General features: G+C 71.3%; 56 protein-coding genes and 1 tRNA gene (2 of these 57 running past the window's edge). 27 read left to right on the plus strand and 30 right to left on the minus strand.

Going from position 1 to position 56042, the window contains the following annotated elements; translation table 11 throughout:
- Positions 1-149 carry the final stretch of an Imm10 family immunity protein gene (locus ACFY0U_RS10500; protein ID WP_388633186.1) on the plus strand. It extends 265 nt beyond the left edge of the window, so only the last 149 of its 414 coding nucleotides appear in the window; its start codon lies beyond the left edge, outside the window; its stop codon occupies positions 147-149.
- A 53-nt stretch (positions 150-202) separates the two neighbouring features.
- Here ACFY0U_RS10500 and ACFY0U_RS10505 read toward each other — a convergent pair whose 3' ends face one another.
- On the minus strand, positions 203-553 hold the full coding sequence (locus ACFY0U_RS10505; protein ID WP_388633189.1) for a hypothetical protein: 351 nt from the start codon (positions 551-553) through the stop codon (positions 203-205).
- Here ACFY0U_RS10505 and ACFY0U_RS10510 point away from each other — a divergent pair.
- Positions 540-749 (plus strand): hypothetical protein, encoded by a 210-nt coding sequence (locus ACFY0U_RS10510; protein ID WP_388633192.1) that lies wholly within the window; start codon positions 540-542, stop codon positions 747-749. The genes ACFY0U_RS10505 and ACFY0U_RS10510 overlap by 14 nt on opposite strands.
- Positions 746-1240: a hypothetical protein gene (locus tag ACFY0U_RS10515; protein WP_388633194.1), complete on the plus strand. Its 495-nt coding sequence runs from the start codon at positions 746-748 to the stop codon at positions 1238-1240. Before ACFY0U_RS10510 ends, ACFY0U_RS10515 begins: the two co-directional genes overlap by 4 nt.
- Before the next feature lie 149 nt (positions 1241-1389).
- Here the strand turns inward: ACFY0U_RS10515 and ACFY0U_RS10520 are convergent, their stop codons facing one another.
- Both ACFY0U_RS10520 and dcd read right to left on the minus strand, forming a co-directional pair.
- Complete coding sequence (locus tag ACFY0U_RS10520; RefSeq protein ID WP_388633197.1) at positions 1390-1899, minus strand: phosphoribosyltransferase; 510 nt, start codon at positions 1897-1899, stop codon at positions 1390-1392.
- The gene (gene dcd, locus ACFY0U_RS10525) at positions 1896-2471 is read right to left on the minus strand and encodes a dCTP deaminase (RefSeq protein WP_361516665.1); all 576 of its coding nucleotides are present in this window, start codon (positions 2469-2471) and stop codon (positions 1896-1898) included. Before dcd ends, ACFY0U_RS10520 begins: the two co-directional genes overlap by 4 nt.
- A gap of 501 nt (positions 2472-2972) precedes the next feature.
- Here dcd and ACFY0U_RS10530 point away from each other — a divergent pair.
- Both ACFY0U_RS10530 and ACFY0U_RS10535 read left to right on the plus strand, forming a co-directional pair.
- Positions 2973-3046, plus strand: a tRNA-Gly gene (locus tag ACFY0U_RS10530).
- A 452-nt stretch (positions 3047-3498) separates the two neighbouring features.
- The gene (locus ACFY0U_RS10535; RefSeq protein ID WP_388633200.1) at positions 3499-5244 is read left to right on the plus strand and encodes an RICIN domain-containing protein; all 1746 of its coding nucleotides are present in this window, start codon (positions 3499-3501) and stop codon (positions 5242-5244) included.
- A gap of 396 nt (positions 5245-5640) precedes the next feature.
- Here ACFY0U_RS10535 and ACFY0U_RS10540 read toward each other — a convergent pair whose 3' ends face one another.
- The 7 genes from ACFY0U_RS10540 to ACFY0U_RS10570 form a co-directional block, all read right to left on the minus strand.
- Entirely contained in the window at positions 5641-6426 is a 786-nt protein-coding gene (locus ACFY0U_RS10540) for a hypothetical protein (RefSeq protein ID WP_388633203.1), read from the minus strand.
- Positions 6423-6953 carry a SigE family RNA polymerase sigma factor gene (locus tag ACFY0U_RS10545; RefSeq protein WP_388633206.1) on the minus strand — a complete coding sequence of 177 codons (531 nt, stop codon included), beginning with the start codon at positions 6951-6953 and terminating at the stop codon, positions 6423-6425. Before ACFY0U_RS10545 ends, ACFY0U_RS10540 begins: the two co-directional genes overlap by 4 nt.
- Positions 6954-7611: 658 nt before the next feature.
- Positions 7612-8202: a hypothetical protein gene (locus ACFY0U_RS10550; protein ID WP_388633209.1), complete on the minus strand. Its 591-nt coding sequence runs from the start codon at positions 8200-8202 to the stop codon at positions 7612-7614.
- 17 nt (positions 8203-8219) lie between these two features.
- A complete protein-coding gene (locus ACFY0U_RS10555; protein ID WP_388633212.1) occupies positions 8220-9692 on the minus strand; it encodes an ATP-binding protein in 1473 nt (490 codons plus the stop codon).
- Positions 9689-10372 carry a response regulator gene (locus ACFY0U_RS10560; RefSeq protein ID WP_388633215.1) on the minus strand — a complete coding sequence of 228 codons (684 nt, stop codon included), beginning with the start codon at positions 10370-10372 and terminating at the stop codon, positions 9689-9691. Before ACFY0U_RS10560 ends, ACFY0U_RS10555 begins: the two co-directional genes overlap by 4 nt.
- Before the next feature lie 23 nt (positions 10373-10395).
- Positions 10396-12000 carry a murein biosynthesis integral membrane protein MurJ gene (gene murJ / locus ACFY0U_RS10565; RefSeq protein ID WP_388633217.1) on the minus strand — a complete coding sequence of 535 codons (1605 nt, stop codon included), beginning with the start codon at positions 11998-12000 and terminating at the stop codon, positions 10396-10398.
- A complete protein-coding gene (locus ACFY0U_RS10570) occupies positions 11997-13193 on the minus strand; it encodes a lipid II:glycine glycyltransferase FemX (RefSeq protein ID WP_388633220.1) in 1197 nt (398 codons plus the stop codon). The genes murJ and ACFY0U_RS10570 overlap by 4 nt, the downstream gene beginning before the upstream one ends.
- Before the next feature lie 205 nt (positions 13194-13398).
- Between ACFY0U_RS10570 and ACFY0U_RS10575 the strand changes: the two genes are divergently transcribed.
- The 7 genes from ACFY0U_RS10575 to ACFY0U_RS10605 all read left to right on the plus strand — a co-directional run bounded on the left by ACFY0U_RS10575 (position 13399) and on the right by ACFY0U_RS10605 (position 19863).
- On the plus strand, positions 13399-14601 hold the full coding sequence (locus ACFY0U_RS10575) for an Ig-like domain-containing protein (RefSeq protein WP_388633222.1): 1203 nt from the start codon (positions 13399-13401) through the stop codon (positions 14599-14601).
- A gap of 39 nt (positions 14602-14640) precedes the next feature.
- A complete protein-coding gene (locus ACFY0U_RS10580) occupies positions 14641-15117 on the plus strand; it encodes a DUF5990 family protein (protein ID WP_388633226.1) in 477 nt (158 codons plus the stop codon).
- Between the two features lie 372 nt (positions 15118-15489).
- Complete coding sequence (locus ACFY0U_RS10585) at positions 15490-15693, plus strand: cold-shock protein (RefSeq protein ID WP_351473518.1); 204 nt, start codon at positions 15490-15492, stop codon at positions 15691-15693.
- A 238-nt stretch (positions 15694-15931) separates the two neighbouring features.
- Positions 15932-17428 carry a DEAD/DEAH box helicase gene (locus ACFY0U_RS10590; RefSeq protein ID WP_388633229.1) on the plus strand — a complete coding sequence of 499 codons (1497 nt, stop codon included), beginning with the start codon at positions 15932-15934 and terminating at the stop codon, positions 17426-17428.
- Between the two features lie 89 nt (positions 17429-17517).
- Positions 17518-17748: a CBS domain-containing protein gene (locus tag ACFY0U_RS10595; protein WP_388633232.1), complete on the plus strand. Its 231-nt coding sequence runs from the start codon at positions 17518-17520 to the stop codon at positions 17746-17748.
- Between the two features lie 164 nt (positions 17749-17912).
- Positions 17913-18260 (plus strand): MerR family transcriptional regulator, encoded by a 348-nt coding sequence (locus ACFY0U_RS10600; protein ID WP_388633234.1) that lies wholly within the window; start codon positions 17913-17915, stop codon positions 18258-18260.
- A 124-nt stretch (positions 18261-18384) separates the two neighbouring features.
- Positions 18385-19863 carry a DEAD/DEAH box helicase gene (locus ACFY0U_RS10605; RefSeq protein ID WP_388633236.1) on the plus strand — a complete coding sequence of 493 codons (1479 nt, stop codon included), beginning with the start codon at positions 18385-18387 and terminating at the stop codon, positions 19861-19863.
- A gap of 72 nt (positions 19864-19935) precedes the next feature.
- On the opposite strand, the gene ACFY0U_RS10610 is transcribed toward ACFY0U_RS10605, so the two are convergent.
- From ACFY0U_RS10610 to ACFY0U_RS10640, 7 genes are all read right to left on the minus strand, one after another.
- Entirely contained in the window at positions 19936-20721 is a 786-nt protein-coding gene (locus tag ACFY0U_RS10610; RefSeq protein ID WP_388633239.1) for a calcium-binding protein, read from the minus strand.
- Between the two features lie 107 nt (positions 20722-20828).
- Positions 20829-21548 (minus strand): DUF4232 domain-containing protein, encoded by a 720-nt coding sequence (locus ACFY0U_RS10615; protein WP_388633242.1) that lies wholly within the window; start codon positions 21546-21548, stop codon positions 20829-20831.
- 251 nt (positions 21549-21799) lie between these two features.
- Positions 21800-23125 (minus strand): phosphatase PAP2 family protein, encoded by a 1326-nt coding sequence (locus tag ACFY0U_RS10620; RefSeq protein ID WP_388634303.1) that lies wholly within the window; start codon positions 23123-23125, stop codon positions 21800-21802.
- A gap of 233 nt (positions 23126-23358) precedes the next feature.
- Entirely contained in the window at positions 23359-23661 is a 303-nt protein-coding gene (locus ACFY0U_RS10625) for an SCO5918 family protein (protein ID WP_388633244.1), read from the minus strand.
- 99 nt (positions 23662-23760) lie between these two features.
- Positions 23761-23964 (minus strand): cold-shock protein, encoded by a 204-nt coding sequence (locus ACFY0U_RS10630; RefSeq protein ID WP_046247661.1) that lies wholly within the window; start codon positions 23962-23964, stop codon positions 23761-23763.
- 248 nt (positions 23965-24212) lie between these two features.
- A complete protein-coding gene (locus ACFY0U_RS10635; protein WP_388633246.1) occupies positions 24213-24533 on the minus strand; it encodes a MerR family transcriptional regulator in 321 nt (106 codons plus the stop codon).
- Between the two features lie 112 nt (positions 24534-24645).
- A complete protein-coding gene (locus ACFY0U_RS10640; protein ID WP_388633249.1) occupies positions 24646-25230 on the minus strand; it encodes a hypothetical protein in 585 nt (194 codons plus the stop codon).
- A gap of 655 nt (positions 25231-25885) precedes the next feature.
- Here ACFY0U_RS10640 and ACFY0U_RS10645 point away from each other — a divergent pair.
- Both ACFY0U_RS10645 and ACFY0U_RS10650 read left to right on the plus strand, forming a co-directional pair.
- Positions 25886-26272: a hypothetical protein gene (locus tag ACFY0U_RS10645; protein WP_388633252.1), complete on the plus strand. Its 387-nt coding sequence runs from the start codon at positions 25886-25888 to the stop codon at positions 26270-26272.
- Between the two features lie 106 nt (positions 26273-26378).
- Entirely contained in the window at positions 26379-26543 is a 165-nt protein-coding gene (locus tag ACFY0U_RS10650; RefSeq protein WP_388633255.1) for a hypothetical protein, read from the plus strand.
- A gap of 22 nt (positions 26544-26565) precedes the next feature.
- Here ACFY0U_RS10650 and ACFY0U_RS10655 read toward each other — a convergent pair whose 3' ends face one another.
- Entirely contained in the window at positions 26566-29586 is a 3021-nt protein-coding gene (locus ACFY0U_RS10655; RefSeq protein ID WP_388633258.1) for a BTAD domain-containing putative transcriptional regulator, read from the minus strand.
- Between the two features lie 158 nt (positions 29587-29744).
- On the opposite strand from ACFY0U_RS10655, the gene ACFY0U_RS10660 reads away from it, so the two are divergent.
- Positions 29745-29981: a response regulator transcription factor gene (locus ACFY0U_RS10660; RefSeq protein ID WP_388633261.1), complete on the plus strand. Its 237-nt coding sequence runs from the start codon at positions 29745-29747 to the stop codon at positions 29979-29981.
- Between the two features lie 38 nt (positions 29982-30019).
- Positions 30020-31213, plus strand: a complete 1194-nt coding sequence (locus tag ACFY0U_RS10665; RefSeq protein ID WP_388633263.1) for a threonine aldolase family protein — start codon at positions 30020-30022, stop codon at positions 31211-31213.
- Here ACFY0U_RS10665 and ACFY0U_RS10670 read toward each other — a convergent pair.
- The 7 genes from ACFY0U_RS10670 to ACFY0U_RS10700 all read right to left on the minus strand — a co-directional run bounded on the left by ACFY0U_RS10670 (position 31210) and on the right by ACFY0U_RS10700 (position 40494).
- Positions 31210-32169: a lantibiotic dehydratase C-terminal domain-containing protein gene (locus ACFY0U_RS10670; protein WP_388633266.1), complete on the minus strand. Its 960-nt coding sequence runs from the start codon at positions 32167-32169 to the stop codon at positions 31210-31212. The two genes, ACFY0U_RS10665 and ACFY0U_RS10670, sit on opposite strands and share 4 nt — an antisense overlap.
- Positions 32166-35141 carry a lantibiotic dehydratase family protein gene (locus ACFY0U_RS10675; protein WP_388633269.1) on the minus strand — a complete coding sequence of 992 codons (2976 nt, stop codon included), beginning with the start codon at positions 35139-35141 and terminating at the stop codon, positions 32166-32168. Before ACFY0U_RS10675 ends, ACFY0U_RS10670 begins: the two co-directional genes overlap by 4 nt.
- Before the next feature lie 185 nt (positions 35142-35326).
- Entirely contained in the window at positions 35327-36733 is a 1407-nt protein-coding gene (locus ACFY0U_RS10680) for a metallopeptidase TldD-related protein (protein ID WP_388633272.1), read from the minus strand.
- Positions 36730-38007, minus strand: a complete 1278-nt coding sequence (locus ACFY0U_RS10685; RefSeq protein ID WP_388633275.1) for an MFS transporter — start codon at positions 38005-38007, stop codon at positions 36730-36732. Before ACFY0U_RS10685 ends, ACFY0U_RS10680 begins: the two co-directional genes overlap by 4 nt.
- Positions 38008-38044: 37 nt before the next feature.
- A complete protein-coding gene (locus ACFY0U_RS10690; protein WP_388633278.1) occupies positions 38045-39232 on the minus strand; it encodes a ThiF family adenylyltransferase in 1188 nt (395 codons plus the stop codon).
- Positions 39229-40182, minus strand: a complete 954-nt coding sequence (locus tag ACFY0U_RS10695; RefSeq protein ID WP_388633281.1) for an aKG-HExxH-type peptide beta-hydroxylase — start codon at positions 40180-40182, stop codon at positions 39229-39231. Before ACFY0U_RS10695 ends, ACFY0U_RS10690 begins: the two co-directional genes overlap by 4 nt.
- Before the next feature lie 171 nt (positions 40183-40353).
- Positions 40354-40494 (minus strand): hypothetical protein, encoded by a 141-nt coding sequence (locus ACFY0U_RS10700; RefSeq protein WP_159038223.1) that lies wholly within the window; start codon positions 40492-40494, stop codon positions 40354-40356.
- 180 nt (positions 40495-40674) lie between these two features.
- Here ACFY0U_RS10700 and ACFY0U_RS10705 point away from each other — a divergent pair, with 180 nt between their 5' ends.
- A complete protein-coding gene (locus tag ACFY0U_RS10705) occupies positions 40675-41586 on the plus strand; it encodes an amidohydrolase family protein (protein WP_388633284.1) in 912 nt (303 codons plus the stop codon).
- Between the two features lie 97 nt (positions 41587-41683).
- Here ACFY0U_RS10705 and ACFY0U_RS10710 read toward each other — a convergent pair whose 3' ends face one another.
- Positions 41684-42481: an SGNH/GDSL hydrolase family protein gene (locus tag ACFY0U_RS10710; protein WP_388633286.1), complete on the minus strand. Its 798-nt coding sequence runs from the start codon at positions 42479-42481 to the stop codon at positions 41684-41686.
- A gap of 170 nt (positions 42482-42651) precedes the next feature.
- Between ACFY0U_RS10710 and ACFY0U_RS10715 the strand changes: the two genes are divergently transcribed.
- Entirely contained in the window at positions 42652-44565 is a 1914-nt protein-coding gene (locus tag ACFY0U_RS10715; protein ID WP_388633289.1) for a BTAD domain-containing putative transcriptional regulator, read from the plus strand.
- 97 nt (positions 44566-44662) lie between these two features.
- On the opposite strand, the gene ACFY0U_RS10720 is transcribed toward ACFY0U_RS10715, so the two are convergent.
- Together ACFY0U_RS10720 and ACFY0U_RS10725 are read right to left on the minus strand one after the other, a co-directional pair.
- Entirely contained in the window at positions 44663-45343 is a 681-nt protein-coding gene (locus tag ACFY0U_RS10720) for a phosphoribosylanthranilate isomerase (RefSeq protein ID WP_388633292.1), read from the minus strand.
- Positions 45344-45358: 15 nt separating this feature from the next.
- Positions 45359-46936, minus strand: a complete 1578-nt coding sequence (locus ACFY0U_RS10725) for a carbohydrate-binding protein (protein ID WP_388633295.1) — start codon at positions 46934-46936, stop codon at positions 45359-45361.
- A 271-nt stretch (positions 46937-47207) separates the two neighbouring features.
- Between ACFY0U_RS10725 and ACFY0U_RS10730 the strand changes: the two genes are divergently transcribed.
- The 5 genes from ACFY0U_RS10730 to ACFY0U_RS10750 all read left to right on the plus strand — a co-directional run bounded on the left by ACFY0U_RS10730 (position 47208) and on the right by ACFY0U_RS10750 (position 52816).
- The gene (locus ACFY0U_RS10730) at positions 47208-48806 is read left to right on the plus strand and encodes an alpha/beta hydrolase (RefSeq protein ID WP_388633298.1); all 1599 of its coding nucleotides are present in this window, start codon (positions 47208-47210) and stop codon (positions 48804-48806) included.
- 414 nt (positions 48807-49220) lie between these two features.
- Entirely contained in the window at positions 49221-50042 is an 822-nt protein-coding gene (locus tag ACFY0U_RS10735; protein ID WP_388634305.1) for an ABC transporter permease, read from the plus strand.
- A 46-nt stretch (positions 50043-50088) separates the two neighbouring features.
- Complete coding sequence (locus ACFY0U_RS10740; RefSeq protein ID WP_388633301.1) at positions 50089-51141, plus strand: ABC transporter substrate-binding protein; 1053 nt, start codon at positions 50089-50091, stop codon at positions 51139-51141.
- Positions 51128-51919 carry an ABC transporter ATP-binding protein gene (locus ACFY0U_RS10745; RefSeq protein ID WP_388633303.1) on the plus strand — a complete coding sequence of 264 codons (792 nt, stop codon included), beginning with the start codon at positions 51128-51130 and terminating at the stop codon, positions 51917-51919. The genes ACFY0U_RS10740 and ACFY0U_RS10745 overlap by 14 nt, the downstream gene beginning before the upstream one ends.
- Before the next feature lie 27 nt (positions 51920-51946).
- Positions 51947-52816, plus strand: a complete 870-nt coding sequence (locus ACFY0U_RS10750) for a TauD/TfdA dioxygenase family protein (protein WP_388633305.1) — start codon at positions 51947-51949, stop codon at positions 52814-52816.
- Between the two features lie 35 nt (positions 52817-52851).
- Here the strand turns inward: ACFY0U_RS10750 and ACFY0U_RS10755 are convergent, their stop codons facing one another.
- A complete protein-coding gene (locus ACFY0U_RS10755; protein WP_388633307.1) occupies positions 52852-53334 on the minus strand; it encodes a DUF6644 family protein in 483 nt (160 codons plus the stop codon).
- Between the two features lie 11 nt (positions 53335-53345).
- A complete protein-coding gene (locus ACFY0U_RS10760; RefSeq protein WP_388633309.1) occupies positions 53346-54017 on the minus strand; it encodes a DUF6152 family protein in 672 nt (223 codons plus the stop codon).
- 170 nt (positions 54018-54187) lie between these two features.
- On the opposite strand from ACFY0U_RS10760, the gene ACFY0U_RS10765 reads away from it, so the two are divergent.
- The 4 genes from ACFY0U_RS10765 to ACFY0U_RS10780 all read left to right on the plus strand — a co-directional run.
- Complete coding sequence (locus tag ACFY0U_RS10765) at positions 54188-54517, plus strand: antibiotic biosynthesis monooxygenase family protein (protein WP_388633312.1); 330 nt, start codon at positions 54188-54190, stop codon at positions 54515-54517.
- 125 nt (positions 54518-54642) lie between these two features.
- Positions 54643-55482 (plus strand): Scr1 family TA system antitoxin-like transcriptional regulator, encoded by an 840-nt coding sequence (locus ACFY0U_RS10770; RefSeq protein ID WP_388633315.1) that lies wholly within the window; start codon positions 54643-54645, stop codon positions 55480-55482.
- Positions 55479-55655 carry a DUF397 domain-containing protein gene (locus ACFY0U_RS10775; RefSeq protein ID WP_388633318.1) on the plus strand — a complete coding sequence of 59 codons (177 nt, stop codon included), beginning with the start codon at positions 55479-55481 and terminating at the stop codon, positions 55653-55655. Before ACFY0U_RS10770 ends, ACFY0U_RS10775 begins: the two co-directional genes overlap by 4 nt.
- Before the next feature lie 6 nt (positions 55656-55661).
- Positions 55662-56042, plus strand: partial view of a toll/interleukin-1 receptor domain-containing protein gene (locus ACFY0U_RS10780; RefSeq protein ID WP_388633321.1) — the 5' portion only. It continues 207 nt past the right edge of the window; 381 of the gene's 588 nt are visible here — the first part of the coding sequence; it begins with the start codon at positions 55662-55664; the stop codon falls past the right edge of the window.

A 56042-nucleotide genomic window follows, 5' to 3' on the forward strand; every position in this document is an offset into this window, starting at 1 on the left:
CGGCACTACCGGCGCTGGACCTGGCGGACACGGAGATCGAGGCAGTGTTGGAGGCGCCGGCCGAGGACATTGCCCGCTTCCGCGAGGTGCTCCCCCGGGTGCTGGCCTACGGTCGCGAGGATGCGCGCCCCGCTCAAGTCGCCGTCTGAACACCGAGAAGGCCCGGCCAAGGCCGGGCCTTCCTCCAGTCGGTACGGCAAGGTCATCGCCAGATGGGCTCGATCAGACTCGGATCGAACTTCCGGCGCCCCTTCCCAGCAGGGTGGATCAGTACGGCCGACAGGCTGTGCAAGATCAACGCCCGCTTCCGCTCGATCGGGAGGGAGTGGAAGTCCTCCCCGATGTCCGCGCTCAGGGATTCGGCTTGCTGACGCGCTTTGTTGAACCGACCGCGCTCCAGCTTCAACTCATCGCGGCGCCGCTCAAGATCCGGCAGCAGCAGAAGCAGTGTCGACACGGTCTCGGGCAGTGCGGAGTGGTCAGCCGGAGCGCTCCTCGCGAAGGCCAAGGCCACGGTCAGTGCAAAGGTCGTGGCCAGCGTGACGGTAACCACCGGACACACCTACACTCACGAGATCGCCAGAAACAAGTACGGCCATCTGCAATACGGTTCGTGGGGTTACAAGACGACTTGGAAGAAGTGGCGTTCCAATAGCGGACGTAGCTGCGACACCGTCGAGATCGGTCATGGAACAGCAACCTTCCCCACGTCGGAAACCGGCTGGAAGTACTGGGAAACCTCGACATGATCAGTATGAACTCACGGGCATGGTTCGTCGGATGCGCTGTGGCAGCGTCGGCCCTGCTGCTGGCCTCGTGCACTTCTGACGGCCGCGACGGCGAGGCCGCCAATCCCCAGTCATCACCGCCCTCGGCAAGTGAATCTCAGGCCGCAGCCAAGGCACAGGAGAAGAAGCTCACCGACCGGGCCCAGGCGGCCCTTGCCACCGTTCAGGGTGGGAAGATGGTGGAGGCTGGCGCGGAGCGCGTAGCCGACGGCATCCACACCGAGCCCACTCTGCGCCAAGGCAAGACATACAAGGTCAACCTGGTGTGCATGGGCAGCGGCAGCGCGCACTTGACGTATACACCGGCGAGCACCGGGCCGAAGATCGAGGTGCCATGCGATCAGTCAGTGGTGCAGCAACGGCTCACCGTGCACAAGTTGCCGGTACGCATCGATGTTGAGGGCGCCAAAGGATCTACAGGCGTGATTGCCTGGCAGATCGACATGGTCTGATATCGGCACCCAGGTGATACCGGTATGACCACCGACGACCGATCCATCTGAAACTCTGGATCGGAAGGCAATCGTCACTTCGAGCAGCAAGAGAGCCCCTCGCGGACCTACCGAGGGGCTCTCTTCGCGATCTCCAGGAAACGTGCAGCTCAGACCGCTTCCTTGTTCTCCTTCGGCGCCTCGCCCGACCTATGTACCGGAGGCAGCACACTCCACGGGAAGTTGATCCACTCGTCGGTGCGCTTCCACACGTACTCGCACTTCACCAGGGACTGCGTCTTCTCGTAGATGACGGCGCTGCGGACCTCCGCGACGGCGTCGAGGCAGAAGTCGCGGACCAGTTTGAGGGTCTTGCCGGTGTCGGCGACGTCGTCGGTGATGAGGACCTTTTTGGAGGAGAAGTCGATGGCGTTGGGGACGGGGGCGAGCATGACGGGCATGTCGAGGGTGGTGCCTACGCCGGTGTAGAACTCGACGTTCACCAGGTGGATGTTCTTGCAGTCCAGGGCGTAGGCGAGACCGCCGGCGACGAAGACGCCGCCGCGGGCGATGGACAGGACGATGTCGGGCTCGTAGCCGTCGTCGGCGATGGTCTGGGCGAGTTCGCGTACGGCGACGCCGAAGCGCTCGTACGTCAGGTTCTCCCGTACGTCGCTCATACCTGCGTCCTGTGGAAGTTGAGGAAGGAACGGGAGGCCGTCGGGCCGCGCTGGCCCTGGTAGCGGGAGCCGTAGCGCTCGCTGCCGTAGGGGAACTCGGCCGGCGAGGACAGCCGGAACAGGCACAGCTGGCCGATCTTCATGCCGGGCCAGAGCTTGATGGGGAGGGTGGCGAGGTTGGAGAGCTCCAACGTCACGTGCCCGGAGAAGCCGGGGTCGATGAAACCGGCGGTGGAGTGGGTGACGAGACCGAGGCGGCCGAGGGAGGACTTGCCCTCCAGGCGCGAGGCGAGATCGTCGGGGAGGGTGATGACCTCGTACGTCGAGGCGAGGACGAACTCGCCGGGGTGGAGGATGAAGGGCTCGTCGCCCTCCGGCTCCACCAGGCGCGTGAGGTCCGCCTGCTCGATGGAGGGGTCGATGTGGGGGTAGCGGTGGTTCTCGAACACCCGGAAGAAGCGATCGAGGCGCACGTCGACGCTGGACGGCTGCACCATGGATTCGTCGTAGGGATCGATCCGTACCCGCCCGGCATCGATCTCGGCCCGGATGTCCTTGTCTGAGAGAAGCACGCCCCGAGGATACGCAAGGCGCGCGGACCGACCACCATCGGACGGTCCGCGCGCCTGGGTACTACTCCTTTACTGCTTCTCCAAGGTCACCGGAACGACGCTGCGAAGCCGGGCGCAGCGCGGGCACCGGACCAGGCGCCCGGGGCCGAGCCGCTCGGCCTGCTGCATCGGGAACGAAGCGGTGCTGAACACGTGCCCATCGGCACAACGGACGACAGTGCGCTCCATCAAGTTCTGGAGTCCCTTCCCCAAGAGCCGCGTCCGGCTGCTGCTCGCCGGACGACAAATGCCACATTACGGGATGGAAGGAACGACTCTCCAGGCGGCACTCCGACCCCTCCCGGAGCCTCTCCCACCCCTCCACCGTACGCCCCAACTCCGGCCCCCCGCAGCCCCATCGCCACCCCGGAACGCACACAGACCCCACGGCTTCAGCGCCGGGGGTCTGACATGGGGTACAGTGACGAGGCGTCCGGACACCGATCTGAATCGGCGTCTTACGCGGGTGTAGTTTAGTGGTAGAACATCAGCTTCCCAAGCTGAGAGTGCGAGTTCGATTCTCGTCACCCGCTCCATGATTAAGGCCCAGGTCAGAGACCCGGGCCTTTTTGCTGTGCGGGGTGATCAGCGGTCGCGTTTCCAGTGCATGCCGTACCCCTCGCACAGGATGCCCAGGGCGAGGGTGTCGGAGATGCCGGCGTACCCCAACCTTCCCCGACCAGCCATCAGGCGTTCGCCACCGCCGGCGTCAGGCGTGCCGTGCTCCGCAGCGAACGGGAAGCGGTCAAGGCGAAAGAGTCTGTGGATCTTCGCGGCAACCTTTTTCGGCCTCTCGGACCACTAAGCGTTGTCCGGCCAAGCGGTCCGGTCAGATGCAGCGGCGGAAAGCGAGAGCACAGGCATGTCCCTGGAACGAGAGCACAGACGTGTCCCAGGCCCACCCACGTCACCGGTGGCGTCCCGCGTCGGCGGCCACCGTGCCGACGGCGGCGCGCGCGGTGACCGCCCGAAGCATCGTGGCCGTCGGTTGCTCGCGCGTCGGGGTCTCTGGGCGGGTCTCGCCACGGTGGTCGTGGCCGGCTCGGCTGTCGTGGTCAACCAGGCTTCGGCGGAGCAGAAAACCCTGGATCTGAAGAAGTGGTACGTGCTGGTCAACCGCGACAGCGGCAAGGTGCTGGACGACCTCGGCTCCGCCAAGAACGACGGCGCGGCGGTGGTGCAGTGGAGCCGTCACGGCGGGGCCAACCAGCAGTGGCGGTTCGTCGATTCGGGCAACGGGTACTACCGGCTGCAGAACCGGACCTCCGGCAAGGTGCTGGACGACCTCGGCTGGTCGAAGACCGCCGGCTCCGCCATCGTGCAGTGGAAGGACCTGAACGCCACCAACCAGCAGTTCAAACTGGCCAAGTCGTCGGACGGCTACGTGCGTCTGGTCAATCGCTTCAGTGGCATGGCCGTCGGTGTCAAGAAGGCCACCAAGGCCAACGGGGGCGACATCGTCCAGAACCGCGACCGGGGCGGCGCCAACCAGCAGTGGAAGCTCGTCGCGGCCGGTAGCGTCGCCGGCGGCACCGGGAACCCGGGGAACTCCGGCAGCACGCCCACGCCCGGCGGCAGCACTCCGGCGAGCCAGGCTCCGAGCGGCACCCACCCGGCGTCGCCGCCGGCGTCTCCGGCCGCCACCAACGGCAGCTCGACGGCACGTTTCCTGGGCAGCGACAAGGTGTTCATCGGCGGATCGATGACTGACGCCTCGGCGAACGCCGCGCCGTTCGACGTGCGCTACGCCTATATACACAGCCAGCCCGCGCCCTCGTCGGACGCTTACACGGCATCGCGTTGCAAGGCTGAGTGGTCGGCCTGGTGGGGCTGCTGGGGCGGCACCAGCACGGCGCCCGGAAACCAGGTGACCTGGCAGGACAGCGTGGCGGCCCAGGCGACGTACCAGGGCAAGTCGCGACCGCAGAAGTACCTGTGGACCTGGTACTCGTTGCGCGACCTCGGGGACATGGCAGGCGAGGGTGACGGCCCGGGCGAGGTCAAGGCCATCGACAGGCGTGACCTGCTCACCAAGTACCTGAACGACTACCGGTTCTTCCTCCAGAAGATCGGCAAGTCCCACGACATGATCGACCTGGAGCCCGACTTCTGGGGCTTCGCCCGGACGCTCGGCAATCTGCACCAGGTCCCCGCGCAGGTCACGGGCGCCAACCCGACGGACTGCGGATCGCAGGAGAACAGCGCCTCCGGACTCGCCCAGTGCCTGATTCACATGGCGCACAAGTACGCGCCGAACGCCGCGGTGGGGCTGCACCTCTCCTGCTTCGACTGGGAGAGCAACCTCCAGAAGTGCGTCAAGGACTACGCGGACCTCGGGGCGAAGAACGCCGACTTCCTGGTCACCGATGTGTCGGACCGCGACGCGGGCTGGTACGCGCAGCCGGCCCACGGCAGCCGTGACACCTTCTGGAACGACCAGAAGGCCGCCGCCTCGCTGAAGTTCTGGAAGACGATGGCCGAGTCCGTGGGCAAGCCGGTGGTCCTGTGGCAGATCCCCGTGGGCAACATGGCGGGGAACAACACTCCCGGCCACTTCAAGGACGACAAGGTGGACTGGCTCTTCGGCCACATGGACCAGGTGGCGGACGCCCACATCGCCGCCCTGCTGTTCGGTGCGGGGTGGTCGGAGCAGACGACGCCCGAGACCGACGGCGGAAACCTGATCCGCAAGACGATCGCTCATCACAACTCGGGTGGTACGACCCTCAAGTAGGCGAAGCTGACGAATGCGCCCCCATCTCTTCGATGGGGGCGCATTTCGTCGTCTTCGTCGGGCTGAGGACCTCTCCCATGGGCGCCGGCCATCGCCGCCGTCGGTGCGGGCGCCGATAGAGGCGGCCTTGGCGAAGGGGGTGATCGCGCTGACAGGTGACGGCGAGGAAGCCGAGTTCGACCGCGAGGCCGGGACAGTGCGGGCCGTCCGGGTCGATGAATGCGCCGATGTGGCGAAGGATGCATGCGGCCCGGGACGCCGGCGCCCACACCGCGCAGGACCAGGAGCCCACCCATCAGCCCGACAAGCCTCGCCGAGCCTCCGCCTGGTCCCCAAACGATTGGAACCCCAGCCGGCGCACGGCTGGGGTTCCTCGAGGCGGTGAGCAGCGGTCCTTCACCGGGTCGGGACGAACCCTCCCCGGACGGACGCGGAGCCGCCCGAAGCCTGCGCGTCGACGCGGTAGCCGTCGCCCGCCGCACTGCGCGCCCCAGTGCCGTTGTTGAACTGGGCGGCGAACTCATGGCTCCCGGCCGGCACGGTCAGGCCCGGCTTGAGGACCCAGCGGTAGACCAGCGTGCCGCCGGCCTCCTGGACGGTGACGGTGAAGTCAGCACTCGGCAGGGTCTGCCAGGTGCCGGTGTTCTTCGCCTCGCCGGTCTGCACGATCCGGATCTCGACCGTGAGCGAGGTGAGCGGCTGGGTCGTCTTGAGGGCGAGGTTGCTCTGCGTCCAGTAGACGGTGCTCTGCGGGTCCAGCGAGCCGGCCGACCACAGGGGCCCGCTCTGGCTCTTGCCCGCGGCCGGCGATGGACTGCTGGCCGACGGAGTCGGGCGCACGCTGCCCGGGGTGGTGGCCGGGGGCGGCGCCACAGGGGTCGGCCGGGCCGATGTCGGCTGCGGGGAGCTGACCGTCGGGGACGGAGCGGCAGGCGTGGTCACGGTGGGCGACGGCGACGAATTGGCGACGATGGCCGCGACGGCGAGGCCCCCGGTCGCCATGATGCCGGTCGCGGCGAGCCCGGCGAGCGCGACCCTGGTCCCGGACCTCGCGAACGGCCGCGCGCGGTGACGGACGGCGGGGCCGGCCATGCCGCGTTGCACCCGGGCCAGCATCCGCGCGCGGTCGGGCCGGTGCGCCTCGGCGGCCTCGCGCAGCCGACGGGCGATCTCGTCGTTCACCGGTTCCTCCTCCCTGCCACCAGGTCCCCGGCCGCTCGTGCGCCCAGTATCCGTTCCAGCTCGGCCATTCCCTTCGAGGTCTGGCTCTTCACCGTGCCGACCGAGATGCCCAGCGCTGCCGCCGTGTCCTTCTCCGACAGGTCGAAGGCGTGCCGCAGCACCACGCAGGCACGCTTGCGGAACGGCAGCCGGGCGAGCGCCGCGCGGACGTCCAGTACGGCCGCCATGTCCGGCCCCTCCACCTGCTCGGGGCCGCGGGACCAGAACTGGGTGATCCGGCGTCGCTCCCGCACCGCGTTGCGGATCCGTCCGCGCGCCAGGTTGGCCACCACACCGCGGGCGTAGGCGAGCGGGTGGTCGGCCTGCCGCAACCGGTCCCAGCGCTGCCACAGGGCGACCAGGGCATCCGCCGCGAGGTCGTCCGCCGCGTCGGTCTCCCCGGTCAGGAGGTGTGCCAGACGGGCAAGTTCGGCATAGTGGCGTTCGAAGAATTCATGGAACTCCGCGGACGCGTCATCGAGGACCATCCCCCGGTCGCCCTCTCCTGGCAATGACGTGCGCGTTGGTTGCGCGTTCAACAACAATGGGGGCGCAGCCTAACAGCGCCCGGCCCGGGATTGGAACAGCGGTCGTGCTCGGTTGCGGGGCGATGAAGGCTGACCGGCGGACTGGTGAATACCGGGCGAACCGGACGCCGGGCGGCTGCGCGACGTCCGGCTGAACGGCGGTGCCGTCGACGCTCAGCCGCTCCCCGTAGATGTCGGTGATCCTTACACGGGTTCCGCTCCCGAGGGACGGCACGCCAGCACACCGACGACCAGCAGCGCCAAGGGAATGCCCGTGACCGGTCCGCGCCTGCGCCACGGTTGCGGCGCGGCGTGCTTCGTTGCCCTCATGCCCGTCCATCCGGTAGTTCGACTCGGTCTTCCGACTTCCAGTTGCCGCAGAGGACGAAAAGGTTGCCGCCCCGACGCTGTTTTCTCGGTCGGCAGTCCCGACGAGCCCGCGGTCACCGTGGACGCGGCGGCAACCTCCACGGTCGCCTGGGACCTGGAGGCGACGGAAAAGGCGCTGCTGAACGCCCCTTGGGAACTGGGCTCCGAGGTTCTCGGCTGGTTCGCCTGGAACCCGATCCTGAGGGTCGCTCGTTCCATCGCCCCCAGCGTGTTGAAGCAACCCCCGCGGTCAGTCGTCGCGTGGCGGATTCGTCTCTGTCGGGAGGGACCTGCCGCTGCCGGGCGCCAGCCCGCAGGTGTCCGAGGTCGACGTGCCGTCCTGGCCCCTCAGTACCACGAGGATCTGGCCGTCGGCGTCCTGGCTGTAGGCGATCGTGCAGGTCAGCTGGCGTAGGGCGGTGTTGTCGAGGGTTGAAAGGGTCAGGGGGAGGCGGGTGGTGATGCGGTCGGGGGAGGTGTGTTCGACCTTGACGGTTGTGTCGGGGCGGGGGGTGGGGAGGGCGGTGGTGAGGCCGACGGCTCGGTCTTCGGGCTGGAGGCCGGCGAGCAGTGCCGTGACGACCTTCTCCGTCGGCACGGGCCGGGTCGTGTCCTGGTCTCCGGAGGACGCGAGCGATCCGTCGCCGAACACCGTCGTCGACCCGGTGTCCCGGATCACGGGGCTCAGCCCGCCGTCGGGGGCCCGGAAGAACAGCAGCATCTGGGACTCGCCGTCATAGAAGGCCTGGACGCTGGCGGGACCGCCCGCCTCGATGACGTCGGTCTCCTGGATACCGCAGCCACCGAGCAGCGGCAGGCAGGCGGCGACGGCGAAGGCCACGGCCGACACACCTCGCCTCATCCGCCGGCCCCCTCCGAGTGAAGCGGTATCTCGACGGCGAAGACGGCACCGCCCCCGGGCCGGTTCCCCGCGTGGATGGTGCCGCCGTGCAGCTTCACGTTCTCCAGGGTGATCGCCAGTCCCAGACCGCTGCCCGCCGAGCGGGTACGGGCCGCGTCGGCCTTGTAGAAGCGGTCGAAGATGTGCGGGAGCGATTCGGGGCGGATGCCCGGTCCGCCGTCCATGACGTCGGTGATCAGCACGGGCGGTCCCGGCAGGCGTGCCTCGGTGCGCAGCCGTACCGTGACGGGCGCCCCGCCGTGGCGCAGGGCGTTGCCGACGAGGTTGGCGATCACGACGTCGAAGCGGCGCGGGTCGAGCCGGGCCCGGATGCCGTCGGGGAGTTCGGTGCGGATCCGGTCGTCGGTCCAGTGCCGGTTGTGGAGGGTCTTGCGGATCGCTTCGGCGACGTCGACCTCGTCGGCGTTCAGCTCGGCCGCGCGGGCGTCGAAGCGGGAGATCTCCATCAGGTCCTCGACGAGCACGGCGAGCTTTCCGGTCTCCATGCTGACCAGCCGGACCGCGCGGGCGGTGTCGGGGTCCAGACCGTCCGCGTCCTCGTCGAGGACCTCGGTGACGGCGAGCATTCCGGCGAGGGGGGTGCGCAGTTCGTGCGAGACGTCGGAGGCGAAGCGGCGGGCGCGTTCCTCGGCCTCGCGCAGTTCCCTCACGGATCTCTCCAGTTGGCCCGTCGACTCGTTGAACGTGCGGGCCAGGTTGGCCAGTTCGTCGCTGCCGCGCACCCGGATCCGGGTGTCGAGCCGGCCGCTGCCCATGTCCCGGGCCGCCTGGCGCAGTTCCCGCACCGGACGCAGCACGCTGCGCGCGGCGATCAGGCCGGGTATCAGCGCGATGGCGAGGCCGGGCAGGGCGCCGTCGCGGGCGGCCATGAGGAGGGCGTCGACGTTGATCTGCTCGTCGGTCATCCGCATGACGGCGTACAGGACGAGCCCGGTGGGCAGCACGCTGTCCGGGCCGGTCTTGAAGACGGTGGGCATGGCGATGGTCAGATAGGGGACGCCGTCCTTGACGACCCGTTCGAAGCTGCCGTGGGGGTTGGCCCGTGCGGCGCGGCGCAGTTCGGGGGTGATCACGGTGGAGACGGGGTTCTCGCCCGAGGAAGCGCGCAGCGAGCCGTACTCGGCGAAGACCACCCAGGGGTGGGGCTTGCCCTTGCGGGCGATGTCCCGCAGGACGTCCTCCATGCCCTCCTCCCGCACGGGCAGGGGGAAGCCCGTCTGCTGGACGTGCTCGCGGAACGACGTGACCGCCGTGTCCTGGGCTGTCACCAGCAGCGAGTTGCGGGCCTCACGGTAGGTCAGCGCGGCGGTCGTGCCGGCGCTGACGGCGGCGACCAGCAGGAAGGCGAGCAGCAACCGCGCGCGCAGCCCGAACGCCCTGATCCGCGAGCGCTGCTCGCCGCTGCTCACAGCGGACCGAAGCGGTAGCCGAAGCCCCGCAGTGTCTGGACGTAGCGGGGGCTGCCGGCCTCGTCCTCGATCTTGCCGCGCAGCCGCCGGACGCACGCGTCGACCAGGCGGGCGTCGGCGTGGTAGCTGTGCTCCCAGACGTGCTCCAGGAGTTGCTGCCTGCTGAACACCTGCTCGGGGGCGGCGCACAGGTGCAGCAGGAGCTTGAGCTCCGAGGGGGCCAGCGCGAGCCGGCGGCCGGCCTTGGTGACGGTCAGTCCGACCCGGTCGACGGTGAGTTCGCCGTAGACCTCGATGGCCGGGCGGCCCGGGCCGCTGTCGTCCATGCGGCGCAGGACGGCACGGATCCGGGCCTCGATCACCTCGGGGCGGGCGGGCTTGACGATGTAGTCGTCGGCGCCGGCCTCCAGTCCGATGACCACGTCGAAGTCGTCGCCGCGCGCGGTGAGCATGATGATCGGCAGCTGGCTCCGCTCGCGGACCTGCCGGCAGACCTGTACGCCGTTCATGCCGGGCAGCATCAGGTCGAGGAGCAGCAGATCGGGGCGGAACTCGGCGAGCGCGGCGAGGCCGGCCTCGCCGGTCGCCGCCGCCCGTACGTCGTGGCCGCGGCGGCGCAGACCGAGTTCGACCCCCTCGCGTACGGAGGGGTCGTCCTCGATGAGGAGCACGCGGGGCATCGGCAGTTCTCCCTCGGTGATGGTCAGGTCCGTCTGCGGCGCAGGCCGCGGAGCAGCGCTTCGAGTTCGGTGAGCCGCAGGGGACGGGCGAGCACGGCGAAGGTGAGGACGACGACAGCCGCCCCGGCAGTTGCGGCGGCCAGGGACCCCGCCCGAGCTGTGCCCAGGGCCGCGAGGTGGCCGAGGATGGTGGCGGGGACGGCGGCGAGCAGCAGCCGCGCGTGGGCGCCGACGGCGGACGAGCGCAGGGGGCGGGCGACGGCGAGCCGGCGGCTCAGCACCAGGCCGGTCACCGCCCAGCCCGCGCACAGCGCCAGCGAGTACGCCCCCGCCATGCCGGTCACGGCCCAGCGGGCCGGGAGCAGGTGGGCGGCGGCCAGGGACAGTCCGGCGTTGAGGGCGACGATCACGAGGTTGAGCAGGAACGGCGTACGGGTGTCGGAGAGCGCGTAGAAAGCGCGGGACAGGACGTACTGGCCGGACAGGGCGACGAGTCCCGGCGCGAAGGCCATCAGGATCCCGGCCATGGCGGCGGTGTCGTCGGCGTCCGTCCTGCCGTGTCCGAAGACGAGCGCCATGACCGGCTGGGCGAGGGCGAGCAGCGCGCAGGCGGCGGGGACGACGGCCGAGGCGCTGACGCGCAGGGCGTGGGAGACGTCGCGGCGCACGGCGTCGGTGTCTCCGTCGGCGGCGGCCGCGCTCATCCGGGGCATCAGCGCGGTCACCACGGAGACGGTGATGATGCCGTGCGGTACGACCCACAGGGCGTAGGCGTTGTTGTAGGCGCCGTATCCGGGGCCGCCGTCCAGGCCCGCGGTGGTGGCGAGGCGGGTGGTGACCCAGTAGGCGGCCTGGTTGGCCAGGACCAGCAGCACCAGCCAGCCGGCCGAGCGCAGGGGGCGGGTCAGTCCGCTGCCGCGCCAGTCGAAGCGAGGCCGCCAGCGGAAGCGGGCGGCGCGCAGGGCGGGGGCGAGCGCGAGGGCCTGGACGGCGATACCGGCGGTGGTGCCCCAGCCGAGCACGGCGGTCTCGGTCGCGGTGAGCGTGTCGCCGCCGCCCAGGGCGAGGGCCAGATACAGGCCGAACACGGTCATGACGACGAGGTTGTTGAGGACCGGCGCCCACATCATCGCGCCGAACCGGCCGCGTGCGTTGAGCACTTGCCCGAGCAAGGTGAACAGGCCCAGGAAGAAGATCTGGGGCAGGCAGTAGCGGGCGAGCGCCGTGGTCATGGCCGCCTGCGCGCCGGTGTAGTCGGTGTAGGCGTCGACGATCGCGGGCGCCGCCCACACGGCGGTCGCGGTGATCGCCAGCAGGGCGGCGACGCAGACGGTCAGGAGCCGGTCGGTGTACGCGGCGCCCCCGTCGGCGTGCTCCTTGGCGGCCTTGACCAGCTCGGGCACGAAGACGGCGTTCAGGGCGCCGCCGAGGAGCAGCATGTAGACGATGGTGGGCAAGGCGTTGCCGACCGCGTAGCCGTCGGCGGTCGGTCCGATGGTGCCGAGCGCCGCCGCGACGACGGCGGAGCGGGCGAAGCCGGTGGCCCGGGAGACGATGGATCCGGCGGCCATGACGGCACTGCTGCGGGCCGCCGTCCTCGTCGGTGCGGTGGTGGCCGTCTGTGTCATCGGCGGTTCAGGTACGCCTGGAAGGCGCGGTAGAGCGCGTGGTTGGCGCTGCCGCCCAATGGCCTCTCCCACTCCCCCAGCGTCTCGACGACCTGTCCCCCGGTGCCGAGCTTCCACCGCAGCAATCCGTACGCGCGTTCCTCCGGATCGAGAGTGGAGGGTACCCCGCGCATGTCGTAGACGTCGGCGCCCAGGGCGTGGGCGTCCTGGAGCATGCGCCACTGAAGGGCGTTGGAGGGCCGGACCTCGCGACGGTGGTCGGCGGAGGCGCCGGTCTGGTACCAGGCCCGGCGGCCCACCGTGATCATCGTGTGGGCGGCCAGGATCTCTCCCCGGTGCCGGGCGAGGTACAGCTTCATCCGGCCGGGTTCCTCGGCGTTGAGCGCCGCGTACTGGCGCTCGTAGTAGGCGAGCGAGCGGCCGAGCCGGAAGCCGTCGCGTCGCTCGGTGATGCCGAGCAGCCGGTAGAACTCGGGGAGTTCGACCGCGCTGCCCACCACCACCTCCACGCCCTCCTTCTGGGCCCGGCGCACATTGCGGCGCCACTCCTGGTTGAGCCCGGACCACAGGTCCTCGGTGGTGCGTCCGGCGAGCGGTACGTGGAAGACGTGCCGCGGCTGGGCGTCCCCGTCCTGTCCGGTCCCGTCACCGCCGCAGCGGCGCCAGCCCCGGGCCCGCAGCCGTTCGGCGACGGCGGTGCCGAGCGGGTCGACCTCGCTGGCGAGTACGTCGCCGAGGCGCCGGCCCGGGCCGGTGAGCGGCTTGAGCCGGGCGGCGTCCCAGCGCCGGTAGGCGGGTGAGGGGCCGATGCGTACGGCGAAGGCGCCGGCGCCGCGCAGGTGTGCGAGGAGCGGACCGAGCCAGCCGTCGACGTCGGGGTCGTTCCAGTCGGCGACGGGCCCTTCGGGGAGATAGGCGAAGTACCTGCGGGTGCCGGGGAACTGCCGCAGCAGCACCAGGGCCACGCCCGTCAGCCGGCCCGCCCGCGGGTCCGGGCCCCAGCCGAGCAGCTGGGCGCGCCAGCCCTCCTTGACGTCGGCCCAGGACGGGCACTGGAGGAATCCGGCGCCGAGGGCGGTGCCGTGGGGGGACGCGAGGAAGGCGCGGTAGGTCTCCGCGGTGATGGTTCGCAGGGTGATGCCCGGGTGGTGTGCCTGGGGCACGCGGCTGGGCGGCACGAGCAGCGCTGACACAGTCTGAGCCTCTCCTTCTCCCCGGGCCTGTCACGGGGACGCAAAGGATGCTCACAGCGGACCATGACCGCTCCGCGCGGCGAATGTGACCGGACCATGACCGTTCCTCACCAGTCGCCGTCACATTGCTCCATAGCGGCTGACCTCGGGTTTTACGGCTCTACAGTCACGACATCCACCCCTTTCGTCCGTCCCGGAGGTTCCGTTGTCGCGCACCCGTGTTCTCGCCTCTGCCCGCGTCCGGGCCACCGTCGTGGCCGCCCTGCTCGCGCCGCTCGCCGCCTGTTCGTCGACCTCCTCCCCCGGCGCCTCGGACACCGAGGTGACGCCGAAGGCCGACGACCGCCCGGTCACGGTCACCGTCACGCCCACGGGAGACCAGGTCCGGGCGGGCGACTCCGTGCGGATCACGGCCTCGGGCGGCAGGCTCACCTCGGTGAACGTCACCGACGGCGAGGGCCGCGAGGTCGCCGGCGAGGTCGCCGCCGACGGCCGCTCGTGGGTCTCCCGCCGCAAGGCCGTACCCGGTACGTCGTACACGGTGACGGCGGCGACCCGGACCGAGGCCGGGACCGTCAGGAACACCCGGTCCTCCTTCACCACGGCCCCGGCGGACAAGGTCAACAAGGTCGACTGGCGGCCGGGCGCCGACGCCACCGTCGGCGTCGCCCAGCCGATCTCCCTGGTCTTCGACCGTCCGGTGAAGAACCGGGCCGAGGTCGAGAAGCAGCTCAGGATCACCACCTCGAACGACACCGAGGGCTCCTGGGGCTGGCTGACCGACTGGTCGGGCCGGGACCGGGTGGACTGGCGGCCGAAGACGTACTGGAAGCCCGGCACCGAGGTCACGCTGAACGCCGAGCTGAACGGCACCGACTCGGGCGCGGACGGCGGCTGGTTCGTCCGCGACTACACGACCACCTTCACCATCGGCACCCGCCAGATCGTCAAGGTCGACCTGGACAGCCACCAGCTCACCCTCGTGCGCGACGGCGAGACGGTCCGGCGCATACCGGTCTCCGGCGGCACACCCGGCGGCGACAAGCGCTCCTGGCGCGGCACGGCCGTGCTCATGGCCAAGGAGGGCACGATCAACATGAACTCCGAGACGGTGGGCCTCGGCAACGCCTACGACAAGATGGTCGAGCATTCGATGCGGCTGACCTGGTCGGGCATGTACGCACACGCCGCCCCGTGGAACGCCCGTTATTTCGGCAGGGCCAACCACAGTTCCGGGTGCATAGGGATGAGCGACGCGGACGCGGCCTGGTTCTACGGACAGGTGCGGCCCGGCGACCCGTTCGAGATCACCGGCAAGGACACCAAGGGCGTGGTCGCCCCCGGGAACGGCTTCGGCGCGTGGAACCTCTCCTGGACCGAGTGGCGGCAGAACAGCGCGCTGAGCTGAAAGGACGCCCGGAGGGACGAGGGCGGGATGATGGACCCCATGCGCATCCGCATCGACGCCGTCGACCTGCCCGGCCGCACCCGCCCCGCCTCCGCCGACGGCCGAGTACCGGCGTACGCCGATCTCCACGTCGCCGTGCAGCGCCGCGACCGTCCCGGCGAGCTCCTGGAGCCGCAGCCCGGTGACGCGCCGTCCGCGACCTGGACCCTGGAGTGCACCACGAGCGCCTCGGCGGCCGGCGTCGACATCAAGGGCCCCTATGTGCAGAACCGTCTGGGCCGGCGGTTCGTCTACCTGTCCTGGGGCACGGTCGACGAGGCGGGCGTCTTCACGATGTTCCGGCGCGCCAAGCTCATGCTCGACGTCATCCCCGCCGAGGTGCTCGACGCCGCCGCCCGCGACGGGCTGCTGGTCGCACGGCTCGGCCTGACCGACGCACAGGGCGGGCCGCTGTGCGCACGCGTCGAGCCTCCGCACGTCACCTGGACCGCCGGCGTCGACCCCACGCCGATGTGACCTTCGTTGCGTAGGCGGGGTCCGGGCGCGTTTCTCGTCGTCCTGTCCGTCGGCGCCGACGGCAGCGGTGTACGGCGCATCGACCGAGGTCATGGCGTTGCGGCCGGAAAATCGGGGCGGGAACACTGCGTCCGCGCGGACCAATATCTGTATCCGTGGAACCAGAAATAGGTGCGGCACACGGAGACTATTCCCCCGATCGCCGACCGGGCCGAAATCATCCACCGCACACAGTCGATCGCGCCGTGCTACTGTCGATTTCAGTTGCAGGTGTGGTTGCCAGAGGGTTCATTTTCCGACGGGTTAATCAGCACGGCGACGCGGAATCCGCACAAGGCGCATTCCGACTATCGTCTCCCAAGGAGAAATGACATGGCTACTGGCACCGTGAAGTGGTTCAACGCGGAAAAGGGCTTCGGCTTCATCGAGCAGGACGGCGGCGGCGCCGACGTCTTCGCCCACTACTCGAACATCGCCGCCCAGGGCTTCCGCGAGCTCCAGGAAGGCCAGAAGGTGTCGTTCGACATCGGCCAGGGCCAGAAGGGCCCGACCGCCGAGAACATCGTTCCGGCCTGACACCGGCAGCACCACATATTTCGCAGCTGGGGCCCGCACCTTGGGGTGCGGGCCCCAGCTCGCTGCATTTCAGGGCGCGTGACGGGAAGATCCCATCTCACCGATCGGTGAGACATTCCCCGTCGATCCGAATCGACGCCCATCATCTCCGGCTCGTTCTCGCGATTCTCTGCGCCGTTCATTTGCTGCGGAATTTCCTTGCTTCGTGTCTACGTGCCCACATCGAGGAAGGTTCCGCTTGAACCGCGCACGCACCGCCCGCACGACCCGCTCCAACGACCGCTCCCACGACCGCTACCGAGGCTCTGTCGGCCAGCGCTCGGGGGCGTCTCGGCGTTCAACCGGCTACGACCGCCGGCCCGCCGCCCGCCAGGGCGAGTTCGCGCTGCCGAAGACGATCACGCCCCCGCTGCCCGCCGTCGAGGCGTTCGCCGACCTCGCCCTGCCGGCACCGCTGCTGGCCGCGCTCGGCCACCAGGGCGTGACCGTACCGTTCCCCATCCAGGGCGCGACGCTTCCCAACTCGCTGGCCGGACGTGACGTCCTGGGCCGCGGCCGCACCGGATCGGGCAAGACGCTCGCCTTCGGCCTCGCCCTGCTGGCCCGTACGGCCGGACAGCGCGCCGAGCCCCGCCAGCCGCTCGCCCTGGTCCTCGTACCCACCCGCGAGCTCGCCCAGCAGGTCACCGACGCCCTCACCCCCTACGCCCGCGCGGTACGGCTGCGGCTCGCGACCGTGGTCGGCGGCATGCCCATCGGTCGGCAGGCCGGAGCGCTGCGGGCCGGGGCGGAAGTCGTCGTGGCGACGCCGGGGCGGCTCAAGGACCTGATCGACCGTGGCCAGTGCCAACTGGACCAGGTCGCCATCACCGTCCTGGACGAGGCCGACCAGATGGCCGACATGGGCTTCATGCCCCAGGTCACCGCCCTGCTCGACCAGGTGCGCCCGGAGGGGCAGCGGATGCTCTTCTCCGCCACCCTGGACCGCAACGTCGACCTGCTCGTACGCCGCTATCTCGCGGACCCGGTGGTCCACTCCGTCGACCCGTCGGCGGGTGCGGTCACCACCATGGAGCACCACGTCCTGCATGTGCAGGAAGCGGACAAGCACCGGACGACCACCGAGATCGCGGCGCGCGACGGCCGGGTGATCATGTTCCTGGACACCAAGCACGCCGTGGACCGGCTGACCCAGCACCTGCTGAAGAGCGGTGTCCGCGCGGCGGCGCTGCACGGTGGCAAGTCCCAGCCGCAGCGCACCCGGACCCTCGCCCAGTTCAAGACCGGACAGGTGACGGTCCTGGTGGCGACCAATGTCGCGGCCCGCGGCATCCACGTCGACAACCTCGACCTCGTCGTCAACGTCGATCCGCCCAGCGACCACAAGGACTACCTCCACCGCGGCGGCCGCACCGCCCGCGCCGGCGAGTCCGGCACGGTCGTCACCCTCGTGACCCCCGGCCAGCGCCGCGGCATGAACCGGCTGATGACCGACGCCGGCATCACCCCCGAGGTCACCCCGGTGCGTTCGGGTGAAGCGGAACTGAGCCGCATCACCGGCGCCCAGGCCCCGTCCGGCGTTCCTGTCGTCATCCCCGCACCGGCCGCGGCTCCCGCCCGCCGCGCGGGCGCTCCCTCGTCCCGAAGCCGCCAGGGGCGCCCCGCCCGCGGGCGCGGCCCCGGACAGGCGGCGCGACGCAGGACGCAGCGTCCCGCCCTGGACGCGGCGGCCTAGGCATCGCATCGCCCAGCAGCTCACCCATCAACGAGGAGGCGGCTTTGACACCGGTTCGGACACAGCGACACCAGGCGGGTCCCTCCGTCATGGCCGGGCCCGGCGCGACGGACGTGACCGGGCCCCGGGTCCGGGACGACATGACCGTCGAGGTCGCCCTGTCCGTCATGGCCGGTGCCCGGGTCGAGTACCTCCTGCTGTGTGACGGGGACGACCAGTGCACGGGCTCGGTCACCCGCGCCGAACTCGCCGCTCACCTCGGCAGTTCCACGTACACGGACCGGCTCCGGCTCCGGGACGTCCTCGTGCTCACCCACTGATCCGCCCGCCGGAGAGGGCCCCGCCGACACTCGTCGGCGGGGCCCTCTCGGCTTGCGTCAGCCGTCACCTCGACGCGGTCGGGCCGGCAGATGGTGTTGAATTTCCTTCGGGGCCCTGGTCCCGGACGGCACCGGCCCCTCGACGCGTTGCACAACGAGGTGACATGACAGCAGATACACCCCTCAGTGGTCGTCTGGACGACGACGACTACCCCGCGTACACGATGGGCCGGGCCGCCGCGATGCTCGGCACCACCCCGGCCTTCCTGCGCGCCATCGGCGAGGCCCGGCTGATCACTCCGCTGCGCTCGGAGGGCGGACACCGCCGGTACTCCCGCTACCAGCTGCGGATCGCGGCACGCGCCCGTGAGCTCGTCGACAAGGGCACCCCGATCGAGGCCGCCTGCCGCATCGTCATCCTCGAGGACCAGCTCGAGGAAGCCCAGCGCATCAACGCCGAGTACCGCCGCCACGCCGGGCACACGGACGAACCTGGACCTGTGCTACCTTGATGTAAAGTGGCAGTTTTGGTTACCAGAGACTTTGAGTGCTCTTCGACCTTCGTCGACGAGCACTCTTTTTGTTTCCGGGACCTTCCGGGGCGTATCAGATCTGCCGTATCGAGGAAGGTCCCCTTTGAACCGCCAGGCTCGCACGAACAGCAGTACCTCCCGCGCCCGTACGGTGCCCGCCCGTGCGGCCAAGAGCGGAGCGCCCAAGAACGGCGCGGGCAAGTCCGGCCGCGGTAATGGCCGCGGAGGCCGTTCCGCCGCACCCGGCGGGGAGTTCGCCCTGCCGGTCACCGTCACACCGGCGCTGCCGCCGGTCGAGGCGTTCACCGAACTCGACCTGCCCCAGCAGATGCTGGCCACCCTCGCCGCGGAAGGGGTCACCACCCCGTTCCCCATTCAGGGCGCGACGCTTCCCAACTCGCTGGCCGGACGTGACGTCCTGGGCCGCGGCCGCACCGGATCGGGCAAGACGCTCGCCTTCGGCCTCGCCCTGCTGGCCCGTACCGCCGGACAGCGCGCCGAACCCCGCCAGCCGCTCGCCCTGGTCCTCGTACCCACCCGCGAACTCGCCCAGCAGGTCACCGACGCCCTCACCCCCTACGCCCGCGCGCTGCGACTGCGGCTCGCGACCGTGGTCGGCGGGCTGTCGATCGGCAGGCAGGCGAGTGCGCTGCGCGGCGGGGCCGAGGTCGTCGTGGCCACGCCCGGCCGGCTCAAGGACCTCATCGAGCGCGACGACTGCCGGCTGGACCGGGTCGAGATCACCGTCCTGGACGAGGCCGACCAGATGGCCGACATGGGCTTCATGCCCCAGGTCACCGCCCTGCTCGACCAGGTGCGCCCCGGCGGCCAGCGGCTGCTGTTCTCGGCCACCCTGGACCGCAACATCGACAAGCTGGTGCGCAACTACCTCGACGACCCGGTCGTCCACTCGGTCGACCCGTCCGCGGGCGCCGTGGTGACGATGGACCACCACGTGCTGCACGTGGAGGACGACGACAAGCACGCCACCACGACCGAGATCGCCGCCCGTGACGGCCGGGTGATCATGTTCATCGACAGCAAGCACGGCGCGGACCGGCTGGCCAAGAAGCTCCTGGCCGTCGGCGTGCGCGCCGCCGCCCTGCACGGCGGCAAGTCGCAGTCCCAGCGCAACCGGGCCCTGGCCCAGTTCAAGGACGGTCACATCACGGCACTGGTCGCCACCAACGTCGCCGCGCGCGGCATCCACGTCGACGACCTCGACCTCGTCGTCAACGTCGATCCGCCCGTCGACCACAAGGACTACCTCCACCGCGGCGGCCGCACCGCCCGCGCGGGCGAGTCCGGCACCGTCGTCACCCTGGTCCTGCCGCACCAGCGCCGCGACATGACCCGGCTGATGAGCGACGCCGGCATCACCCCGAAGACCACCAAGGTCCGTTCGGGCGGCGACGAGCTCAGCCGTATCACCGGCGCCCAGGCCCCCTCGGGCGTCCCCGTCGTCCTCGCCCCGCCGGTCACCGAGACCCGCCCCGAGTCCTCGGGACCCGCCCGCCGCGGCCGCCGTGGCCGCCCGGGCCAGAGCCGCCGCCGCGCCCCCGCCAAGGGCACCGGCCGCTGACCAGGAAGGGCGCCGCCTCGCCAGGAGGACGGCGCCCTTGTCCGACGTCTGCCGAGACGCTCTCCTACGTGGCTACTTGACGTCCACGTAGTCGCCGGCCGCGCTGACCGCGGGGGTCGTGGCGGTGCCCGCGAAGCTGTAGCGGTAGTAGCCGTCGACCGAGGCCTTGACGGTGGTGCTCAGGTTGCCCGTCGAGTTGGTCTTGATGGTCTTGACCGTGGTGTAGGTGGTGCTGCCCTTCTTACGGAACTGGAGCTTCACCGACTGGGTCGCGTATCCCGCGTACTTGTTGGTCTCCCAGTTCGCACGGGTCAGCTTGCCGGTGACCGTGATGGTCTTGCCCTTCGTCACCGGCTCCGGCGAGGCGTTGACCGTCAGCTTCGAGGCGCGCTGCACCTTGAAGGTGGTGGCCGCGTCCCGGTGGATGTAGTCGAGGTCGTTGGCGGCGACCAGGGTGCGCAGGTCCCAGGTGGCGGCCGCGGCGTTGTTGTGGACGGCGTTGCCCCACTGGGGGTCGAACGTCAGCAGGCCCGAGCACGTCGACGTGGTGGCGCTGACCTTGACGCACGAGATCTCGCCGTCCTCGTACCAGATCTGCGCGTAGTTCGGGCTCGGACCGTTGCCGCTGATGTACGTGGTCTCGGCGATGCCCGAGTTGTCCGTCGCCGTCACGGAGACCTTGGCGGTCACCACGTTGGTGGTGCCGACCACGACCGGCTTGCCGCCGTTGACGACGACCTTGTCGATCGTGATGTCGCCCGAGCCGCCGTCCTCCGCCTGTGCGGAGGTGGCACCGGCCGCGGTGGCGACCAGTGCGACGCTCGTGCCGAGCAGGGCGAGGCGCGTGGTTGCGCGCATGCATGTCCCCCCGGGGAGTCTGTGAGTGATCACAGGGAGCCTACGGCGTTGGCCAACGGTAAACATGCAGTTAATTCGACAGCTTCGTCACAACCGGGCTGCCCAGGTCACCAGGTCAGCGCGTCAGCCCTCGTCGACTGCCAGTACGAGACGTGGATCGAGTCGTCGACGTACACGCCCTTCGCCGGGAGCGACGGGCGGGCGGCGGTGGTCGCGTCCGTGTTGAAGTACACCTCCAGGGACGTGGCCGTGGAGCCGTTGGAACCGCTGCCGTCCGCGGCCGAGAGCAGCACGCTCGCGTAGCCCGACTCGCCGGGGGCCAGCGTGACCACCGCCTGGGGCTTGGAGTCCTCGAAGGCCGGCGGGACGGACTGGGCCTCGCCGAAGCGGACGGCCGGGTAGTCGATGAGGGTGCAGTTCTTCGAGCCGGTGTTGGTGACGGTGAGGAGAAGGTGGTTCAGGGGCCGGGAGACCTCCGTGGCGGTGGTCCGGGTGGAGGTCTTGGCGCAGGCGACCGTGGCGGACGACGAGTCCGACGCCGAGTCGGCCGAGCCACCCGTGGAACCCGAGGAGCCGGTGGACCCGGACGTACCCGACGAACCCGTCCCGCCGCCCGTCGAACCACCCGTCGAGCCGCCCGTCGAGCCCTTGGAGGCGCCGTCCGCCTCGGGCGAGGGCGTGGTGGAGGCCGTCGCCGTGACGGTGGGGTCCGCCGACGCACCCTCGTCGTTGACGCCCTCCCCGTTGGTGCACGCCGTCAGCGTCAGCGTGGCGGCCGCGAGTGCGGCGGCGGCGAGCATACGGGTGCGAAGGGTGCGAGTGAACATGTGAATCCCCCTGTGCGGTACGGGTGTTGGCTGGGCCGCTCGACCGGGTGCCGGGAGCGGCGTGCTTGGTCGCCAACAGCTTGCGCGGTGATCCGTCCCGACCGCCACGATTGCCGGGCCAAACGGGACGCCGGAACACCTGAAACAGCTCTGACCTGGGGAAACGACCGTCCCCTGGAACGGTGGTCCGGGACGTCCCTGGTGGACCGCGAGCCCGAACAGGTGCCTCCGCCGCCGCGACGGAAGGGCGGTCAGACGGGTTCGGTCTGCCGTTGCGGCTGTTCCACCGGGACGGGTGCCGTCTCCCACTGCCGGGTGGTCCGTACGTAGCCGTAGACCACCGAGGCCATCACCAGCAGGAGCAGGGGACCGTAGAGCCAGGGCTGGCCGGCCATCTCCACCGGCAGGAAGCGGTACGACAGCAGGAGCCCGGCGAAGACCGTGATGCCGTAGGCGACCAGCCGGAGACCCGACCGGTCCCAGCCGCGGTCGTAGGTGCGCAGGGCCGCCTCGATGGTGAGCACGAACACCACGCCGGCGATGAGGTCGACGCCGTAGTGGTAGCCGAAGCCCAGCGTCGCGGCGAGCGTGGCGACCAGCCAGAACGTGCCCGCCCAGCGCAGCGCCCGCGGGCCCTTGCGGGAATGGATGAAGATCGCGACGGCCCATGCCGTGTGCAGGCTCGGCATGCAGTTGCGGGGGGTGATGCCGTCGAAGGGTATGGAGTGCGGTGGGGTGATCGGTGCCACCGTGTCCGGCCAGATCTGGGTCACCGCCCACTGCCCGGTGGCGTGTGTCTCCGCCCAGAGGGCGACGCCGGCCCAGTGCTCGGTGCCGTTGCCGTAGGCGAAGATCGGTCCGACCACCGGGTAGATCATGTAGATGCCCGGCCCGAGGAGGCCGATCACCAGGAAGGTGCGCACCAGGTGGTGGCGCGGGAAGGCGCGGTCGGCGGCCACGTTGCGCAGCTGGTACAGGGCGACGAGGACCGCGGCGACGGCGAGGTTGCCGTAGACGAAGTCGAGGAGGTTGAAGCCGAACTTGCCGGTGGCCTCGACGATCCGGCCGACCACCCACGACGGGTCGCCCAGCGCGTGGTCGGCGGTCGCGATGTACTCGTCGAGCACCGTCGGACGGGTCTTCGAGGTGAGGAGCAACCAGGTGTCCCCGGCCTTGCGGCCGGCCCCCAGCAGCAGTCCGAGTCCGGCGCCCTTCAGCAGCAGGACGCGTTCCGCGCCGGTACGACGGGTGAGCGCGACGACGGCACAGCCCAGGACCACCCACAGCGCGCCGATGCCGAAGGGATGGCCCTGCGTCACCTTGATGTCGGCCGCCCAGCGGACGAGTGCGATGACCACGTCGATGCCGAGCGCGGCGCCGAGCGCGAGGAACCGCTGCCGCCAGGGGAGCACGACCAGCGTCAACGCCAGACCGGCGTAGAGCAGGCCACCCGACTTGGGGGCGGATATCAGCTCTTTGAGCTGACAGGTGAGCGGTCCGGGCAGGCCGTAGCGGCGTGCGGCGATCTCCAGCATGACGAGGAACGCAAGGGTCACCGCGCCCGCGGCCACCCACAGCACCGCTCGCGGCTGACCCTTTACTCGCGAAAGGACCCGTGGTGATGTATTTATCAACTTTGACCGATTTTTGATGTGTGTGAGGTGAAGTGGCTACCTATCGCGCCCGATGGGGGTGTTCGTCGCGAGCTCGAACATGTTAGCGGAGCCGCTCACAGGTTTCACCAAAATTAACCGACCGCACACCTTGGCGTCCGTCGGTCACGGACGCCAACAGGAGGGGGAAGGGCGGGTCAGCCGAGAAGGCGGTCGACCGAGCCGTAGGACAGATCGGGAGCGGGAGCCGCCTTGGGAGGCGCGTTCTCACAGGTGAAGCCGAGACGGACCAGGGCGCGGACCACTTCCGCGGCGGTGAAGTCGCGGGGATCCTGACCCGTGATCACCGCTCCCACCTGCTTGACGGGGTACGCCCGGCCTCCGACGGCGACCGAGGCGACGGAGGCATGCGTCACCGGTTCGGGTCGGACCTTCTCCATCGACTTCTCCACCTCGGCCTTGGACAGGTCGAAGGGGTAACGGGCGATCACACAGCGCATGGTGCCTCACCAGGGTCAGGGCGGATCCGGGGCGCGAACGGGGCCGGAGAAACGGACAGGGGCCCGCACCCAAGGTGCGGGCCCCTGCTCAGCCGTGTGTCAGGCGGGGACGATGTTCTCCGCCTGCGGGCCCTTCTGGCCCTGCGTGACGTCGAAAGTCACCTTCTGGCCTTCCTGAAGCTCGCGGAAGCCCTGGGTGGCGATGTTCGAGTAGTGGGCGAAGACGTCGGGGCCGCCACCCTCCTGCTCGATGAAGCCGAAGCCCTTTTCCGCGTTGAACCACTTCACAGTGCCGGTGGCCATGTGTTTTCTCCTACTTAGGCAGTGCTGGAACCCACACCTCGCGGGCTCCCTCATCGCTGTGATGATCACCTGCCCCGGAAAACCGGCAAGAATGGCAAGAATGGCAACCACAACTGCAACTGATATTCAGCCTAGCACGGACGAAATCGACAGCAAGAAAAAGCGGGCAGCCGGTGGGAAAACTGTCGGCGTCCTGGAAAATACTTTTTCCTAACCGGTCGGGTTTCTACTCCGGCGCCGTCAGATATTCAGTCGTCGTGGCGCAGTTTCTCGTTGGCGAGCAGCGCGTCCGCAAGCTGGTCCTCCAGGCCGATGATCCGGCAGACGGCCTCGATCGGAGTGCCCTGGTCGACCATGTCGCGGGCGCGGGCGGCGAGGCGCAGTTGGTGGCGCGAGTAGCGGCGGTGGCCGCCCTCCGACCGTATCGGCGTGATGAGTCCGGCCTCGCCGAGCGCCCTGAGGAACCCGGGGGTGGCGCCGATGACCTCCGCGGCACGGCCCATCGTGTACGCGGGGTGGTGGTCGTCGTCGAGCCGGTCGACAGCGTGCGACCGGTCTTCCGAGGGCATGCGTGCCTTCCTGCGGACCGCCGGTGTCATGGTCCGCACAGGGAACTGGATCCCGTACCGGAATTCTAGTCGGCCCCGGGGAAATCCTGTCGTGGCGAACACAGAATATGGGTCAGCGGAGCACCAGAAGCCGACGGGCGGCGGGCCAGGGCGCCTCTCGGGCCCCGGCCGGCGGCAGCCAGCGCCAGCCCCAGGACAGCAGTGCGTCGAAGGTGTCCGTGTCGCCGCGGTCGACCAGCGTCACGCCGACCAGCGCGGTGTGGTCGCTCAGCAGCCGCTTCTGGAGGCGCCGGGCGAGATTCCAGTCACGGCTCTGGTCCTGGGTGCGCACCCGGCGCTCGACGAGGATGTCGCCGATCGCGAAGAGGTCTCCGGGGGCGGCGAGGCGCAGCAGGTTCGCGGGACGGTATCCGTCGAGGCCCTGCCACCAGGGGTCGTCCCCGGGTACGGGGAAGCCGTAGGCGCAGGCCGTCAGGACGGTCGCGCCCGAGAGGCGGGTGGTCTCCGCCACGAGCAGCTCGAAGCCGGGGCGCCGCATGGCGCCCGCGAGGCGTCGGCGGAAGGCGGCGGATCTGGCCTGGGGGGAGGGCGTGGAGGAGGTGGACAGGGCGGACGGGGCGGACAGGGCCGAGGTGGCTGACGGGTTCGGGAAGGGCGGGCGGTCCGAAGACGGCGAGGGGGCTGGGCGGGCCGCCAAGGGGGCGGAGCGGGCTGGGGCGGTCGAGCGGTCCCACGATGCTGAGCGGTCCGAGGCAGCTGAGCGGGACGGGGCGGCTGAGGGGTCCCACGGGGCTGAGCGATCCGAGGCGGCCGCTCGGTCCGGGGCGGCCGTGCGGGGCGGAGAAGCTGCGCGGTCCGGGGCGGTTGTGTGGGCCGAGGTGTTCCAGAGGGCCGAGTGGTTCGAGGTGCGTGGTCCGTGTGGTCCGCTCGGTGCGGTCTGGGCGTACAGCTCGCCGAGTTCCCCCATGCGGTCGGCGATCTGGCGGCGGGTCAGCGGGCGGAGGAGTTCGCCCTCCTCGGGGGAGGGTCCCTTTCGGTGCCGCTGTTGAGGCGGCCGGCCCCGGACCGGGGTCCCGGGGTGGGCGGTCGCCGGGCGGTCGGGGTGGTTCGAGGTCATGGGGCGAACCCTGCTCCGGGTCCGACGGGGCCGGCCCGGCGTCGTCGTTCGCCGAGAACGGCACCGGAGCGGAGCCGGCGCGCGAAGAGCCCTCGGTGCCTTCGAGCGTACGCCCGCCGCCGTTGCGGGGAGTTGCGGCGGAGCCCGGCCGCGGGGCGGGGAACGGGACGGGAACGGATCGGAATCCACTCGTAGAACCCTTGAGGTGACCGGTGACGACAGAAGGGTCGCTTCCATGACAGCCCAGCCTCCCCGCCGCGGCGGCGACATGTCGTCCGGCCCCCTGCGGGAACTCGCCGAGGTCGAGCGCTGGGCCGCGCGTTCCGGGCCCGGGGCCCAAGGGGGGCGCGAGTCCGCGGAAGGGCCCGTGGAGGGGCCCGTGTTCGTCGTCCGCACCGCGACCGGCAACGGAATGCACCACGTCGTGGGTGTCACCCGCCCTTCGGCAGGGGCCGCGCCGGGCGAGGCCGAGCTGGCCGTGCTGCGTTCCGTGGTGCGGGCCGTGCTCGACCTGGTGGAGCACGAGTGCGGGGCCGCCCGCACCGAGGTGGCGCTCACCCCGCGGGGCCCCCGGGTCGTCGACCTGCGGCTGGACGGCGACGCCGAGGACGCGGAGGACTGAACGGCACCTTCCCGGCCTGCCGGGACCGGTGCGGGAACCGTTCGGGAACGGCCGGCCACAGCATCGGCGCCGTCAACAGCGGACACCACCACCCGAGGGGCCCGGCATGAGACGCAAGCCGACCGCACTGATCGCCTTCATCGTCGCCGTACTGGTTTCCGGCCTGGGCGCCTCGACGGACACGGACGGCGGTGGGAGCCGGGACCGGACGGTACGTGTCGTCGCCGACGACCGGGGACCGACAGCCGTGACGGGCCTGCCTCAGGCCTGACCCCGCGGCACCCGGCGCCGTGTCATCGGCGTCTGCCCTCGGCCGGCACCCCCATGGACGTGAACAGTTTCTCGGCCGCCGCGTGATGCGCGGCGGCCTCCTGTTCATCCCCCAGGGCCCCGGCGGCCCGGGCCAGACCGAGCCGGGCGTACGCCTCCTCGGGGCGGTAGTGCAGGTGTACGGCGAGCTCCTCGGCCTGGGTGTGCAGGTCGAGGGCCGCCCGGTGGTCGCCGTGCCGGTGCAGCACCCGCCCGAGCATGTTCTTCACCTTCGCGGACCGCAGGGGCGACGCCCCCGAACCGATCCGTTCCAGCGCCTGGCCGACGTAGGCGCGGGACTGCTCGGTGGCCCCGAGGCGGAGGGCGACGTCGGCCGACAGGGCCATCGTCATGGCGACGATGCCGGACTCCCGCTCGTCCTTGCACAGCGAGCGTGCCTCGGTCATGGCGGCCTCGGCCTCCGTGTAGGCGCCCAGTCCCAGACAGGCGAACCCCAGGTCGATGAGGGCCACCAGCGCGCTGTCGTGCCGGACCAGCTGCCGGCACAGCTCGACCGCCCGCCGTGCCGCCTCGGCCGCCTCCCGGTAGCGGCCCCACTGTTCGTACAGCGTGCTCAGGACGGTGAGACTCTCCGCCTCGGACCGGCTCAGACCCAGGTCCCGCTCCTGGGTGATGGCCCGCTCCAGATGGGCCAGGGCGTCGGGGAACCGGCCCAGCAGGCTCTTGTACAGGCCGAGCGTGCCCTCGCAGTGGGCCGCGGTGGCCCGGTCCCCGACCCGGACGGCCACCTTCCGGCTCTCCTCGGCGACGTCGACGCCCTCGTCGAACCTGCCCAGCTCCCAGCAGGCGACGCCCAGGTTGGCCAGGCTCACCGCGAGCAGCGCGTCGTCCCCCAGCCGACGGGCGGCGGCGACCGCCGTACGGGCCGTGTCCTCGAACTCGTCCAGCAGACCGAGGGCGTTGAGATGGAACAGGACGTTGCGGGCCAGGCACACCGCCTGCCGGTCGTAGCCGTGCCGCACGGCCAGCCGGACCGCGGACAGCAGGGTGTTCTGTTCGCGGGCGAACCATTCGCGGGCGGCGTCGGGGGAGGTCACGTCCGGCAGTTCGTACGGGCAGGCGGGGATGCCGGAGGGAATGCGGCGCCGGCCGGGGAAGAGCACCTGGCACGCCGCCTCGGTGACGCTGAGGTAGTAGCCGAAGAGCCGCTCGACGGCCGCCGCGTCCGCGGGCCGGTCGGCCCCGTCGTAGAGCCCGCGGGCGAAGCTGATCACCAGGTCGTGGAAGCCGTAGCGGCCGATCGCGGGCTGCTCGACCAGGTGGACGTCCAGGAGGAGTTCCAGTACGTCCTCGCCGTGCCGGGGCCGGGTGCCGAGCAGGGCACCCGCGGCGTACACGTCGATGCCGCCGCCGGGGTGCAGGGCGAGGGTCCGGAAGGCAGCCCGGCCCTCCTCGTCCAGGGCCTGGTAGGACAGCCGCAGGGTCGCCGCGACGCTGCGCTCTCCGATGCTCAGCTCGTCCAGCCGCCGTGTCTCGTCGCGCAGGCGGTCGGCCATGTACTGCAGGGTCCAGCGGGGGCGGTTGCCCAGCCGGGCGGTGGCGATCCGCAGGGCGAGGGGGAGGTGGTCGCAGAGCCGGGCCAGCTCGGCGGCGGCCTCGGGCTCGGCGGCGACGCGCTCGGCGCCCAGGGTCTGGGCCATCAGGCTGTGGCTCTCCTGCGCGGTCATCACCTCCAGCGAGAGCCAGTGGGCCCCGTCCAGGTCGATGAGCCGGGCCCGGCTCGTGACCAGGACCAGGCAGCCGGGTTCGGTGGGCAGGAGCGGGCGTACGGCGGCGGTGTCGGCGGCGTTGTCGAGCATCAGCAGCAGCCGCTTGCCGGACACGGCCTTGCGCCACAGGGCCCGGCGGCCGACGAGGTCGTCGGGGACCCGCTCGTCCGGCAGTCCCAGAGCGCGCAGCAGGGTGCCCAGGGCGCTGACCGGGCTGACGGGCTGCTGGCCCGGGGAGTAGCCGCGCAGATCGATGTGGAGCTGGCCGTCCGGAAAGGCGTCGGACAGCCGGTGGGCGGCGCGGACGGTCAGGGACGTCTTGCCGCTGCCGCCCATCCCGTCGATGGCCACGATCCGGGTGCCGCCGCTGCCGGGGTGCAGGGCCCGTTCGAGGATCTCCCGCAGTTCACGGTCCCGGCCGGAGAAGTCCGACACGTCGTAGGGCAGGGTGCACGGTGACTCCATGCCCGCCGGGACCGGCGGCGGTGCGGTGGGCTCCGCCCGGGGCAGGGTCAGCTGCGGGCTCTCGCGCAGGATGTCCTCGTACAGCTTGGTCAGTCTGGCGCCCGGGTCGATACCGAGCTCCTCGACCAGCAGTTCGCGCATCCTGGCGTACTCCTCGAGCGCCTCTGCCTGGCGTTCCGAGCGGTACAGGGCGAGCATGAGCTGTCCGCGCAGGGTCTCCCGCAGCGGGTGCTGGGCGACGAACTCCCGTAGGTCACCGACCAGTTCGGCGGACTCGCCCCGGTCGAGGCGCAGGCCGAGGAACTGCTCGACCGCCGCCATGCGACGCTCCTCCAGCGCGGTGGCGGCGGCCTCGATCACCGGGCCGCCCTCGCCGGCCAGCACGGGGCCGCGCCACAGTGCGAGGGCGTCCCGCAGGACACCGATGGCCTCCGTGTCACGGCGGGCCGCCGCGGCTTCCCGCGCCCGGGCCGCGAGGGAGTGGAACTCGATCAGGTCGAGTTGGCCGGCGGCCAGTTCGACGCGGTAGCCGGGGCCGTCCGTGACCAGGACCTCGCCACCGTCGGGGATACGGCGGCGCAGATCCGCGACGGCCTTGCGCACCTGGTGGGACGAGGTGGCCGGCGGCTCCTCCGCCCAGGCCGCGGCCACGAGACGCGGGACGGGGATCACCTTGCCGGGGTCCAGCAGCAGGGCGGCCAGCACCCGTTCCTGGATGGTGCCGCCGAGCCGGAGCCGCTCACCGCCGAACCAGCCCTCCAACGGGCCGAGCACCTTGAAGCGGAGCGTCCCGCCGTGATCCGGCCGCACCTTCCCACCCCCGTGGTGTTTGGGCCCAGGAAATCCTTCGCACGCAGATCCCGCCGATCGTAGGTCGTCATCTCCCTGACAACCAGAGGGCTTTGTGGGAATCGGGGTGGGACTCGTTCGGGAGCGGATCGGGAAGGGCGGCGTCAAGGCTTGCCCCCATGACGGCAGACCTCACCCTCATGCCCGGCCCGGTCCCCGACAAGAACCCACCGCTCTCCCCGCGGGAACGGCAGGTGCTCGCCCATATCGCGGCGGGCTTCACCCACTCACAGACCTCGCGGCGGCTGCGCATCAGCCCGAGTTCCGTCGAGACGTATCTCCAGCGCATCCGCCACAAGCTGGACGCGCCGACCCTGGCTCATCTCGTCCGCGCGGCGATCGAACTCGGCCTGTGACAGGGAATCGGCCCGCGACAGGGAAAGAGAGGACAGCGATGAAGGACGGCGCCACGGAGAGCGCGGAGAGCGCGGAGAGCGCGCCCGAGCGGAACATGCGGCTGCTGCGGGAGGCGAAGAAGGTCCTGGCCCGGCCGTCCGCCACCGTGTCGCTCCAGGAACGGCTCACCTTCCTGGCGGAGCAGGCCTGTTCGGTCTACGACGTCTCCGCGCCGCCCGATGTCTACGGCGACGGTGTCGTGGCCGAGCTGGAGCGGCGGGTCGCCGAGCTGCTGGGCAAGGAGGACGCGGCGTTCTTCCCCACCGGCACCATGGCCCAGCAGGTGGCCCTGCACTGCTGGGCCCAGCGCAGCGGCAACCGCCGGGTGGCGCTGCATCCGGTCTCGCACCCCGAGGTGTTCGAGGCGGACGCTTTCCGCATGCTGAGCGATCTGCGGCCGATGAAGGCCACGGTGGCCCCGCGCCATCCCACGGCCGAGGAGATCCGCGCTCTGCCCGAGCCGTTCGGGGCACTGATGCTCGAACTCCCCCTGCGTGACGTCGGATACCTGCTGCCGACCTGGGACGAGCTGGTCGAGGTCACCGGGGCGGCCCGGGAGCGGGGCGCGGTCGTGCACTTCGACGGGGCCAGGCTCTGGGACTGCACGACCCACTTCGGGCACTCACTGGCCGAGATCGCGGCCCTCGCGGACAGCGTGTACGTCTCCTTCTACAAGTCGCTCGACGGGCTGTCCGGAGCGGCGCTGGCGGGACCGGCCGATCTGGTCCGGGAGACCCGGATCTGGCGGCACCGCTACGGCGGCAAGGTCTTCCAGCAGTTCCCCGCCGCCCTGTCCGCGCTCATCGGCCTCGACCGTGAACTGCCGCGGCTGCCCGCGTACGTGGCGCAGGCGCGCGTGGTGGCCGCGGCGATGGCGGACGCGTTCCGGGAGGCCGGGCTCGGCTGGTTCAAGGTGCAGCCCGAGGTGCCGCACACCCTTCAGTTCCAGGTGTGGCTGCCCCACTCCCCCGAGGCGCTGGTGGAGGCGGCGGCCCGGCAGGCCGAGGACAGCGGGGGCACGCTCTTCCAACTTCCCTGGTGGCAGCCGGGGGTTCCGCCGGGGATCAGCCTGACGGAGGTGACGGTGACCGCGGCCGGTCTCGACTGGAGTCCTTCGGACGTACGGGAGTCGGTTCTCGACTTCGTCCGGCGGGTCGAGGGCGTCGAGGCTGTCGACGGTGCGGCGGGCTAGGGCTTGCTTTCGCCGGTGCCGTCGAGGCCGGTGTCGTCCAGGCCCGTGTTGTCGAGCGGCAGGACGGACAGGGCCTCGGCGGTGAGCGCCTGCTGGCCCGCGGTGAAGCCGGCGCGGTTCCAGTGGAAGACGGTCCAGTAGGCGGCGGCCTGCCGTGGGGACAGCGGGTGGTGGGTGCGGGGCAGGCTGAGGCACTCGCGGTGCCAGGCCCGGAACAGGTCGTCGCCGGTCCGGGCGAACTCGTCCACGAGCGACGCCCGCAGGCCGTCCCGTTCCGGACCCGGCGCGCGGGCGGGTGTCCCCCACGCGTCGCCCCAGCGTTCCTGGAGCGCCCTGGCCAACGAGACCACCTCCGGCCGCGCCCACGCGTGTTCGGTCAGCCGGCGGCCGGTGTCCCGGCACACCCGGTCCCAGACCTCCCTGTCCTCCCAGCCGACGACCCCGAGCGCGGCGTAGACACGGGCGAGGACGCGGAAGGAGAGCTCCCAGCGCTCCCCGCTCGTGGCACGGCCGCCGCGGGCGGCGTGCCAGCGCATCCACAGCCGGGAGTCCGCGCTCCAGGTGCGGTGCACGAAGTGCATCGAGCGCGAACCGCCGAAGAGCACCTCCTGGGGTTCGTACACGGCGCTGCGCACGCGGTCGGGGCCGACGACGCGTGCCGCTGCGGCCACCGCCGCCTCGCGCAGCTCGGACAGGGGCCTGTCCTCCGGGGCGCACAGACGCCAGCGCAGGCCGGGGGGCTTGTGGATGAAGAAGTACGAGGTCGCGTGACCGGTGCCGTGCAGGAGTCCGGTCTCGTGCAGCAGCTGCTGGTACACGTGCGGGGCGGGCGGGTAGTCGGTCAGGATCAGGCCGATGTCCACCCAGGGGCTGCGGGGGGCTGCCCGGTGGGGCGGGATCAGGGTCTCGTCGGTGCCGGGCATCAGCGGGTCGGTGTCGGTGAGGTGGGGGTTCACGCGGCGCTCCTGGTGGCTCGGTGCCATGAGTGGAGCGCGTGCTCCGCGGCGGCGGCGAGGCCGAGCAGCCCGTCGGCACCGGCCGTTCCGGCGAGGCGAAGGGCGTGCTGACGCAGCATCAGTCGCCCTTCGTGTACCGCCGCTTGAGGAGACGACGCCTGCTGGAGGCACGCCCGGGTTCGGGTCGCGCGCTCCTCCCACAGCTCGGTCAGCTCCGAGGGCAGCTCGTTGTCCCGCCGGGCCGGGTCCGTCAACAGCGGTAGCACGGCTCGCCGTTGGGGTGAGAAGCCCCGACGGTCCGGGGTGATGTCCGCGAGGGGCGAGGCGCCGCCCTCGGTGCTGAGCCGCGCGGCGAGGTCCAGCACGCCGAGCAGCGGTACGTACGGTTCACCGGCCCCCAGCGCGGCCAGCGCGCACCGGGTGTCGACCGCCGCCCACCGCTCCGCCAAGTCCGGCTGCGCCACCGGCGTACCGAACCCGGCGTCCCGCGGGTAGGGCAGGATCGTCGGCCCTTCGACGGCGGGGTCGTCGGCCAGGGTGCCGGACAGCCGGGCCAGCAGGCTGCCCCAGGTGTCCTCCTGCGCGAGGCGGACACAGAGTTCGGCGTGCTCGTGGTCAACGTGGGTGAAGAACCACCGGCGCCCACCGAACACTTCGGACAACCGCCCGCGCAGCACCGCCCACCGCCCACCCGGGCACCCCACGACAGCACGCAGCCATGCGCCACCGGGCAGGACGGGGGGTAGGGGGCGAGGGCGCTCGGGAGGCGCGCCGTGGCGCCGCCGGTCCGACGGGGTGACGGAGGGGCCGGCCGCCGGTGTTGTCGTGGGCGGGGCGGGGGTGTCTGTCGTGGTCAGGGGGAAGACGGCCTCTACCAGGTGGGTGCCGTGGGGGGAGTGCGCCCAGGCATGGTCGTGGGACAGGGGTTCGGTCAGGGTCGTGGGGCTTTTCTGGGTCTGGCGGTGCAGTAGGTGGAGGTCCACGGGGTCGTCGAGGTGGAGGGAGAGTTGGCGGTCGCCGTCGACCAGCGTGACGTGTGAGGGCACGTTCCATCGGCGGCACCACTGGGCGAACCGCTCGTGCCAGGAGGGGCCGTGGGTGAGGGCCGGCTCCAGGCGCCAGGTCTGCGGGCTGAGGACGGTGCGTCCGCGACGTACGCGTGGCAGCCAGGGTGCGGTGGCGAGGGCTCCCCAGTCGAAGCCGAGGGCGAGGTTCTCCCCGGCGGCCGCGGCGAGGAGGTGGGCGCTGTGGGGGCCGGTGGTCTCGGCGTTGAGGGCGGTCGCCGCCCTGGGGAGCACGCGGGTGCCGAGGGCGCGGGACCAGACCTGGGGGCCGTCGGCGCCGGGGAAGAGCAGCAGGTCCTGGAGGTGGAGGTCACCGGTGCGGGAGCCGTCGGCCGGGCTGTTGGTGTGGATGCGGGCGGGCCGGGTCAGAGTGGCTCGGGCGACGTTCTCGGCGGGGGCCTGCCGGGGCCGGTAGGTGATGTCGGCGAGGACGACGGGCCCGCCCGCCCGGCCGGCGGCGACCTGGTCGGTCCGGTCGTGGACGGTGCGCAGCGCCTGTTCGCCGGCGGGGCCGAGCGCGGGAGCGAAGCGGGCCAGTGCGGTGCCCGCGCTGGTACTGGCGGGCCGGCGCACATGCAGCTCGAAGTCGCCGCGTCGCAGCGCCGCCAGGCCGGGCGCGGCGACGACCGCGAAGAGGTCGAGTTCCGTGACCGGCGCCGTCCCGGCCGCCGGGGCGACCGCGTCCAGCAGGGCGTCGTCCAGCACGATCTCCGGTCGCCCCTCCCGCAGGGCGTCCGCGTACGCGGCGAGCAGCGCCGGGTGGGTGGAGGGCGAGCGAGTCGGGAGTGGTGGGCAGTGGAACTCGGCGAGCGGCACCGCGTAACCGCCACTGACGTGTCGTAGGTGCCGCTGTATGTGCCCGCGCTCGCGGGCCGTGGCGAACCGGGCGAGGACGGCTGCCGCCCGCTCCGCCTCCGCGCGGACCTCGGGGCCGAACGCGATGTCGGCCTCGACCAGAGTGTCCACGTGCAGGGGGCTGCCCGTGCCCGGGTCCGCGCCGGCCGACCGCGCGACCCGGTCGGCGAGGTCGTGGACGCGGGCGAGGGCGTCCTCGGCCTCACCCGGCGGGGTGTCCGCATAGGCGGTCAGGGCGGCCTCGTACTCCTCGATGAGCCGCGTCGGTTCGGGGTGCAGTGCTGCTCGGCGCAGACGGTCCAGGACGTGGCCGAGGGGGTCGTCGGAGTGGGCGGGCGGCTGGAGTTCGCAGACGAGGAAGCCGTGTGTGACGAGTGTGGCGAGCAGCCGTCCGGCGTCCCGCGGGGAGAGCCCGTGGGCTCGCGCCGCCGCCTGGAGGCTGTCGCCCCTGGCCGGGCGGGCGGCGGCGTCCAGGACGGCGTCGAGCGGGGGCGTGGTCCGCAGCGCCACGCGGCTGACGCGTGCGTCCGGGGCCGGCAGCACATGGGTGGCACCGTCACGCCGTACGGCGGGACTGGCCGTGTAGGTCAGCGCGGTCAGGCTCCGCGGGGACCGTGCCAGTGCCTGCACGACCGTGCGCAGCCACGCCGCGTCCGGGCGTACCGCGCGGCGATGGCGGTGCGGCGGGGCCATCTGCCCGCGGGCCGTGTCCGTGAACGGTGCCACGGTCACCCCCGCGAACAGCCCGAACGGTGTCGCGCGCCCCCGCATACGTGCCGCGTAGGCGGTCAGACTGGCCGCCAGCGACCGCAGCCGCTTCTCCGGAAGCCGGTCCAGGGACTGCCGGCAGACCAGCGCCGTGGACGGACTCGCCAGCGCGACGGCCTCCCGGAGTACGTCGTCGCGCAGCAACTCCGCTATACGGGCCCGCAGTTGCTCGGCAGTGGGCGCCGCCGAGGCCGGAGCGACGCCGCCGACAGCACGGTCCGCCGGGGCGAGGGGAAGACGTACGAGGGCGGGCCCGACGACGGTGAAGTGGCCGGGGTGGGGCATGTCGGCCGCCGATCGGCTTTCCCGCGCCGGGACTTCGGAGGTCGGGGCCGGGGCGCGCGTGTCTCCGTGGCCGGTGATCGTGCGCCGGGTCCCGGTGCGGTCGGGGGCTCGCCTGTCTCCGTGGTCGGTCGTCGTGCGCCGGGTCCCGGTTCGCTCCGGGGCGCGCCCGCTTCCGTGGCCGGTCGTCATGCGCCGGGTCCCGGTGCGGTCCGGGCAACCGCGGCTCGTGGTGGGGCGAGCCGACGGTGCGGGTGGGTCGTGACGACGCCGGTGAGGAGGGTGGGGGTGGTGGCGCCGACCGGGAGGCTGCCGGAGGTCGCCAGGCAGTACGCGGACCACGGCCGGACAGTGGCGGCGCAGCCCAATGCCCTCACCTCCAGAAGAAGTTGACGTGCCTCCGCCGTGACCACGAACGGCTCCAGCCGGTGCTCGGCGGTGCCGTCCCGGTACGTCGCGTCCTTGACCTCCAGTACGACGGTGCCGTCCCGGTGGTCCAGCGAGCCGAAGCCCAGCCGGTGGACGCGGATCACGGGGGCGGTGGTCTCACCGAGGGCGGTGTCCAGGGCCGTCGGGGCGGGCGCGGGTGCCAGGGCGAGGTGACTCATACGGGGCTGCGGGGCGTACCGGGCGTCCTCGGTGCGCCACGGGCCGTCGGGGGTGTCGGCGAGCAGGCCCGTCAGCCGCCCGGCGGTGAGCAGGGGGCGCCGGCGGGTGGGCTCGCCCAGCATCGTGTACCGGTGCGCTCCGAAGCTCAAGGCGCGGGTGGGGTCGTCGTCGACACCGAGCCCGTCGAACGCCACGGGACGGCCGCCGTCCTGCGCCAGCAGGGACGGGCGGTGCCCGGTGCTCTCCAGCAGGTGACCGCAGACCTCGTGCAGGAAGGCGCCGGCGCTGCCGTCCACGAGCAGCAGCTGTACGCGGGGCGCGACGGTCCGGGGGCGCGCACCGGCCCGTCGTACCGCCGCCTCCACGCGCTCGGCGAGCGAGTCCAGCCCCTCCGGCACCTCACCGCTCCAGCCGGCGTCGGCATCCGCGATCCGCCGCCCCGCCCCGAGCACGTCCACGACGACGGCCGCGGTGCGCAGGGTCTCGCGTACCGCGAGCCCCCGCGCGGGCACGAACAGTCGCTCCTCCACGACCGTGTGGGCCTCGGCGATCACCTCGTACCCCGCGACGCCGGGCAACCGCCGGAGGATCGCCTCGACGAGATCCGCCGCGTCCCGCTCCCCGGCCGGCGGCACGGCCAAGGGCAGATCCGGACCGGCCGGAGCCCCGAGGCGGTCGCCGTCCACCGCGCGACTCACAACCTCCCGCACCGCATCCGTCCCGTACCCGTCGACCGCCGCGTGCCGCACGCCGTACGGGCCCCCGTCCGCTCCCGGAACGAGGGCGAACGCGGTGGTGTTCTGGCGGGTGTGGTCGGTGATCCGGCGGAGGTCGACGGGTCCGGAGCCCGTGCGGGTGGCCGCGGCGGCCGCGCGACGGTGGCAGCGGACCGTCACACAGGCCGGTCCGCCCGCACCGGCCAGCGCCGCCGCGTCCGCGCTCGCCCGGGTCAGGGCGCGTGCGCGGTCGTCCGCCACCGTGGTCATGACGCGGGCTCCGTGGCCGGGGCGGGGACGGTCACCGGCTGCGAACGGGCCCGGTGATGGCGCAGGGCCGGCAGGAAGGCCAGGGCGGCGAGGCCGCTGCCCGCCAGGCCGAGGACCCAGGTGCCGGAGACCGTGTCGAACGCCGCGACCGCCACGCCGAGGAGCACCCCGCCGAGCGCGAAGCCGCCGGTGATGGACGACTCGACCAGACCGTAGAAGGGACCGGAGTCGTCCTTGCCGACCCGGTCGGCGTACGACGTCCAGTACATCGGTTCCGGGATGTTGGCCGCCGCGCCCAGGGCCACCGCGCACACCAGCGCGATCAGCAGGTCCGGGCTGGAGCCGAGCAGCCCGAGCACCGCCCCCATCGACACGACGCTGGTCACGCACAGCAGAAGGTGTCCCTGGGTGGCGACCCTGCCGCCGATCAGGACCCCGACGACGCTGCCGATGCCGACGGCGGCGGTCAGCCAGCCGATCGCCCCGTCCCCGGCGTCCAGACGGTCGCCGAGCAGGGGCAGCAGGACCAGCGAGGCGCCGGCCACGGTGCAGGCGACCGCCTGGGTCACGACGCAGGCCAGCACGACCGGGTCCTTGCGCATGGCCCGGACGGCGGTGGCGAGGGCACCGCCGCGCAGTCCGACGGGCGAGGCGGCCGGCGCCGGCCGGCGCGGCTCCTCGGTGGTCGCGGGCGGTCGTACCGAGAGGACGAAGGCCATGGACAGCAGGAAGCTGGCCGCGTCCGCGACCAGGGCGCCGACATTGCCGACCGTGGTGGTCAGCAGGCCGCCGACCGCGGGGGCGACGACGATGACCGTGGTGCCGGTCGCGCCGAGCACGGCGTTGAAGCCGGCCCGCTGTTCGCTGTCGATCACATCGCGCTGGAAGCGGCGCTCGGCCGGTCCGTGGAAGGCGCTCACCGAGGCGCACCCCACCACCAGGACCACCAGCAGCCAGGCCGGCTGGTCGGCGGCGGCCGCGGCGGCGGCCAGCAGGAGCAGCAGGGCCCGCAGCGCATCGGCGACGATCATGAGCGTCCGGGGCGCGAGCACCGCCCCCCACCGCCCCGCCCAGGGGCCCAGTGCGAAGGGCACGACGACCCGCAGGGCCGTGAACAGGGACAGCGCACCGGCCCCGCCCGCCTCGAAGACCAGCACACTCATGGCGACGTAGAGGATCCAGTCGCCGGCCTTGGAGATCGCGTCCGCCGCGAGCAGCCGTCGGGCCTCGGGGACGTGCGCGATGCTCCGGTAGTTCGTCAAGGCGTTCTTCATGGGCTTGCTCTCCTCGTTCGCCGATCCGGTCGTTCGCTCAGCCGGCCGCCGGACCGCGGGCGCTCTCGGCACAGTCACAGGCGGGGTGTCCGGGGAACGGCTCCAGCACGGTGTGGGGGTGTTGGAACCGCACCACTCCACCGGCGGTGGACGGCGGCGCGGCACCGGTCAGATGCAGGACGATCTCCGTGGTCATCAGGTGGGCCACGGTCAGCGGCCCGGACACGAAGGCCGGATAGCGCCAGGACGTCTTGGCCGCGAGGGCGTCCACCAACAGGTCGTGGCGGTCGCCCAGTTCGGCGCGCAGCCGGTGTTCCAGACAGCCGAAGCAGCCACCGGCGCCGGGCCGGTACATCGGGCCGACCGATCCGGCGAAGGCGCCCAGGTAGGGCGTGCGGTTCTCCTTGCAGGCCTCGTCGATCCACCGGTTGAGGACGAAGCGCGGCGCGTCGGCGCAGACCGCCACGAAGTCGGCTCCCTCGATGCAGCGCAGCACGTCCTGACGGTCGCGGACGTACTGGTCCAGGACCCGGTGGGAGGTGTACGGGGAGAAGCGCGTCAGCTGCCCGGCGAGGCAGGCGGCCTTGCCCTGTCCGCTCTGGTCCGGGCTGTAGAGGATCTGCCGGACCAGGTTGGACGGCTCCACGGTGTCGCCGTCGACGAGGGTCAGCCGTCCCACCCCGACGGCGGTGAGAGCCTGGGCCAGCAGACTGCCCGCCCCGCCGAGGCCGATGACGGCGACGTGGGCCTCGCGCAGCCGGCCGAAGTAGTCCCAGTGACCCTGGGCGTCGGTGGACAGGCTGCCCAGCCACTCCAGTTCGGTGGAGAAGCGCTCGACCAGCGCGTCGTCGGCCCACGCCGGGCGCTCACCGTCGCGCAGCGGCACGAGGATGCCCGCCCGGGCCAGCGGGGCGAGGAGCCGGGCCACCCGGTCGACGACGTCGGCCGAGGCAGCGCCGACGACACGGGCGGCGGCTTCCTTCAGCGTCGGCCGGTCGCTCTCGATGAGCAGCAGGATGCGGCGCAGCGCCTCGGGCGGCCCGGAGATCACCCGGTGATCGGCGTAGACACTGTCGAAGAACAGGGAGCCGTCGGCGAGTTCGAGCATTTCCCACTGGTTGCTGAACTGCCAGCGCTGATCCGCCTCCGACGGGAGCGCGGTGTGCTCCGCCGTACTGCGTCCGGCGACACCGAACCGCGGTGCCGCGGCGGTGGCCGGCGTCATGAAGGCACGCCCTCTCGCGCCAGGCAGGCTCCCATCGACGCCCGCAGCGCCCTGCCGTCGTCGGTCCATCGGGCCGTGTCGTCCAGGAGGGTCAGCGCGTCGTCGAGCGAGTCCAGGGCGAAGCGGCGCCGCTCCTCGACGGGGCAGCCGTCCAGGGGGCCTCCTTCGGGATGGACGTCCAGATAGCGGCGGAACCCCTCGGCGACACGGCACATGACGAACGCGGCGTGCAGGACACCGCGCAGCGGCCGGGGGTCGGGGCGTAGCGCATGGGTGCCCACGGCCTCGGGGTTGGCGATGAAGCGGGTGAACTGTTCGCGCAGGGCCAGCGAGTGATGGGCGGTCTCGTGCAGCAGCAGTTCGTACATGCGCAGCGGGTCGCTCGCCTCCTCGACCTCGGCGTAGACGGTGCCGTAGGTGCTCTGGACGGTGGCGGATCGCAGCGGCCCGCGGGCGAAGACCAGGTAGCGCACCAGCGTGTTGTGCTCGGCCCACGCCTCGGGCCAGCAGGCGGCGAGGGCCTGCCGGGCGAGGCCCAGCGCGGTCCGCACCTCGTCGGGGAGATCGACGACGACCGTTCCCGCCTCCTCCTCGCCCCAGTTGAGGGAGCGCAGTACTTCCTGGAACCCGTCGCGCAGCCACAGCGGGTCGGTACGCCCGGTGTAGACCTCGGTGGGTCCGGGTGTCCCGGCTTCCGTCAGCCGGCGCGTCAGCTCGGTGAGGCCGGGCTCCGGGGCGCCGCCCTTGTAGACGGAGTGGACGGTGGCCGGGGCGAGCCGTCGGGCACCGCGGACCAGTTCCTCCACGAGGGGGCGCTCGGTCTCGCTCAGTCCGGCCGCGGCTCGGCGGGCCAGACTGCGGTGGAAGACCGCGGCGAGCCGCTCGGTCGCGGCCACTTCGATGACGACCGAACGCGCCTGTTCGGCCAGGTCGGCGGGGATCGCCTTCACTGCTGTTCCTCCTTCGTCGCTCCGTCGTCGCTACTGCTTCGCTCCGTTCGCGTCCTGGGGGCGAAGAGCTGGGGCGGGACCTCGGATCCGAGGTCCCGCCCCGAGTGCGGGCCGTCGTCACGGCCGCTGTCACCCCGCGGGTCGCGGTGGTGGAAGCTCTCGGCCGACGGCTCAGGCGAGGCGCGGCTCGGTGTAGGTGAAGGAGGTCTCCGCCGTCTCGAGCTCGATCTCGACGTCCAGGTCCGCGGCGACCTTGGTCTCGACCTGGTCCTCGACCTGGGCGGACTGCATCTCGTTGATGTTCTCGGCCATTTCCGTCTCCTTGAGTCGGGCCCGCCGTTCGGGCCGTGACTCAAGAGTCCGCCGGCGCCGGGAGCCCAACCAGTCGGTAAAGCACACGACTTGACAGGCGGGAGTGGCCCTTGTAACGAGGCTCCGCGGGGTGCGGTACGGGGTGGACGCGCCGCCTCGTCGGAGGCGATCGTGGGCGGCATGAGCGATCAAGCGGCCACGCGTGACGGGACTTCGGACGGGGAAGCCGGCGAGGTGCGCCGCTTCTGGGGGCGGCTCGGGCTGCCCGGGCTGATCGACGTGCACACGCACTTCATGCCCGAGCGGGTCCTGCGCAAGGTCTGGGAGTACTTCGACGCGCTCGGACCGCTGACCGGCGGTCTGGAGTGGCCGATCACCTACCGGCAGGAGGAGGCGGAACGGGCGGCACTGCTGCGGGAGTTCGGCGTACGGGCCTTCACCTCGATGCTCTACCCCCACAAGCCGGGCATGGCCCGGTGGCTGAACGACTGGGCGGCCGGCTTCGCCCTGCGCACGCCCGACTGTCTGCACACCGCCACGCTCTTTCCCGAGCCGGACACCGAGGCCTACGTCCGCGAGGCCGTCGAGGCGGGTGCGCGGGTCTTCAAGGCGCATGTGCAGGTGGGGGCGTACGACCCGGCCGACGAACTCCTCGACGGAGCCTGGGGGTTGTTGGCGGAGACGGGGGTCCCTGTCGTCATCCACTGCGGCTCCGGGCCCGCGCCCGGAAAGCACACCGGCCCCGAGCCGGTCGGCCGGGTGCTGGGGCGCCATCCCCGGCTGCGGCTGATCGTCGCGCACATGGGGATGCCCGAGTACGAGGATTTCCTCGGCCTCGCGGAGCGGTACGGGGAGGTGCGGCTGGACACGACGATGGCGTTCACCGACTTCACCGAGGGCCTGGCCCCGTTCCCCCACCGGTCCCTGCCCCGCCTGACCGGCCTCGGCGACCGCATCCTCCTCGGCACCGACTTCCCCAACATCCCCTATCCGTATGTGCATCAGCTGCGTGCCCTGGAGCGACTGGATCTCGGGGAGGAGTGGCTGCGGGGGGTGTGTCACGACAACGCGGCGGGGTTGTTCGGGCTGTGAGCCGGAACCGGTGAGTGGGATGGTGTCGTGTCAGCCGCGCGGGACGCCCTCGTCTCCGACGCGGAAGAGGGAACATCCGTGCAGGCGGGCGGCGGGATCAGCCCCAGTGGGCTTCCAACTGCCCGTAATAGCCCGCGATATAGCCGGCCAGGGTGGGGTGGAAGACCTCGGTCCCGGCGTTCAGATCGTTGAGCCACGGGTCGGAGCCGCAGGCGCCGTGGTTCTTGAACGCCGGGCGTACGTCGAGGAAGGTGACCGGCTCCTTGGCCGCCGCGGCCCTGGTGCCGTCGGCGAGGGCGTCGGCGAAGGCGTTCATGTAGGTGCGCTTGGCGGGGCTGAGGTCGATCAGGGGGCAGGCGCCGGTCGTGGAGAGGGCCTGCGGGTAGCCGAGGACGGTGACGGTGGCGTGCGGTGCGCGGGTCTTGATGTCCTTGTAGAGCGCGGCGAGTTCGTCCACCAGTTGGTTCTTCGCGTAGTACGACATCCAGTCCGTCGCCGTCTTGCAGTAGCTGTCGGACTCCGTGAGACAGGCCTGGACGACGCTGGAGAACTGGGCGTCGTTGCCGCCGATGGTGAGGGTGACGAAATCGGTGTCGGTGCTCAGCGCGGACAGCTGGTCGGCGCGCACGTCCGCGATGGTCGCGCCGCTGCACGAGACGTCCTTCAGCTGGTACTCCTCGTGCACGCCCGCCCACAGCGCCGGATAGCCGACCGCGCTGCGCTTGCAGTCGCCACTGGCGCTGTCGTAGTGGCCGGCTCCGACGCCGGACGCGTACGAGTCACCCAGGGCCACGTACTCCCCTCCGGTCGCCGCCCGGGCGGGAGTCGCGGCGGTCGACGCGAGGCCGGCGACCGCCAGGACGGCGCTGACGAGGACTGACTTCACTCTACGCATGGGTTCCTTCTGCTTCCCGGTCACGGAGGTCCGAAGGTAACCGCGGGGTGTTGCCCGGAACTTGTCAGTACGTTGTCGTTGTCGCCGGCTCTGGAACGCCCGGGGCGAAAGCGCTGTCTCCTTCATCACGTAGCCTGCTGCTCCGATGTCGCCAGGGAGGGCGTCGACCGTTGGACTCACGTGACACACACACGCTGCGGTTCGGCACGCTCGGCCCCGTCGAGGTGCTGCACGGCGACACCCCGCTCGACCTCGGGCCCAGACAACGCCGGCTGCTGCTCGTCCGGCTGCTCCTGGAGAACGGCCGCCCCGTCTCCCAGGAGACCCTGCTGCGCGACCTGTGGCCGACGGAGCGGCCGACCGGCGCCGCCTCCTCCGTGCGCGCCCATGTCAGCCGGCTGCGCGCGGTCCTCGACCCGGTCCGGCAGGGCCGCTCCACCATGCTGGTCAGCGGCCCGTCCGGATACGCCCTGAAGGTGCCCCGCGAGGCCCGGGACACCACGCTGTTCAAACAGTCCGTGAACCGGGCCCGCGAAGCGCTGCGCGCCCGTCAGCTCCCCCTCGCCCGCCAGGAGATCGAGGCCGCGGCCGCCCTGTGGCGCGGCGAGCCGCTGGCCGAGGCCCGCGAGCACGCCTTCGCGGTCCGCGAGCGCACCCGGATCGCCGGGCTGCTCCACGACGCCATGGAACTCCGGTCAGCGATCCTCCTCCAGCAGGGCGAACCGGCACACGCGATCGCCGTCGCCGAGCACCTCCTCGCCAAGGCCCCGCTGCGGGAGACGACCTGGGCGCTGCTGATGCGCGCGCTGTACGCGGCGGGCCGGCCGGTGGAGGCCCTCGAACGGTACGAGCGGTTCCGGGACACGCTCGCCACCGACCTCGGCCTGGACCCCAGCCCCCAGCTCAGGGAGCTGCACACGGCGATACTCCGGCACGACGCCGTCATCCTCGGCGCCCCGGCGACCGGTACGGTCCTCCCGCCCGTCCCGCACCAGGACCCCGATCCCTTCGTGGGCCGGGGTGAGGAGACCGCGCAGCTCTCCGCGCTGCTGTCGGCCGCCGCGGCGGGCCGCCCCCGGTGGGCGGTGGTCCAGGGCGAGCAGGGGTACGGCAAGACGCGGCTGGTGGAGGAGCTGTCGGCGCGGGCGCTGGCCGCCGGGTTCACCGTCGCCCGCACCCGGGCGGGGCAGGCGCTGAGCGGCAACCGGGGGATCTCCCGGACCTGTCCGACCGTGCAGATCCTCGACGCGCTGCGGCAGGACGGCAGGGACTCCGCGCAGGACGAGGTCGCCCAGAAGGACCCGCTCGCCACGGTCGTCCATGAGCTCACGGTCGGCCCCACCCTGTGTGTCGTCGACGACCTCGACCAGGCGCCGCAGGGTTTCCACCGGCTGCTGCGGCGGCTCACGCAGGTGCTGCGGGAGGGACCCGTCCTGTTCGTGTGCACCCTGCGCAACGGCGACAGTCCGCACTCCAGCCTGCTGCTCGCGGACCTCGCCCTGCTCGGCGCGGCCTGGCTGACCCTGGGGCCGCTGACCGCCGACGACGTGGCCGAACTGCTCGCGGCGCGCGGCGAGGACGTCCCGCCCGGGGAGGCGGCGGCGCTGCACCGGCGGGCCGAGGGGCACCCGTTCACCCTGTCCGAGCTGATCGAGCTCCCGCCCGGGGAACGCACCGGTCCGTCGGCCCAGGTACCGGCCGCGATCCGCAACCTCCTCCACGCGCGGCTGCTCGAACTGCCCGACGAGGCCCGCACGATGCTCACGTACGCCGCCGCCGACGGCGACTGGCTCGACGTACCCCTCCTCGCCGAGGTCCAGTCCCTGGCCCCGGACGAGCTCCTCCCCCTGATCGACGCCGCCGTGACGGCCCGCATCCTCCTCTGGGACACCGACCGCGGCCGCTACCGCCTCCCCGAACTGGCCCGCGACGTCATCCTCGGCACCCAGACCCCGTCCTCCCGCCAACTCCGCCACGCGGCCCTGGCCCGAGCCCTGACCACCCGGGAGGACACGGAGGAGTCCCGCCTGACCCGACACCTCCGCGCGGCAGGCCCGATGGCCCCGGCGACGCCCCCGCCGTAAGCGATCGGCAGAACGGTAACCGCGCAGGTGAGCGCCGACCCGAGCGGGACGGATCCGCCAGTCCCGCCCGCCCCAGCCCGGCCCCCGCCCCGGGCGGTCACCTCACGGGGCGGGCCGCCTTTACGAATGCTGTGATCAGGGCCGGGTCCTTTACGCCTCGGGCGTGTTCCACTCCGCTGGAGACGTCCACGCCCCAGGGGCTGGTCGCCTCGACGGCTTCCCGGACGTTGTCGGGGGTGAGGCCGCCGGCCAGGAGCCATTTCTCGCCGGGGGCGGCGTGGGGCTTGCTGGACCAGTCCCAGGCGATGCCGGAGCCGGGGACGGGGGCGTCGAGGAGGAGCATGTCCTCGCCGTACTCGCCGACGCGGGGTACGGAGTCGCCGAAGGCGGCGGCGCGGATCAGGGTCCAGTCGCCGGTGGCGAGGTCGGCGTAGTACGCGTGGTCCTCGGGGCCGTGCAGCTGGACGGCGCGGATGCCGGACTCGTCGGCCATGGCCCGTACGAAGTCCAGGGGCTCCTCGCGGAAGACGCCGACCGTCAGGACGTGCTCGGGCACCCGGCGGCTGAGCCGGGCGGCCGTGGCGGCGTCGACCCGGCGCGGGCTCTGCGAGAAGACGAAGCCGATGGCGTCGGCGCCGGCCTCGACGGCCGTGTCGACGTCCCGCTCGGTCTTCAGGCCGCAGATCTTGATGAACAGGGTTTCGCTGGAGTTCTCGCTCACGGGACCCAGACTGCCGTATCGCGCGCGAAAGGCCCGGGTCGGGGACCCGGGCCTCATCCGCGGAACGCGGCCCTACAGCGTGACCCGGGTGCCGCCGATCGTCACGACCAGCGTGCCGTCCGAGGCGAAGGACCAGGCCAGGGCGCCGGAGTAGGCGGAGCAGCGGGAGCCGTTGGTGCCGGACCAGAACTGGTTGGAGCTGTCGGAGTTGCCGATGATCCGGTCGTTGGTGCCGCTGCCGCCGCGGCACGAGGTGTTGTTCCGGAACACCGAGGTGCCGGCGTCGAAGTTGAAGTTGCGTTCGGTGTTGTCGACGCTCAGGTTGTTGGAGATCGTCATCGAGCCCGGGTTGCTGTTGTAGGTGAACCCGTGCTTTCCGTTGCCGTAGGCGATGCTGCGCCGCACGACGTGGTTGATCGGCACGTCCTCGCCGCCGAGCTTGTAGCCGTTGCGGTCGCCGTTGCCGGCCTGCGAGCCGTCGCTGAGGGTGCCGTTGCCGTAGGACAGGGAGTCCTCGATGGTCACCGTGCCGATCGGGTCGTAGTCGGAGTAGGTGTAGAGGTCCCAGCCGTCGTCGATGTTGTGGTGGGCGACGGCGTACCGGAAGACGTTCCCGGCGCCGACCGTCAGCTTCGCGGCGAAGCCGTCCGCGTCCTCGCCGTCGGAGTCGGCGTTGTCGTGCGACTCGGCGCTGAGGATCAGGTTGTTGGCCGGCCACTGGCTGGTCGGGGTGGTGGAGGCGATCCGGCCGAGCTGGAGTCCGGTGTCGCGGTTGTAGCGGGTCACCGTGCGCTCGATGACGTTGTTGCTGCCGCCGACGTAGATCCCGTTGTCCCCGGCGCGCTCGACGACGAGGCCCTTGACGTGCCAGTAGTTGCCGTTGATCTGGAGCCCGCGGTTCGACGAACTCTCGGTCTGCGCCGCGAAGTTGAGCACGGGCTTCTCGGCCGCGTAGGCGGCGATCGTGGTGCGGGCGCTCGACGTCCCGTTGCTGCCCACCGGGACGGTGACCGTCGAGGAGTAGGTGTACGTCCCTCCGCGCAGGTAGATCGTGCCGCCCGAGGCCACCTTGCCGATCGCCGAGGCGAGGGTGGTGGGGGCGTCGATCGTGCCGGCCGCGGCGGCGGTGCCGCTGGGCGAGACGTAGAGGGCGCCGCTGGTGGGAGGTGTGGTGCCGCCGTCGGCGGTCGTGGCGTCGAGGTGGTCGACGTTGGGCAGGCCGTTGGCCGTGGTCGGGCTGAGCCGGATGGTGTTGCTGCCCGAATTGACCGGCACGGTCAGGGTCTTGGTGGTCCAGCCGGACCAGGTGCCGGTGCCCTCGAAGGAGGCCGTGCTGACCGTCGTTCCGTTCACGATGATGTTCGCCGGTCGGGCGGTGGTGGTGCCGTTGGCGAAGCGGACGGCCACGGTCGCGGTGCCGGCCGCGGGTGCGGTGACGGTGAACTGGGCGTAGCCGCTCGTGGAGTTGGTGGCGTTGCAGAAGCCGCTGCCGGAGTAGCCGGTCCACTCGGTCTCGATGGCGCCGGTGCAGACGGCCGGGGCGGTCTCGGCCTCGTAGCGCGTGGTGGCCGCCTGTGCGGTGGGGCCGGACAGGGCGACGAGGGTGCCTCCCAGGAGGGTGGCGCAGGCGATGACGGGTCTCAGGTGCATCGTGGATCTCCATCTCCAGGACGGTGCGGGTCGTGCCAGAGGGGTGGAGCTGATGGGCCGAAAACAAGGCTTGGAAAGCGCTTTCCCCCCGGAAGGTAGGAGTGCTGGCCTGAGCACGTCAATAGTCCGGTAGCTGATTTCTGTTCACATGAGAGAACGCCGGGGCGGCATCCCGGAAACATCTGTGCGTTCCCTGTGGAACTGGAAACCCCTCGAACTCCTCTTCATCCACGGGTTCTTGGCGTCACATCAGCTACAGGGGGAACACACCTTGCTCAGACCACTGAAAACCATCGGCGCGGCGGCGATAGCGCTCGTCATAGCCGGGGCCGGGGCAGTCCAGGCAGCACCCGCCCGGACCGCCACGGCCCCGGTGCCGACGCTCGCCTGGGCGGACTGCCAGGGCGGCTTCGAGTGTGCGAACGCCGCCGTGCCGCTCGATTACCGCGACCCGCAGGGCACCACCATCACCCTTGCCGTCATCCGCAAGAAGGCCACTGACCAGGCCGAACGCAAGGGCACCCTCTTCCTCCAGCCCGGCGGCCCCGGCAACTCCGGCGTGGACTTCGTCCGCAACAACTACGCCGATCTCCCCGCCGACCTGCGCGACTCCTTCGACGTCTTCGGCTACGACGTGCGGGGCGTCGGCCGCAGCTCCGCGCTCCAGTGCTGGGACGACCCCACGTACACGGCCGCCGTCACCGCGGCCAAGGGCGTCCCCGGCCCCGACGCCTACGAACCCGCCGTACGCCAGGCCGCCGACTTCGACCAGGCCTGCCAGGACAACGCGGGCGCCCTGCTGCCGTATGTCGGCACGGAGTACGTCGCCCGGGACATCGACCTGCTGCGGCAGGCGCTCGGCGAGGAGCAACTCACCTACTACGGCCGCTCGTTCGGCAGCTACATCGGCACGGTGTACGCGTCCCTGTTCCCGGAGCGGGTGCGGGCCCTCGCGCTCGACGGGGCGTACGACCCGGAGCGCTACGCGAACCAGCCGTACACCTACGACCGGACCCAGTACCTCGCCCTGGACGGCGCGATGGGCCGCTTCCTCGACTGGTGCGCCGCGGACCAGGCGACCTGCGGGTTCGGCGACGGCGACCCGCGCGGAGCCTTCGCGAAGCTGAAGGCGGACCTGGACGCGAACCCGGTGGTGACCGCGAGCGGCGGCCGGGCGGGCGGCTACACCCTCGTGTACCGCCTGATGTTCAACATCAACGAGGGCAAGGTCATCTGGCCCGCCCTCGGCGGCGCCCTGCGCAAGGCGCAGCTGCGCGACAACACGTCCTTCCTGCTGCGGCCGCCGTCCCCGGCCAGCTTCGACTTCCTCGGCCCGAACGTGGTCGTCGAGTGCGTCGACAAGGACTACCCGAAGAGCCCGGCCCGCCTGAAGCGCGAGGTCACCACCAACGCCCGGCTGGCCCCGCTCCTCGGCCCCGCCATGGCCTACGGCCCGCCGACCTACGACCACCAGCACGCCCCGGCCTGCGTCCAGTGGCCCGGCGAGCAGGTCAGCCGCTACGGCGGCCCCTTCGAGGCGGAGGGCTCCGCACCGATCCTCGTCCTCGGTACGACCGGCGACCCGGACACCCCGTACCGAGACGCGGTGGCGCTGTCGCGCGAGCTCGACAACGGACGGCTGCTCACGTTCGAGGCCGAGGGACACACGGCGTTCGGCCGCAGCGCGTGCGCGACGGACGCGGTGACGGCCTACCTCGTCGACCTCAAGGTCCCGAAGCGGGGCGCCAGTTGCGCGGACGAGACGCAGCCGCCGTCGTCCACGCCCACGGTGGCTCCTTCCGGTACGACGCTGAGTGAGCTGCGGAACGGGGTGAGCGACCGGGTGGAACGCATCGGCACCCTGCGCTGACTCCCTTGAGGCGCCGGTCCGTCGAACGGGCCGGCGCCTCGCCCATGGCGGATGCGGTGACGGGCACAGCTCCTGGCCCGGCACCTTCCTCGGCACGTTCTGAGAACGCCCCGGTCCAGGAAGTAAGACGCCCCTTGGTGGGGGGCCGTGGCTGCTGTACAACTTTGTCCATGATTCACAAGCCGCTCGTGCGACGCCTGGTCATCGACCTGTGCCGACGCCCGGCTTCGTGTTGTCGTTGATCCCGCGCTGACCCCGTGGTGACGTGCCTCTGATGCGCGTCTGATTGCGTTCCCCCCTTTCTTCGGGCCGTCGTCCCCGTTTCGCGACGGCCGCGACCGCTCACCCCTCGGCGCCCGTTGGAGGCTGCCCGTGTCCACGACACCTCAGTTGTCGAAGGCCGAACCCGAATCCATAGAGAGCGTCAAGTCGCCTACGTCGCGCCGCACTTGGGCGCGGGCGCGCGACATCGCTCTGCCCTTCGGGTCCCTGCTCCTCTTCCTCGCCCTGTGGCAGCTGCTCGCGGCGAGCGGGACGTGGAGCGAGACGTTGGTGCCGGCGCCGGCGAAGGTGTGGGACGCGTTCGTCGACGTGTCCACGACGCATGACGGCGTACGGGGCTACAACGGCACGACCCTCGTCGAGCACCTCGGCATCAGCCTGCGCCGCATCGCGCTCGGCGCCGGTATCGGCATCCTCGTCGGGGTGCTGTTCGGCGTGCTGATGGGCACCGTCGGCTGGTTCCGCGCGCTGTTCGAGCCCTGGATCACCTTCCTGCGGACGCTGCCGCCGCTGGCGTACTTCTCGCTGCTCATCATCTGGCTCGGCATCAACGAGGAGCCGAAGGTCACCCTGCTGGCGGTGGCCGCGTTCCCGCCGGTCGCGGTGTCCACGACGGCCGCCGTCGCCGCCGTACCGCGCGGTCTCGTCGAGGCGGCCCGGGCGCTCGGCGGGTCGCGGTGGGACGTCGTCAAGGACGTCGTCCTGCCCTCCGCGCTCCCCGAGACCCTCACCGGCGTACGCCTCGCCGTCGGCGTGGCCTACTCCTCCCTCGTCGCCGCCGAGCTGGTCAACGGCCTGCCCGGCATCGGCGGCATGGTCAAGGACGCCGCCAACTACAACAACACCCCGGTCGTGCTGGTCGGCATCATCGCCATCGGCGTCTCCGGGCTGGTCATCGACGGGCTGCTGCTACGGCTGGAGCGTGCCGTCGTCCCCTGGCGCGGCCGCGTCTAGGCCCACCCAGTCCCCCTCAACTCCCTTGCACAGAAACGGCACCGCCATGTCCCCTGTCTCCCCCGGCCCCTCCCGTCGTCTCCTCCTCGCCGGCGCCCTCGCCACCGTCTCCGCCGCCCTCACCGGCTGCTCCTCCGACAGCGAGGCCGCCTCGTCCGGCGGCTCCAAGCAGCTGCGGATCGGCTACTTCGCCTTCCCCAGCGGCGACTTGATCGTCAAGCAGAGAAAGCTCCTGGAGAAGGCGCTGCCGGACCACAAGATCACCTGGATCAAGTTCGACTCCGGCGCCAGCGTCAACCAGGCCTTCCTCGGCAAGTCCCTCGACATCGCGGCCCTCGGCTCCAGCCCGTTCGCCCGCGGGATCTCGGGCAGCTCGCCGATCCCGTACAAGGTCGCCTTCATCCTCGATGTGGCCGGCGAGAACGAGGCTCTGGTCGCCCGCAAGTCCACCGGCATCACCGACGTCGCCGGACTCAAGGGCAAGACGATCGCCACGCCCTTCGCCTCCACCTCCCACTACAGCCTGCTCGCCGCGCTCGCCGAGGCCGGGCTCAAGACCTCCGACGTCAAGCTCGTCGACCTCCAGCCGCAGCCGATCCTCGCCGCCTGGCAGCGCGGTGACATCGATGCCGCGTACGTGTGGCTGCCCACCCTCGACGAACTCCGCAAGACCGGCACCCAGTTGACCAGCAGCAAGGAGATCGGCGCGGCCGGAAAGCCGACCCTCGACCTGGCCGTCGTCTCCGACGAACTGATCGCCCGCGACCCCCAGGCCATCGACACCTGGCGCTCGGTCGAGGCGGAGGCCCTGCGGCTGCTGAAGTCCGACCCGGACGGCACGGTCAAGGACGTCGCCACCGAGCTCGGCATCAGCACCGCCGACGCCAAGGCCCAGCTCGCCCAGGGCGTCTTCCTCACCCCTGAGGAGGTCGCCTCCGCCGACTGGCTGGGCACCGACGGCAGCCCCGGCAAGCTGCTCACCTACGTCACCGACACCGCGACGTTCCTCGCCGACCAGAAGCAGATCGACGCGGCGCCGGGCGAGGACGCGGTCCGCAAGGCGTTCTATCTGAAGGGGCTGCCCGATGTCCTCAAGTGAGACCAGGGAAGCGCCCGTCGAGACCCCTGTCGACGGTTCCGTCCGGATCCAGAACGTCACCCACCGGTACGGTCCCGTCACCGCCGTCGGCCCGGTCGATCTCACCGTCCCCGCGGGCGAGTTCCTCGTCCTCGTCGGCGCCTCCGGCTGCGGCAAGAGCACCCTGCTGCGGCTGATCGCCGGGTTCGAGCAGCCGACGCAGGGCGCGGTACGGGTGTCCGGCAACGCGCCGAAGCCCGGCGAGGCGGCCGGAGTGGTGTTCCAGTCGCCGCGGCTGTTCCCGTGGCGGACCGTACGGGGCAACATCGACCTGGCGCTGCGCTACGCGGGCGTCGAGCGCGCCCAATGGCCCGCCAGACGCGCCGAGTTGCTGGCCCGTGTCGGCCTTGAGGGCACCGAGAAGCGGCGCGTGTGGGAGATCTCCGGCGGGCAGCAGCAGCGGGTCGCCATCGCCCGCGCCCTGGCCGCCGAGAACCCCCTCTTCCTGCTCGACGAGCCGTTCGCCGCGCTGGACGCGCTGACCCGGGAGCGGCTCCAGGAGGACGTCCGCCGGGTCACGGGCCGGACCACCGTCTTCGTGACCCACTCCGCCGAGGAGGCGGTCTTCCTCGGCTCCCGCATCGTCGTCCTGACCAAGGCCCCCGGCACCGTCGCCCTCGACCTGCCGGTCGACCTCCCGCGCGGCGAGGTCGACGCCGACGAGCTGCGCGAGTCACGCGAATTCACCGAGCTGCGCGCCCAGGTGTCCCACGCGGTCAAGTCGGCGGCCGCGGCCTGAACGCCGTATCCAAGAAGGGAAGCTCAGATGACGGTCACCACCCCTCCCCAGCTCCGGCTCACGCCCCTCGGCCCGGGCTTCGGCGCCGAGATCGACGGCATCGACCTCGCCCGCCTCACCGACGAGGAGGTCCAGGCGCTCAGGGAGACCCTCGTGGCGTACAAGGTCCTCTTCGTCCGTGGCCAGGACGGGCTGGACGACGCCGCGCAGATCGAGTTCGGCCGCCGGCTCGGCGAGGTCACCGCCGGGCACCCGGTCCACGACTCCGGTGACGTGGCGCCCGAGGTGTACGCGCTGGACAGCCAGGACGGCGGGTTCTCGGACGTCTGGCACACGGACGTCACCTTCGTCCGCCGCCCACCCGCGATCTCGATCCTGCGGGCCGTCGTGCTCCCCCCGAACGGCGGCGACACCACGTGGGCCGACAGCCAGCTCGCCTACGAGTCGCTCTCCCCGGGCCTGCGCGCGTACGTCGACACGCTCACCGCCGTGCACGACGGCAACCGCGAGTTCGGCTACTACCTGGCCCAGCGCCGCCAGGGCCGCGGAAACGTCTGGGACGGCGAGGTCGTCACCGCGCTGACGCCGGTCGAGCACCCCGTGGTCCGCGTCCACCCCGAGAGCGGCCGCAAGGGCCTGTTCGTGAACCCCGGCTTCACCTCGCACATCGCGGACGTCTCCGAGTACGAGAGCCGGGGCCTCCTCGACATCCTCTACGCCCACCTGACCAAGCCCGAACATCTCGTACGCCACCGCTGGCGGCCCGGCGACGTGGCGCTGTGGGACAACCGCAGCACCGCCCACTACGCCAACCGCGACTACGGCGACCGGCACCGGGTCATGCACCGCATCACCCTGCGCGGCGACGAGCCCGTGGGTCCCCGGGAGAGCCCGTGAGCCGTTCGTAGCCAGGGGCGGTCGCGGATGCGACGTCAGGTGTAGGCCAGGAGCCTTCCCGCGATCGTGACGCCCGACCACGACGTCAGGGAGACGACCGCGGCGACCCGGGCGGCGACAGGCGTCGGCCGGTCCATGTCCCAGTCGGCCACACCGCGGTAGGTCCGCCGGTGGAAGATCAGGATGTTCAGACCCGCGAGCAGGATGAGGCCGAGCTTCCACGGAGCACTGCCACGGTCGGCGATGAGGCTCGCGCCGGGCAGGAACATGACCACGCCGGTGACCGCCGCGATCACGAAGCCGAGGTGGGAGATGCGGAGCAGATGGTGGGCCGCGGTCGTCACCGGCAGTACCCGCCGGCCGACCCCCAGCAGCCGGAGGTCGAACGCCGCGGCCGGGCCGATGAGGAGGGCGATGCCGATGATGTGGACGCTTTCGAGCATCGGGTACAGGTAGGCCGTGCCACGGACGGCCTCGGCGAACCCGGTGTCCTCTAGCCAGGAGAAGACGCTGTCCATGACGGGCGCCGTCACCCTCGGGGCGAACGTCGTCGCAGGTAGAAGGCTCCACCCGCGATGACGGCGACCAGGACGCCACCGAGCGTGCCCCACACCACGGCCGGTGACGTGCCCTCGGAGTCCGCCGCGGCCGACGGGGAATCCTGGTCGGCGTCGGCGGACGCCGCGTCGCCCTCCGGATACGGGACCGGCAGCGGCCTCGCCGGCAGTTCCTCGTTGAGGACCTGGTTGACGGGCGTGCCCTCTTCGTACCAGAACACGACCGGACGGAACTCGTCGGTGTGACTCCTGCCGACGTAACCGACGGCTTCGATCCGCTCGCCGTCCTCGAGCTCGCGGTCCAGGCCCCACATTCCCGTGAAGCTCGGCGGCGCGATGGCGACCTCCAGCTCGTCCTGAGACCCGCTGTAGGAGGGCGCGGCGTTGATCGGGTCGCTGTCGGGGGCGTCCTGGAGTCCCTCGGGCAGATCGCGCTCGGGGGTGTCAGCGGGGAGATCGCTGTCGATGGTCACGTTGAAGTACGAATGAGGCTCACCCCAGCGGACCTGCGAGACGGTGCCGGAGATGTAATAGAGGCGATCGGTGTCGAAGTCGTCGAAACCGTGATGTGCCTGGGCGGTACCCGCCGAGAAAAAGACGAGTATCGCCGCCGCGGCCGGCGCGGCGATTCTGGGGAAGCGCATAGCGAGTCGTTCCTTCGAGAGGGCTTGGGCTGGGCCGCAACCAGTGAATCTCAACAAACGACCGGCAAAGAAGGGTCAATTTTCTCCCTGGATGGCGGATGTAGCAGACTGCGCGCACACGGTCCAGGCCAGGGGCCCAGCCCGGGGCCCCTCTTTACGAGAGGTGTCATGTGCCCAGCATCGTAAAAATCAATGTGCTCACCGTCCCCGAAGAGCAGCGCGCGGAACTGGAGAAGCGGTTCGCCGCCCGGGCCGGTGCGGTGGAGAGCTCCGACGGCTTCGAGTGGTTCGAGCTCCTCCGGCCCGTCGAGGGCACCGACACCTACCTCGTGTACACGCGGTGGCGCTCCGAGGAGGACTTCGAGAAGTGGCGGTCCCAGATGGGGGCCTCCCACGGCGGCGGTGGCGCCAAGGGCGGGGAGCAGCAGAAGCCCGCGGCGACCGGGGCGACGCTGTGGTCCTTCGAGGTGGTGCAGTCCGCCGGGCCCAAGGAGGGCTGATCCTCTCGTTTCCCTGACGCGGGTCACTCTCCGTGTCCATCATGGAACCCTGTGCGCACCCGTACAACGCGTTTGTACGGGTGCGTCGCGGTGAACGTACGGGCGCGGCGGGGGAGTTCTACGCCATGGGAACCACGACAGGTCCACGGTCACGGGCCGCACGCAGGAACGCCTCCGCGATGAGGATGGTGGGAGCGCTGCTCGCCGTCTTCCGGACGGCGGCCGGGTACACGCAGCAGTCGCTGGGGGACGCGCTCGGGCTGGGCGAGCAGATGATCGCCTCGATCGAGCAGGGCAGACGGCGGTTGATGCCGGATGTCGCGGCGCGACTGGATGAACTCCTCGATACGAAGGGGGCGTTGACGGTTGCGCTGAGCAAGATGCCCGAGGTGGATCTCGTGCCGCTGTGGGCGGAGGAGTTTCTGGCGCGGGAGCGGGAGGCGATCGCGATCTCCTCGTACCAGAACCAGGTGCTGCCGGGACTGCTGCAGACGGACGCGTACGCGGAGGCGGTGTTCCGCAGCCGGGTGCCGGTCTACGACGAGGACGAGATCGCGCGGCTGGTGGCGGGCCGGGTCGAGCGTCAGGCGATCGTGCGCGGGAAGAACGGGCCGATCACGAGTTTCGTGGTCTGGGAGCCCGTGGTGCGGGCGCCGCTGGGCGGGATGGCGGTCCGGGACGAGCAGTTGCGGCATCTGCGCGCATGTTCGGAACTCCCGAACCTCATGCTCCAGATCCTGCCGCTGGAGCGCACCACGCACGCGGGGTTGAACGGGCCGTTCGTCCTCCTCGAAACCCCCGAACACCAGCGGCTCGTCTACGCGGAAACACAGCGCGGCAGTCAACTCATCGCGGATCAGGACGAGGTGGCGATCCTGAACCAGAAATATGCCATGCTGCGGTCACAGGCCCTCACCCCTGAGGACACGAGGGATCTGCTGGACCGTCTGCTAGGAGAGCAATGAGCGGCACCGCGCTTCAGTGGTTCAAGTCGAGCTACAGCGGCGACGAAGGTGGCGACTGCGTAGAGATCGCCACCCAGCCCACCGCAGTGCACGTCCGTGACTCCAAGACCCCGTCCGGTCCGCAGCTCACCGTCGCTCCGGACGCTTGGGCCGCCTTCATCGCCCAGAGGTAGCACGGGGTGGATTACGAGTACGACGTCTTCATCAGTTACAGCCACAGAGGGCACGTAAAAGACTGGGTGAAGAACCATTTCCAGGAAGAACTGACGAAGTCGTTGTGGGACGTGCTGCCCAACGACCCGCGGGTCTTCGTGGATTACGAGATACCGGTCGGAACACACTGGCCGGAGAAACTCGAAGAAGCCCTCCTGAAAAGCCGCTGTCTCGTGGCGATATGGTCGCCGCCCTACTTCCGTTCCGAGTGGTGCATGGCGGAGTGGACGAGCATGCGCAAGCGCCAGGCGGCCCTGGAGGAGACGAACGGTCAGGCGCCGACCCTGATCTACCCGATCAGGTTCGCGGACGGCGACCACTTCCACCCCGATGCCCAGGCGACCCAG

The sequence above is a fragment of the Streptomyces sp. NPDC001536 genome, assembly GCF_042894505.1.
Classification (GTDB): Bacteria; Actinomycetota; Actinomycetes; order Streptomycetales; family Streptomycetaceae; genus Streptomyces.

Excerpts from the sequence above, each read along its gene's own strand:
- ACFY0U_RS10515 (WP_388633194.1), top strand. The coding sequence starts at position 746 with ATGATCAGTATGAACTCACGGGCATGGTTCGTCGGATGCGCTGTGGCA.
- ACFY0U_RS10520 (WP_388633197.1), bottom strand. The coding sequence starts at position 1,899 with ATGAGCGACGTACGGGAGAACCTGACGTACGAGCGCTTCGGCGTCGCC.
- ACFY0U_RS10545 (WP_388633206.1), bottom strand. The coding sequence starts at position 6,953 with ATGGTCCTCGATGACGCGTCCGCGGAGTTCCATGAATTCTTCGAACGC.
- ACFY0U_RS10560 (WP_388633215.1), bottom strand. The coding sequence starts at position 10,372 with ATGCCCCGCGTGCTCCTCATCGAGGACGACCCCTCCGTACGCGAGGGG.
- murJ (WP_388633217.1), bottom strand. The coding sequence starts at position 12,000 with ATGACACAGACGGCCACCACCGCACCGACGAGGACGGCGGCCCGCAGC.
- ACFY0U_RS10580 (WP_388633226.1), top strand. The coding sequence starts at position 14,641 with ATGCGCATCCGCATCGACGCCGTCGACCTGCCCGGCCGCACCCGCCCC.
- ACFY0U_RS10585 (WP_351473518.1), top strand. The coding sequence starts at position 15,490 with ATGGCTACTGGCACCGTGAAGTGGTTCAACGCGGAAAAGGGCTTCGGC.
- ACFY0U_RS10595 (WP_388633232.1), top strand. The coding sequence starts at position 17,518 with ATGGCCGGGCCCGGCGCGACGGACGTGACCGGGCCCCGGGTCCGGGAC.
- ACFY0U_RS10600 (WP_388633234.1), top strand. The coding sequence starts at position 17,913 with ATGACAGCAGATACACCCCTCAGTGGTCGTCTGGACGACGACGACTAC.
- ACFY0U_RS10610 (WP_388633239.1), bottom strand. The coding sequence starts at position 20,721 with ATGCGCGCAACCACGCGCCTCGCCCTGCTCGGCACGAGCGTCGCACTG.
- ACFY0U_RS10615 (WP_388633242.1), bottom strand. The coding sequence starts at position 21,548 with ATGTTCACTCGCACCCTTCGCACCCGTATGCTCGCCGCCGCCGCACTC.
- ACFY0U_RS10625 (WP_388633244.1), bottom strand. The coding sequence starts at position 23,661 with ATGCGCTGTGTGATCGCCCGTTACCCCTTCGACCTGTCCAAGGCCGAG.
- ACFY0U_RS10630 (WP_046247661.1), bottom strand. The coding sequence starts at position 23,964 with ATGGCCACCGGCACTGTGAAGTGGTTCAACGCGGAAAAGGGCTTCGGC.
- ACFY0U_RS10635 (WP_388633246.1), bottom strand. The coding sequence starts at position 24,533 with ATGCCCTCGGAAGACCGGTCGCACGCTGTCGACCGGCTCGACGACGAC.
- ACFY0U_RS10645 (WP_388633252.1), top strand. The coding sequence starts at position 25,886 with ATGACAGCCCAGCCTCCCCGCCGCGGCGGCGACATGTCGTCCGGCCCC.
- ACFY0U_RS10650 (WP_388633255.1), top strand. The coding sequence starts at position 26,379 with ATGAGACGCAAGCCGACCGCACTGATCGCCTTCATCGTCGCCGTACTG.
- ACFY0U_RS10660 (WP_388633261.1), top strand. The coding sequence starts at position 29,745 with ATGACGGCAGACCTCACCCTCATGCCCGGCCCGGTCCCCGACAAGAAC.
- ACFY0U_RS10665 (WP_388633263.1), top strand. The coding sequence starts at position 30,020 with ATGAAGGACGGCGCCACGGAGAGCGCGGAGAGCGCGGAGAGCGCGCCC.
- ACFY0U_RS10675 (WP_388633269.1), bottom strand. The coding sequence starts at position 35,141 with ATGCCCCACCCCGGCCACTTCACCGTCGTCGGGCCCGCCCTCGTACGT.
- ACFY0U_RS10680 (WP_388633272.1), bottom strand. The coding sequence starts at position 36,733 with ATGACCACGGTGGCGGACGACCGCGCACGCGCCCTGACCCGGGCGAGC.
- ACFY0U_RS10685 (WP_388633275.1), bottom strand. The coding sequence starts at position 38,007 with ATGAAGAACGCCTTGACGAACTACCGGAGCATCGCGCACGTCCCCGAG.
- ACFY0U_RS10690 (WP_388633278.1), bottom strand. The coding sequence starts at position 39,232 with ATGACGCCGGCCACCGCCGCGGCACCGCGGTTCGGTGTCGCCGGACGC.
- ACFY0U_RS10700 (WP_159038223.1), bottom strand. The coding sequence starts at position 40,494 with ATGGCCGAGAACATCAACGAGATGCAGTCCGCCCAGGTCGAGGACCAG.
- ACFY0U_RS10705 (WP_388633284.1), top strand. The coding sequence starts at position 40,675 with ATGAGCGATCAAGCGGCCACGCGTGACGGGACTTCGGACGGGGAAGCC.
- ACFY0U_RS10710 (WP_388633286.1), bottom strand. The coding sequence starts at position 42,481 with ATGCGTAGAGTGAAGTCAGTCCTCGTCAGCGCCGTCCTGGCGGTCGCC.
- ACFY0U_RS10720 (WP_388633292.1), bottom strand. The coding sequence starts at position 45,343 with ATGAGGCCCGGGTCCCCGACCCGGGCCTTTCGCGCGCGATACGGCAGT.
- ACFY0U_RS10725 (WP_388633295.1), bottom strand. The coding sequence starts at position 46,936 with ATGCACCTGAGACCCGTCATCGCCTGCGCCACCCTCCTGGGAGGCACC.
- ACFY0U_RS10740 (WP_388633301.1), top strand. The coding sequence starts at position 50,089 with ATGTCCCCTGTCTCCCCCGGCCCCTCCCGTCGTCTCCTCCTCGCCGGC.
- ACFY0U_RS10745 (WP_388633303.1), top strand. The coding sequence starts at position 51,128 with ATGTCCTCAAGTGAGACCAGGGAAGCGCCCGTCGAGACCCCTGTCGAC.
- ACFY0U_RS10750 (WP_388633305.1), top strand. The coding sequence starts at position 51,947 with ATGACGGTCACCACCCCTCCCCAGCTCCGGCTCACGCCCCTCGGCCCG.
- ACFY0U_RS10755 (WP_388633307.1), bottom strand. The coding sequence starts at position 53,334 with ATGGACAGCGTCTTCTCCTGGCTAGAGGACACCGGGTTCGCCGAGGCC.
- ACFY0U_RS10760 (WP_388633309.1), bottom strand. The coding sequence starts at position 54,017 with ATGCGCTTCCCCAGAATCGCCGCGCCGGCCGCGGCGGCGATACTCGTC.
- ACFY0U_RS10770 (WP_388633315.1), top strand. The coding sequence starts at position 54,643 with ATGGGAACCACGACAGGTCCACGGTCACGGGCCGCACGCAGGAACGCC.
- ACFY0U_RS10775 (WP_388633318.1), top strand. The coding sequence starts at position 55,479 with ATGAGCGGCACCGCGCTTCAGTGGTTCAAGTCGAGCTACAGCGGCGAC.